This window comes from Prevotella aff. ruminicola Tc2-24 (assembly GCF_900110895.1).
In the GTDB taxonomy this organism is placed as follows: domain Bacteria; phylum Bacteroidota; class Bacteroidia; order Bacteroidales; family Bacteroidaceae; genus Prevotella.
In genome coordinates this window covers 519,042-576,712 of sequence record NZ_FOIQ01000001.1, presented here as the reverse complement: position 1 = coordinate 576,712, position 57,671 = coordinate 519,042, and the positions used below count along the sequence as shown (strand labels likewise).

Sequence of the window (57,671 nt, the reverse complement as noted above, 5' to 3'; positions counted from 1 at the left end):
TGATCTCCTGTGCCACACGGATCTTTTTGCCGGTGCCGTCGATGAGTTTGAACTCACAGTCTGGAAAGAGAATGGCAAGGGGGATGCCTGGGAACCCACCTCCTGTTCCGAAATCCAGGATGTGCGTACCCTGTGTGAAGTGAATCATCTTTGCAATGGCCAGCGAGTGGAGCACATGATGCTCATACAGCATGTCGATATCTTTGCGTGAGATCACATTAATCTTTGTGTTCCAGTCGCGGTACAGGTCGTCGAGTGCCTCGAACTGTTGTTTCTGCTGTTCCGTCAGATGGGGGAAATATCTGTAAATGCAGTCTGCTTTCATATTCTGTTAATATTCGAATGAGTAATTGAGAATCTTACTTAACTGACTATATGGGAGAGTCAGTTCGGTGCTGCCTAAGGCATACGGTGCAATCTCATAGGGGTTATAGACAAAGGTGATGGTCTCATCGCCGAGGATGAAGTTTTCTGCCGGGAAGATATCCATCGAGTACAGGTAACCCTTCTCATGCAGCGCCGTCAGACTGTTCAGTCCCGTCTTCTCCATCAGCGCCTGCAACAGCATCTCTTGAAGAGGCTGCTCGTAGCCGGATGCAAAGATATCTTTCATGGTCAACAGTCGTCCGGTCCTTGTGTCAAAGTTCATTGTCAGCAACTGGTTGATGCCGTGTGCACCTCCCTCATAGTAGTCGATGGTGGCCAGATAGACCACACTGTTCTTGGAACCTTTCTGAGTGTTGGTGTCGATAATGTAATGATACTCATACCATTGGCGTTTCAGTGTGTCGGAACGGTCTTGATTGTATAACGGCAGCATATTGGTGATGTACGATTGTGTGTACTTGTCAGCAAAGGTCTCTGCTGCCAGTTTCATCGAACTGTCCTCAAGGTCGAGCAAGCGTCTCATCACTGTCGCGTTGATCAGCTCGCCGCGATGTCCACAGGCTTTTGTCGCCTGGTTCATGTGAAGATGTACCTGACACCGAGGTGAGGGATCATCATTGGAAAGAACGGCAACTTTGTCAACCTCAAAGGAGTCGAACTTAATGGCGTCCTCATCATTTCCTCCACAGGCAATCATCAGTAACGTGATCATGGAAAGTAGGTTAAAATTCTTCATACGCCTGTAGTTATATCATTTATTTAAGTGCAAAAATACAGTTTAATTAGTAAAAAAGCAAATTTCTCGCTAAAAAATATTAATTTTGCACCCAAATTTAATGAGATGAAGCAGAGAAAACTTAAAGCGGCCCTGTTTGACCTCGATGGTGTCGTCTTCGACACAGAACCTCAGTATTCGATATTCTGGGGAATGATATGTCGACAGTATCACCCGGAGCGACCTGGTCTTGAGCATGAGATCAAGGGACAGACGCTTACTCAGATCTATGAGCGTTGGTTCAGTGGTGACTTAGAGCCTGAGCGTGAGTCGATTACTAATCGACTTAATGCTTATGAACAGACGATGCATTATGATTTTATCGACGGATTTGAGACGCTTATCTCTGACTTGCGATCACACGGTGTCCTGACGGCTGTCGTCACAAGTTCCAACCAACCGAAGATGGAAAGTGTGAACAAGCACCAACCGATTTTTCGTTCTCTCTTTGACAGAGTTCTCACATCCGAGGATTTTACCCGTAGCAAGCCTGATCCGGAATGTTATCTGAAGGCAGCAGAACTCTTTGGTGTGGATGCCGAGGAGTGTGTCGTGTTTGAGGATAGCTTTAACGGACTTCGTTCTGGTAGGGCTGCGGAGATGTCGGTAGTGGGCTTGGCCACGACGAATCCTGTCGAGGCGATAGCTCCCCTTTCAGACATCCAGATCACCGACTACAGAGGACTGACCTATGAATCGTTGATTGACACATTCAAATTCCTCCCTTTATGAACTCGCAGAACACGCCTGTACATATCCGCCTATGGCATCATGACTTCTGGCGTCTGGCTGTAGCAAACCTACTGCTTACGATGTCGGTCTATATGCTCGTTCCAGTCATGCCCCGTTGGCTCCTTCAGGGACAGGGTCTGTCGTTCCATGAGGTCGGTGCGGTCATGGGAGCCTTTGGCGTAGGCCTGTTCTTCTTCGGACTCTTCGTGTCCTTTCTCGTTCAGCATTACCGTCGTAATATGGTCTGCATTATCGCCGTACTGGCTGTCGTATGCCTGTTGGCCTTGTTGTATTATCTGGATGCGGTTTTATGCCGCAATATGGAACTTCCTTTGCTGATGGGCCATCGTTTTGCCTTCGGTGCCTTCTTCGGATTGGCGCAGATGACGCTTACCAGTACGCTGATCATCGATACCAGTGAGTCGTTCCAGCGTACAGAGGCGAATCACTCCGCAGCATGGTTCAGTCGGTTTTCCCTTTCTCTGGGACCGTTGGCTGGTCTTCTGATAGAGCGCAGCTTTGGCTTTTCTGTCGTCATGCTCTGTGCAGCTGGTTGTGCGTTCGTTGCCTTGGTGCTCGTTGCCTTGGTGCATTTCCCCTTCCGCACCCCGTTGGATCATGTGCCTGTGGTCAGTCTTGACCGTTTTTTCCTGCCTCACGGATTTCCGCTCTTTGTGAATCTCCTGTTGGTGACGGTGGCGGTGGGCATCCTCTTTTCCGTCGATTTCTCTGAGCATTTCTATGCGATGATGATGATAGGGTTCCTGTTGGCCTTATTGGCACAACGCTTCGTCTTCCGCGATGCAGAAGTGAAGAGTGAGGTCGTCTCCGGACTGATCTTGCTGTTTGCCGCACTGCTGATGATGATTACCCGTACACAACCGATCGTATGGTATGCGGCACCTCTGTTTATAGGCTTTGGTATCGGTATCATCGGCTCCCGCTTCCTGCTCTTCTTCATCAAGCTGAGTCGTCATTGTCAGAGAGGCACCTCACAGAGCACCTTCCTTCTCGGTTGGGAAGGAGGCATCGCATGTGGTATAGGTCTCGGACTGGCACTCTTCCAGGGTGAGAAGATCTCATCACTGCTGATGTCGCTGGCTCTTGTCATCGTGGCCCTTGTCATGTATCACTTCACACACAACTGGTTCGTCAAGAACAAGAACCGATAGAGTCTGCATCGCCCTTATCTCCCACAGAGGGTCGCATAAGGACAGGTGTGGCAGCGCTTCATATCATTGGTTGGCATGAAGGTGATATCCGCATTGAAGATATCCGAGATGGTCTCGTTCAGCAGTTTCATGAACCGGGGAGCTTCTGTGGCTATATCCCGTACACGTTCTTTACCCAGCTTGAGCGTTGGGTCGTAGTCGTCGGTGCCTGCATGCTGGATGAACAGTAAGGCAGGACTTACGGCTGTGTCAGTCTCCCGACGGATGATATGACTATAGAGAAATGCCTGGAGGAAATAGTCGCTGTGCTCCTTGATGTTCTCTGGATCGAAGATCGCATCGACATCAGCCAGAGGCTTGATATGATAGGCACCGGTTTTGTAGTCGATGACGCGAATGCGTTCCTCACCGGTCTCTGGGTCGACGACGCTGTCGAGACGGTCGATATACCCACCTATCTTAAGGATTGTCTCGTGTGTATCTTGCGCATCAGCCGTATGGTCGTTGACACGAATGGCCAAAGGCATGGAAATCTCTTTCTCAAGACCGAGGATGGTGAACGGCGTGAGTCGTTTGTCTGTCTCGAGCAACTGTCGGATATACCTGATGATGACCTCGCGGTTGATGAGCTGAAGACCGTCGAGCGGAGGAAGGCGGCGCGACGGGTCCTTGATCTGGAAGAGTTCACGCTTGAAGGCATTGTCGACGATGCGCTCGATCTCTATATTGTTCTTGAGCAGGTCGTCGATAGCTAATGCGGTGATGTGGTCACCCGTTAGTTGCATCAGGTACTCATAGACCTTCTGGGCTGACAGGTGGAAGATGTTTCCGAAGATCCGGTTGTCTATCAAGTCCTCGTCGTTATTGTCCGGCTCGGCCAGGTTGCTGACATATCGGTAGAAGAAACGGAGCTGACAACGCAGATAGTTGCTGATGGCCGTAGGACTGACAATACCGGTGTTCTGGAGGAACCGTTGCCGTAGGATCTCCATTACTGCTTCGGTCTTCTCAATAGGTTTGGGCATACGGAGTGACGACTGCTGTCCGGCCTTGAGCGTCTGGTACGTGATGGTCTGTCGACCGTCTACCATCAGTTGCAGCATGAAGCGCGACATCTCTCCAGTCTGACCGTCGTTGGTGGAGTTGTTATAGACGAGTGTCACATCACTGGCTCGCTGAAGCAGATGGTGGAAGTAGTTCGCGTAGATGGCCACCTTGTTGTCGACGGTTGTCAGACCATATGCCTTGCGGATGGAGTAGGGAATGAACGAGGTGTCGTTGATCCCGCGCGGCATGTTACCCTCATTACAGGATAGCAGCAGCACATGGTCGAAGTCCAGGTTTCTGGTCTCCAGCACACCCATGATCTGTATCCCTTCTATCGGTTCACCGTGAAAGGGGATGGTGGTGGTCTGGATAAGCTGCATGATAAGCCGCTGCAGGGTGATCACATCTACGGACAGCTCGCCGCTCACCACAAGCCCGTTGATACGGTTGAGCAACGTGTGCATCCTGAAGAGGCTCTCGGTGTCGAGAGGCCCCTCCGCCTCAGTCTGTCTATAGCTGGTGGCGATATGTCGGACCAGTGAGAGCAGCCATTTGAGAATAGGGGTGTCGTGATGCTGGAAGAGCAGCGCCAGTCCTTCGTCAGAGGAGAGGAACCCTATCTCCGGATAATACATCCTTTTGGCGTTCAGCTCTTGAACCAGATCCTGGTATCTGGGAGAGATATATTTGGCATAGGGGTGACGGAGCACAGCGTTGATATGTCGCAGACGATAGCTTCCCGCCTTCGGGGAATAGCCTATAGTCTGCAGACTGATCAGCTGGGAGATCAGCGAAGCGATAGGTGTCTGGTAGAGCGGATAGCCCGTCGTGATGTTAGCCTTCTCCACCGTGTCGGGCAGACTGTGTACGACGGGCAGCAGCAGACTCTCGTCGCACAAGACGATGGCTGTGCGGTGTCCGGCGGCAATACGGTTTTTCTCCGAGAGCCACCGACTGATATAACGGGCCTGACTGTTCTCTGTGGGAGCGGAGATGAATGTGGTGCTCCGTGGAGGAATGTCTTCAGTATCCTGGTAGAATAATGCTTTGCCTTCGCGCTCCAACCGGCGAAAGAGCTCCTGTTCGACCGGATGGAGAAGATTAAAGCCAATGAAGACATACGTGTCGTATTCGAACTGGAGCGTCTTGTCGGTAGCCACCTGTCGGTACAGTGCTCCCTCGTAGGCTAATTGTCGGTCGGCGAGTTTCCGGTTGAAGAGATGATAGATGTCACCGATATGACTCCATAGTTTGAGGAAGCGTTCCTTGAGCTCTGTGTTATGATCGTCGGAGAAGTTACTGAAGAAGCGACGGATGATCTCGCGCTGCTCATCAGTGAGATACGACACATCGTCGAGCTCATGGATATCACGAAGAAGGGCGAACACCTTGTCGGCAGGTGCCATGTTCTTGTCCACATCATCGAAGTCGGCCAACAACAGCTGTCCCCAGCCATAGAAATGATCGAGCGTCTCGTCGATGCCTGTGCACTCGGTGAAGCAGCGGTGCAGTTCGCAGACCAGCAGGATGGGGTCGGCCACCTTTAATGGAGAGAGACTACGGAAAAGGTCGCTGATAGTGATATATGCCGGACTCCATAGCGGCTTTCCTGCCAGTCGGGCCAGATGCTCGTTGAGGAAGAGCGATGCACGTTTGTTCGGGAACACCACCGCAATACGCGACAGGTCCGTCCCAAACTTCTCCAGCAGCTCTTCAGCGATATGTTCAAGGAAACTTTTCATGTCAACTATTTCGTGAGTGATATCATCTTAACGTTCTTACTTTACTTCTTCTATCTTGTTGCTGTAGACGTACCAGAGGTAGCCGGTGATGTGCTGGTGGCCCATGGAGGCGAGGAGACTCATGTATTCGCGTACCTGGTCGGGGTAGTCGGGCTTGGGTGAGCCGAACTTGAAGTCGACGACGACCCAGCGCTGGCCGTCGGTCATCACACGGTCGGGGCGGCGCTCCTTGACCTGTCCGTCTTCCGTCGTCAGGATCGTACACTCGTTGAAGAGTGTCCATCCAGGCGAGAACCACTCGGTCACCCGTGGGTCGCTCAGTCGTTTCCTGATCATCTCTCCGATCTTCTCTGCCGTGATATGATCATCATAGAGCACCCCTTCGGACTGTAATCGTTGCAGGGCATCAGGGATGTCTGCGGTTGTCCTGATGGTAGAGAATATCTCATGCAGCACACTACCCGTCTGTATGAAACTCATCTGCTGGGCGCCCTCTCCGTCGTGTCCTTCCATGAACACACGACTGCGGTTGCTCTGACGGAAGCTGACCTTACGTCTGAAGCTCTTCATGCCGATATGGATGGGTGCGGGCGACTGCAGGAAGGGATTGGGCGATGGCGCGTCATGATCGTCGGACTGCCCGGGGGCGCCGAGAGCACCGTAACTGAAGACGATCGGCTGCTGCTCGTCATCCACACCTTCGAGCGTGGCCCCGGACATATCCTGTGCCACAAGCGGAAGACACTCTTGGATCAGAGCGCAACGGGAGTTCTTGGCATCTCTCTTGCCAATGACAAAGAGTCCTCGACGACTGCGGGTGAAGGCCACATAAAGCAGATTGAGATTGTCGACGGTGTTCTGCAGATGCTCATGCATATAGTCGCCTTCGTAGATGGTGCCTACCATCTGCTTTTGACTATAGTCGATCGGTGCGATAGGCAGGTCGGAGAACGGTGCTTCGGCCGGCCGGCACCAAAGGATGTTCCCCGACTTCTCCATCTGCCAGTCGCAGAAGGGGAGGATGACGTAACCGTATTCCAGTCCTTTCGACTTGTGAATGGAGAGAATACGCACACCGTCCGTCTCATCGCTCTGGATGGTCTTTCCGCAGATGGTCTCATCCCACTCGGTGAGGAAAGCCTCGATATCGGTGGTGTTCTCCTTGATATAGTCGGTGAGATAATCGTAGAACGTGTGGATATAGGCACTCTGCTCCTCCAACCGTTCCAGATCGAAGATGGTGAAGAGCGTTTCCACGAGATCGTAGATAGGCATAGTCAACAGTTCGTCGGTATGCTGGATGTAAGCCTCTGGCAGTAGCTTGTCGAGGTCGTTGGTAGCTAACAGCAGTTCCTGATCACGGACAGTTGTCTGCAGGATGTCGGTCTGGTAGCTTTTGATGATGGCAGCCTTGGTGAGGATGTCATCGGGATGGACAAGAAGACGAAGGGCATGAATGAGCAGACGGACGGCACAGGAGGCGTCCAGACGGAATGCCTCGTCGGAGACGATGGTCACCTCCGGCATCTCCTCCAGGAAATGTCTGGCAATCAGTGGGATGTGAGCGTTGGAACGGACAAGGATGGCGATATCGCGCAGACTGACGCCCTGTGATTGCAGTTCACTGACGGTCGTCGTCAACCGCTGAAGCGTCTGCTGCTGATAGTCGTCGGCAGGTAACAGTTCGACGTGAACATACCCGTTGTCCTGCCGGTGGTCCGGCACCTGCTGTCTCACGTCAGCATAGGCCCTGTTCAGCTCTTCAGCCTCCGTCTTGCTGAGTTCGCTCTGTCCCTGATACTCCAGTTTGACGGCATGTTGGAAGAAGGTGTTGTTGAAGGTGATGATGTTACGTTCGGAGCGATAGTTCGTGCTGAGCGACCTGACTTCCATCTGTTGGTCAGAGAACTGCTGTTCGATACCGTTGAGCAGTCGCCAGTCGCCTGCCCGCCATCGGTAGATGCTCTGTTTGACGTCTCCGACGATCAGACTGCCATCTTCCTCATGACTGATGACATCGGACAGTAAGACCTTGAAGTTCTTCCATTGTACGGTAGAGGTGTCTTGGAACTCATCAATCATCACATGATGCAGCTGGGTACCGATCTTCTCGAAGATAAAAGGCGAGTCGCTGCTGTCGATGAGCGAGTGAAGTAACTGTTGGGTGTTACTGAGCAGAAAGCGGTTGGCATTCTCGTTGATCTCGTGCACCTTCCTCTCGATGCTGCTCAGCAGTCTCAGTTGACTCAGGTGACGGAGGGTGAGGTCGGCCGACTTGTAGAGCCTCCACTGTCGGGGGCGCTCCTCTACGGCATAGCGCAGGATCTTGCCCAACGAGGTCTCGGCCAGCGAGACGATATATTCGTGCTGGGGGTGAGACTTCGTACACCATCCCTCAGGATTGTCCAGACAGTTGGCTACAGTCGCGTTCTCGATGCTTGGGTCGAAGATACCCTTTCGCAGTTTCAGGAAAAAGCCGGCAATGCCGCGACTCTTTTTGGCGAGATCATCAACGGTGAGTCCCTCGCCCTCAAGGGTGTCGAAGAAACTCTCTCCGATCTCTTTCATCCGGTCTTCAGTCTGTTGACGGATCTCGCGCAGCTGAGCGGTGTAGTTGTCGAAGAACCCCGGTTCTGCCAGTTTCTTCTCCAGATCATCACTCACCTCCTTGTATTCGTCGCGGAAGATGGTACGTCCGAATTTCTTGATTTGCGAGATCACATTCCACGACTTGTCGTCAGAGATGCTCTCCAGAATATACTTCATGATCCACTGGAGCACGATATCGGTGGTGCTGAGATCCTCGATCATCTGGTCGACGGCCATCTCTTCCACCTGCGTGTCGTTGAGGCCGATGCGCAGGTTTGTGGTCAGGTCGAGTTCCCTCGCCATATTCCGGAGGACACTCTGAAAGAAGGTGTCGATCGTCTGAACCTGGAAATAGTTGTAGTTGTGTATCAGGTTGTTGAGGGAGATGCCAGCCCGCTCACTGATCATCTTCGTTCCGAAGCCTGTGCTCTTCTGCACGGCATCCATGTATTTGTCAGAGTCGGGTAGTTGTTTCCAGATGCCGTATAGCTGACTGAGGATACGGGTCTTCATCTCCTCCGTCGCCTTGTTGGTGAAGGTGACGGCAAGGATCGTACGGTAGCTCTGCGGATTCTCGATGAGCAGTCGTATGTACTCGGTGGCGAGGGTGAAGGTCTTTCCGCTGCCCGCACTCGCCTTATAGACGGTCAGTGGCTTTCTCTTGTTGGTTACCATCTTCTGAAGAGTTCAAATTCAAATTCCACACCGATCCTGTCGAAGTGGGTGTTCCGGAAACTGGCAAAGGCCCCTACGGAGATATAGCGGTTGGTGAAGCCGTAGCCGAGCTCATAGTAGGGCCGCGACTTCTCCAGGAGAACGGAACTGATATATAAGCGTTCTTTCTCGATGAATTTCCCCAGATAGGGAATCCATGTGCCTATGAGCATCGGCGTCTCATAGGAGACATTGCCGCGGAGGTAGTAGTCCGACTCGTTGTACTCCCGACTCCTGAGCAGTTGGAAGTTCCCACTCCAGTCATCATCCCATCCTTCCGGCAGGTTCCTGTCGCGGAAGTTGGCGAAGTCCACGAAGAGGTTCTTCTCCTTACTGGTATAGAAGCCGCCGCCGGCACGGAGGTTCAGGATCCGGAGGCCTGGTATATGGTGCTTCCATGAGGCGTCGAACTCCCATCTCTCATAGTTCAGGTCGGAGTGGTTGATGCCCTTGAAACCTCTCTCCCAGTCGGCGGAGAGGAGCGGACCGTATGTCCAAGGCTGGATCTTCACGCCGAGCATCGGTGCAAAACTGCAGTATTCGTCGGCCACGCCGTATTGGCGCATCTGGGCCTTGTTGACGGCTGTGCGCCGGTGATAGACGAAGCCGCTCTCGATGTCGAGCCAGGGGAAAATCATGATGTTATTGAACACCCGGAGGTGGTTGTCGCGGAACTTGTCCATGTCCCGCATATCTTCGATGAGCGAGTCTGGATACAGCTCATCGATGACCTTCTGCACGCAGGAGTTGCTGATGCGGTTACCATTGCCGTATACGATCTCTGCATATCCGTTACGTTTCGGGTTGTAGGTCATGCGCAGCGGCGCGGTGAAGTAGAGCTGTCGCTGTTTGAAGTTATAGCCGACGGTAGGGTTGAAGGTCAGGTAACGGTGCGGTGAGAAGGTATATCTGGAGCGCAGTCTCATCTTATAGCGCAGTCCATGATGCTCGCTGTAGCTGAGGTAGAGTGGGTTGATGATCGGAGAGAGACGGAAGGAGGCTGGTCCGTTTTCTGCAGCGATGGGTGTGAAGAGATTTTCACCGATGGTGTCCCAGAAAATCTTCTTCAGCAGTCGCTGGTGTCGCGACACGGTGTCGGTGACGACGGTATCCTTCTCATGCTGTCGGTCGTAGGCTTTGTATATCTGCCGGTCTGTCTCCGTCAGGGGGATAGGTCGCAGGTTGTTCATCAGTCTGCGGCTCGATACTCTCTGGATGGTGTCGGGCAGGGGTGTCTGACAGTCGTAGTTCGCGTCGAAGATAGCCGATATGCGGTTGCCCAGAAAACGGAAGGTGGCGGCGGTATTGCATTTCCTGGGTATGCCGCTCTCCGTCTCCTGTGAGATCTCTGTGCGGAACGTGATCATGTCGAACTCTCCGTTGAGTATGGTGCGGATGATACGGCCCGTCTCAGTCTCTACGATCGCATAGCCGTTGAGCAGTTGTGTGTTGTATAGCTTCGGTCGGAAGTCTATGCGTGTGGTGCCGTCGCTCAATGTCCTCTGCCTGAAACGGTAGAACCTGTGGTTCACCTTGTTGAAGGGCGACAGCATATGTCCGTCGTACAGGTCGATGTCGTAGATGTTGGGCGTGATGAAGTTGAGCAGGGGCGACATGGCGTTTCTGTTCCTACGGACGGTGCCGGCGAGCACCTGTCTGTTGATGGTCATGTCGTGGGCACTGTTGATGGTTACCTTGCTGTACGACTCACGGATATACTCCCGTGGATCTCTGGCCAGTGCGTACATCGACGGGATGAGCCAGAGCGTCGGGTTACGTTTCTCCACATGGTAACGGCATTTCACGTAGATATTGTCCTCGAGTCCCTTGATGTCCTTCTTGTGCTCTTTCTGGTAGCTGTAGATACGGTTCAGGATGAGTGTGTCGGTCTTTTCCCAGGCCCACAGTGTGGCGGGCATGCTTGTGAGGAGAATGCCCATCATGACTGTGCGGATGGATGGTCGACCGTGTTTCACTGCTATTCCAGTTTTTCTTTCAGATAGTGCCCGGTGATGCTCTCTGGACAGGCGGCCACCTCCTCGGGTGTTCCCGCTACCACCAGACTGCCACCCCTGTCACCGCCGTCGGGACCGAGGTCAATCACGTGGTCGGCACATTTGATGATCTCCATGTTATGTTCGATGATCAGTATTGTGTGTCCTCGTTCGATGAGGGCATTGAACGCCTGTAATAGTCGTTGGATATCGTGGAAATGGAGTCCTGTCGTCGGCTCGTCGAAGATGAAGAGTGTCGGATCCTGTCGCTCCTGTCCGATGAAATAGGCCAGTTTTACGCGCTGGTTCTCACCGCCGGAGAGCGTGGATGAGTTCTGACCGAGTCTGATATAGCCGAGACCCACATCCTCGAGCGTCTTCAGGCGCTTCACGATCGTCTCTGTCGTTTGTCTTGTCTCCTTGTCGCCCTGTGCTCCCGACTCCCTGAAGAACTCCACGGCCTCAGAGATCGTCATGTTCAGTACGTCGTCGATGTTCTTCCCGTTGAAGGCCACATCGAGGATGTCTTTCTTGAAACGGTGACCATGACAGGCCTCGCACTCCAGCACAAGGTCGGCCATGAACTGCATCTCTACCGTGATCACACCGGCGCCCTTACATTCCTCGCATCGTCCGCCGTCGGCATTGAATGAGAAGTACTGTGGCGTGAAACCCATCTGCTGGGCTAATGGTTGCTTGGCAAACAGCTCTCGGATGGTGTCGTAGGCCTTGACATAGGTGGCGGGGTTCGAGCGTGTGGACTTACCGATGGGGTTCTGGTCCACGAACTCCACGTGTTTGATGGCACTGGTGTCACCGGCCAGACCCAGGTACTCGCCTGGCGCATCGCATACCTCACCGATATGACGCTTCATGGCAGGGTAGAGGATACCCTTGATGAGGGTCGACTTCCCGGAGCCGGAGACACCGGTGACGACGGTCATCACGTTCAACGGGATCTTGACGTCGATACCCTGGAGGTTGTTCATGCGGGCCCCCTTGATGTCGATATGCCGGTTCCACGGTCGCCGACTCTTCGGCATGGGTATCTTCTCGTCGTGGAGCAGATACTTCACCGTGTAGCTCTTCGGCCATCTCTTCAGGGCCTCATCGTCACCCAGTCTGTTGGTCTCCAGAATATCCTTTGTCTCACCTTCGAAGACAATCTCTCCGCCCAGTCGTCCGGCATCAGGACCGACATCGATCAGATAGTCGGCAGCGCGCATGATCTCCTCGTCGTGCTCGACGACGACGACGGTGTTGCCCAGCGACTGCAGTTCCTTCAGCACATGGATCAGACGGTCGGTGTCGCGAGTATGCAGGCCGATGCTCGGCTCGTCGAGGATATAGAGCGATCCCACCAGTGAACTGCCGAGTGAGGTACAGAGGTTGATACGCTGACTCTCGCCGCCGGAGAGGGTGTTGGAGAGACGGTTAAGGGTCAGATAACCCAGTCCTACGTCGAGGAGGAACTGCAGACGGTTTCTGATCTCCGTCAGCAGGCGACGGCCTACCTCCGCGTCGTGTTCCGACAGTTCCAGACGGTCGAACCATTCCTTCAGTCGGATGACGGGCATCTGCACCAGGTCGGTGATGCTCCGTCCACCGATCTTGACGTAGTTGGCCTCAGGTTTCAGACGTGTACCATGACACACCGGACAGGAGGTCTTGCCCCTGTACCGACTGAGCATCACACGGTACTGTATCTTATATTGGTTCTCCGTCAGCATCTGGAAGAATGCGTCGATGCATGGCTTCTCCTTCTTCCCCTTATCGGAGGGAAGACCGTGCCAAAGCCAGTCTTTCTGTTGCTGGGTCAGTTTCATATATGGTTCGAAGATGGGGAAGTCGTCGTTGGCGGCATGTCTACAGAACCATTCCTTCCATTCCTTCATCTTCTCACCGTGCCAGCATACCACACAACCCTCATAGACCGACAGGGTCGTGTTGGGGATGACCAGTCGTTCGTCGATGCCGACGACACGACCGAAGCCCTGGCACTCCGGACAGGCACCTGCCGGGGAGTTGAACGAGAACATGTTGTCGTTGGGTTCCTCGAAGGTCATGCCGTCGGCCTCGAACTTCATGGAGAAATCATAGAAGATGTTCGAGGGCGGGAACAGCAGGCGCAGCTCACCATGTCCTTCAAAGAAGGCGGTCTCGGCAGAGTCCGTCAGTCGGGCGATGGTGTCCTTCGTGTCGTCAGCCGACAGACGGTCGATGACCAGGAAGAGCTCCTGGTGGTCGGGATCGCCCATCGCCTCGGGCTTCTCCAGGTATTCGTCGATGCGTACGACATCGCCTCCCTGGGCAGGACCGGGTGATACCCATATCCTGGCATAGCCCTCCTGGAGGTATGCCTTCAGCTGGCGTTCGAGTGTCCGTCCTTCCGGGAGGTGTATCGGGGCCATGACCATGAAACGGGTGCCCTTCGAGTATTCCAGCATCTTCTGTACGACATCTTCCGTAGAATGCTTCTTCACCTCCTCGCCACTGATGGGGGAGTAGGTGCGCCCGATACGGGCATAGAGCAGTCGCAGGTACTCGTAGATCTCCGTCGATGTGCCGACGGTACTACGGGGATTGCGCGAGATGACCTTCTGCTCGATGGCGATGGCAGGGGGGATGCCCTTGATGAAATCGCACTCTGGCTTGTTCATTCTGCCGAGGAACTGTCGGGCATAGCTCGACAGACTCTCCACATAACGGCGCTGTCCTTCGGCATACAACGTGTCGAAGGCTAAGGATGATTTTCCGGAGCCGCTGACTCCGGCTATCACTACGAACTTGTTGCGGGGAATCTTGATGTCAATGTTCTTCAGGTTATTGACTCTCGCCCCTTTGATCTCTATGGTATTACTCAATGTCTTTATTCGGTATCTCTGTGTGTGAATTCTTACAAGACGCTCTTGACGGCCTCGAGCATGCCTACGCTCTGGATCAGGTCGAGGAACTGCTTGACCATCGTGTTCAGACCGCTGATCTTGTTCAGGTCCTCCTGCCAGATAAACTCAGCACCAAGCACGCCGTCGGTCACCTGCTGCGTGTCGCCCGTCGCCCACAGCTCGTTCAGCAGATTCAGGATCTTCTCGTCGTCGTTGGGTGTGATGTCCGTACCATCGTCACGCTTGCCACCTTTGTAGTAAGTGATGATGGCCGCAAGACCGAACACCAGTCCTCGGGGCAACTCGCCCTTGCGCTCCAGATAGGTCTTCAGACCAGGCAGGTCGCGGGCCTGGAACTTCGGGAACGAGTTCAGCATGATGCTCGTCACCTGATGGTCGACATAAGGGTTGTCGAAGCGCTCCAGCACGTCGCCGGCAAACTTCTCCAACTCGTCCATCGGCAGGTCGAGGGTCTGCATCAGCTCGTCGAACTGCACCTTATGGATGTACTTACTGATCACCTCATGGTTGCAGGCATCGCGAACGATGTCCACGCCGCTCAGGAAGGCCACGGGCGAGAGAACGGTATGCGGACCGTTGAGGAGGGTCACCTTACGCTTATGGTAGGGCTCCTCGGAGGGCACGAACAGCACATGCAGTCCCGCCTTGTCGGCAGGGAACTCGTTGGCCACCTCCTTCGGGGCCTCGATCACCCACAGGTGGAAGTTCTCGGCCTGTACGACGAGGTTGTCGCGATAGCCGATCTTCTCCTGGATCTCTGCGATCTCCTTACGAGGGAAGCCCGGAACGATACGGTCAACGAGGGTGGCATACACGCCGCAGGCCTCTTCGAACCAGGTCTTGAAGTCTTCGCCAAGGTTCCAGAGCTCGATATACTTATAGATACAGTCCTTCAGCACATGACCGTTCAGGAAGATCAGCTCACAGGGGAAGATGATGAGGCCCTTGCTTCTGTCGCCACCGAACGTCTGGTAACGACGGTACAGCAGCTGAACCAGTTTGCCGGGATAGCTACTGGCAGGTGCATCGTCGATCTTACAGCTGGGATCGAAGGTGATACCGGCCTCGGTGGTATTGGAAATCACGAAGCGTATCTCCGGTTGGGCGGCCAATGCCATGAAGGCGGCATGCTGCGTATAGGGGTTCAGCGCACGACTGATGACGTCGATGCGCTCCAGTGTGTTCACGGGTTGACCATTCTCACGCCCCTGCAGGTTCACGTGGTACAGACAGTCCTGACCATTGAGCATATCTGCCATACCCTTCTCGATAGGCTGTACGACGACGACACTTCCGTTGAAGTCGGTCTTCTGGTCCATATTCCAGATAATCCAATCGACGAAGGCACGGAGGAAGTTTCCTTCTCCGAACTGAATCACCTTCTCAGGCATCACACTCTTAGGGGCAAATTGTTTGTTTAGTGGTTTCATTTTTAATTGATTGTTTTTTAGTTGTTCTCTTCTCGTTTTCTTGTTTTTTCCCTTTTGGGAAATATGCGAGTGCAAAAATACGGAAATAATACGAGACCGCCAAATCTGGAGTGTCATATTACGTTAAAATAATCGTAATCCCATACGGTCATCCGAGGGCCTGTTGACAGGGACTCTGACGATGGTAGAGTGCGATGATTCGTCTTGTCATGAAAAATGGCCTAAAAAACTGACTGCCATATAATGTGAAATAGAACGGAACAGGAGACTTTAGAAGCCCTTTTTGGGACTGATAACGACGAAGATTGGGCTTATGGGCGTCAAACCCGCCTCTTTTCAATCAACGAGATAGGCTTTACGACTCAAAGGGATGGCATTTACGACTGAAAGGGATAATCTCTTAGGGGGTATAGGGATTATCTCTTACACTCGTGGACCTTATCTGAATGCCTCATGGGCCCTATCTCGTTGAGTGAAAACTGGGGGTAGTGCAAGAATGAACGTAAATGTCATAGTATCAGGCGGTTGTGCAGAATACTTAAAACTCGCATATTCGTGCCCCATCTGAGGTGGGATGACGAATATGCGAGTTATGAGCGTCTATTTGTAAAGATAAATACTTCTTTTATCTAGCTGAGACGTATTTGTGGAGGGTGGCGCGGACGGCACCAGGACCGGCATATAGCTCCTTGACCATTCCCTCGATCTGAGCACCGAGACCGGCCTCGTAGAGGTCGACACCGAAGACATCCTTACGGCTGTAGAGCTGCTTCAGCGGACTCCAGTCCTGATCGGCTTCGCCGATCTCGAGCGGAGCGACGATGGCCTGCATCTCCGCCAGCATGGGGTCGGGAGAGGGCTCGAACGCCGTGCCGTCGTCCTTGATACCTTTCAAGTAACGGGCATAGCCTGCCAGGGTGAGAGGGATGAGCACGAGGTTCGACAGGTCGAGACCACGGGCGATATACTTCTTGATGGTCTCACCGAAGCGGATAGGCAGCTTCTGTGAGGTGTCGCAGGCGATGCGCTGCGGTGCGTCGGGCATGAACGGGTTGGGCAGACGACGGTTGATGACGGCACCGATGAACTCGTAGGGGTTCAGTACACCGGGGTCGGTGACCACCGGCATGGCCTCCATGTAACCGATCTTCTGGATGAACGGGCGCAGATCCTCGTCGGCCATCTCGGCAGAGATGAGCGTGTAGCCCAGCATACAACCGTAGATGGACATCGCTGTGTGGAGCGGGTTCAGACAGGTGGTCACCTTCATCGTCTCAACCTTATCCACCGTCTCACGGGTGGTGTAGAGGGCACCGCCGAGGTCGAGCGGGGGACGACCGTTGGTATAGTGGTCCTCGATGACGAGGTACTGCACTTCCTCTGCGTTCACGAACGGAGCGGTGAAGGTGTGCTTCTCGGTCTCGATATAGTCGTTGTCGGCGAAGCCGTCGGCGGCCAGCATCTCCTTGACCCTCTCGTGAGGACGGGGTGTGATCTTGTCGATCATCGACCAGGGGAAGGTGATCTTCGTCTCGTCCTTCAGGTAGTCGAGGAAGGCTTGGTCTGTCAGACCATCCTGCACCCAGCGCTCGGCATAGGCGAAGACGCCGGCCTTCACCTTGTCGCCGTTGTGCGAGCAGTTGTCCATCGACTGGATGGTGAGGGGCAGCTGACCGGCTTTCCAGCGCTCGTAGAGCAGGGCGCAGACCTTACCCATGGCGAAGAGGGGCTTCAGACCTCGGGCGAGATCGGTCTCGTTGTAGGTATAGCCTTTCTCGGTGATGGTGAACGAGATCATCTGCAGACTCGGGTTCCGGAAGATCTCGACCAGACGGTTCCAGTCGTCGAACTGCGGATCGGCCTTCAGGGCCTCGGTCACTGATGCTATCACCTTTTTCTCGATGGTGCCGGTCGACTGCAGACTGACCAGCAGCGAGAGGTTGTTGTAAGGCGCGTAGGCCTTGTCGATAACCTCGAAGTCGAAGGTCTCGGCCACGATGACGCCACGATCGTACTTGCCTGTGTTCAGGGCATCGTTGAGGATGGCGGCAGGGAAGGCGCGGAAGATGTTGCCGCCGCCGAAGTGTACCCATGTGGGCTCTTTGGCAGTCTTCTCACGTACCTTTGCGATGTCGAATTTGGGGAGCTGGTATCCCTTGGCTTCCCATTCTGCGGCGTTGTAGTTGCCGCTAAAAATATCATTCAGTCTCATAATATAACAATTTTACAACACAGAGATACAGAATCAGTCGAAGAATCCGGGTTGTCTGTATGGGATGCCGAGCTCGCGGTCGACGGTGGCGAGGATGCCCTGCACCTGTCCGAGGGCGAACATACGTCCCAGAAGGGTGTAACCGGCATTATGACCGTGACTCGACTCGTCCATGATGCCACCAGGCTCGTCGGTAAACGTCATACCGTGATCGACACGCATGGGCAGTGCTGGGTTCTCCTTCTCGAAGATACGGCACAGTTCGATGAGGTCGGCACGACCACCCAGGTGCGAAGCCTCCGTGAAGTCGCCGTTGGGGAAGATATGGCAGGAGCGCAGGTGCACGAAGTGGGTGCGTGAGGCGAACTTCTTCGCCATCTCCACCACGTTGTTATAAGCTCCGGCCGAGAGTGAACCCGCACAGAAGGTGAGACCATTGTGCTTGTTGGGCACGGCATCGAGGAACCACTGGATATCCTCCTCGGTGCGAACGATACGCGGCAGACCGAGCACCTCGATGGGGGGGTCGTCGGGATGTACGCACATATTCATATTGTATTCCTCGCATGTCGGCATGATGGCCTCGAGGAAGTATTTCATGTTAGCACGGAGCTGGGCCTTGTCGATGCCTTTGTAGAGATCGAGGAAGTCGCGGAACTTCTGGATCGGTGCCTCGTCGTTCTCGCTGAAATTACCCGACACGAAGCCCTGTGTCTTGATGATGATGGTATCGACCAGCGCATGATCCTTCTCCGGGGTCATCGTCTTGGCGAGCTCGTCGGCCTCGGCCAGTACGTTACGCCCTGCACCGACACCCTCGGGGAACTGGAACTTCGCCCATTCCTCACGGGCACCCTCACGCTTCAGGATATAGATGTCGAAGTAGGCGAACTCGGCATAGTTGAAGTAGAGGTTGGTGGAACCGTTGGGATTGTTGTGGAACAGATCGGTGCGTGCCCAGTCGAGCACAGGCATGAAGTTATAGCAGATGCAGTGGATACCCTCTGCGGAGAGGTTGCGCAGGGACTCCTTATAGACCTCGATCTGATGGTCGCGGTCTGGTCCTCCGTATTTGATCGTCTCCACCACGGGCAGACTCTCTACGACGCTCCAGCGCATGCCGTAGCTTTCAATGTATTCGCGCAAGTCGCGGATCTTCTCACGCGTCCATACTTCTCCGAGGGGAACATCGTGCAAGGCTGTGACGATGCCCTCTACACCGATTTGCTTGAGCATGGCAAGTGTGATCTTGTCTTTCTTGCCAAACCATCTCCATGTTCTTTCCATATCTGATTTGTTTTATATTTGTTAGAATGGGTGCAAAATTAGTCATTTCCCGGTAAAAGCAGTTGTCTTTTTAGCTCATTTTCTTTTGTATTTGTTCATTCCGGGTGATTTCCCGACGATGAGCTGACGGGTGTCCAGAGGTTTATGCGCTTTATCGATATCCTTCCCATGATCCAGTGGGGCGCTCTCGTTGCCGTATCTGTCGACGGCGGTCACGGCATAGTAGAGGGTGCGCCCTTGGTGGGGCACATGGAGTGAGCATGCTCTCTGTCGGGTGACAAGGAGGTTGCGCGCCTCACGGGTGTCGACGGGATAGGTGTCGGAGGCATATACATTATATAATAGGTAGTCGGCTCCGGAGTGGTCCTTGGCCCCATACCAGGACAGTTGGTCGGTCGTCATGCCTCGTTTGACCTGAAGGACCTTGACAGGACTGGGCGCTTGGCGACGAGCCCATGTCATGGGTGGGATGAGCGAGGGGTATCGGTTAAAGTGTCTCGTGAACGAATAGATCCCTTTTGTATTGTCGGTAAAGAACTTAGAACGGAAGAACGTACATCCGAGTCCTTGCTCCCTCAGCACACCCATCTCTCGCTGGACGATGTCCAGACTCCAGTCTTTCTCCCTCGGATGAAGCATATAGATGGCCAGTCCGGGAGCCACGATGCGTCCATAGCTATGTTCTTTCCAGTCAACAGTGAACGGGAAGAAGTGATTGCCCTGGAAATACATCATCGGGAAGAGCGCATCCATCAGTCCGTCGCGCAGCCACCCTTGGGCATCCTGGCAGACCGTTGTGTAGGCGTTCCAACCGGCACTCTGGTAACGACTCAGGTCGTCGAACTTGCCGACAGGTGAACAGGACACTTTTACCCAGGGTTTCTCGGCTTTGACTTGTGTGCTAATTTTCCTGACAATGTCAGTGATGTACTGGCGCCCCTGCTGCCGACTTACCTTCAGCTTCCATGTCTCTGGATAACGGATATAGTCGAGGTGGATGCCGTCGACATCATAACGACGGGTGACCTCGCGGCAGAACTGCGCCAGATAGTCGCCTGTCTGTGGCATCTCCGGATTCATGTAACCCTCCTCGCCGATCCTGCGTATCAGTCCCGGGAAGCGTGAGCGCATCCGTCGGCAACCGTCAGTGTTCCATTTGCCTACGGGCAGGGTAACGATCCACGCATGACACTCCATGCCTCGCTTATGGCACTCGTCGATGCAGAACAGCAGCGGGTCGTAGCCTGGCGAGGTGCCAGGGGTCCCGGTGACGCACACGTCCCACGGTTCCATGGTCGAGGGAAAGACCGTGGTGGCTCTGACACGCGCTTGGAAGAGTACGGTGTTGATATTGGCGCGCTGCAACTGGTCCAGGATGGCAATCATCTCCTGTCGCTGTTGGGTGGGCGAGTAGGAGTGTGGCCAGTCGATGCCGCCGATGGTGGTGAGCCAGACGGCTCTTACTTCGTGTTTGGGAGTCTGTGCGAATAGGGTCTGCGTCAGCAGAAGGATAAGGGTTATGCGTATGATTGTCTTCAAAATAAAACGTCTTCTATAAATTTTTTGGTGCAAAGTTAGCAGATTTTTTCCATTTCTCAAATAAAAACATTACTTTTGCAAGCAAAAGATTCATAAAATAATTTTCAGACAATGATTTCTTTTGTGTTGAGCCTTGTTGCTCTTGTGTTGGGCTATCTCTTATACGGACGCTTCGTGGAACGGGTGTTCGCGCCTGATGGCCGTGTAACGCCTGCCGTTGCCAAAGCCGACGGGTTGGATTATATCGTGCTTCCCAACTGGAAGATCTTCATGATTCAGTTTCTGAACATTGCTGGTACAGGACCAATCTTCGGTGCCATCATGGGTGCGAAGTTCGGACCTGTGGCCTACCTGTGGATCGTCTTCGGATGTATCTTCGCCGGAGCCACCCACGACTATCTCTCGGGCATGCTCTCCATGCGTCATGGGGGTGCTGGACTGCCGGAGCTGATCGGTCATTATCTGGGTAAGACCACGAAGAGCGTGATGCTGGTGTTCACGGTGTTGCTGCTTGTCATGGTAGGTACGGTGTTCGTCTATTCGCCGGCAGAGATCCTGCATTCCATTGGCGGTGAGACGATGATGTGGGTCATTATTATCTTTGCCTATTATATCATTGCTACGATGCTGCCTATCGATAAGATCATCGGTAAGGTATATCCGCTGTTCGCCTTCTCGCTGCTGTTTATGGCGGGCGCACTGATGGTCTGGCTCTTCCTGCATTGGCCCACAGTGCCTGAGCTCTGGACGAACCTCTATAATATGGGTGCTGCCACAGAACCGGATAAGTGGACGGACCAGATATTCCCTTGTCTGTTTATCACTGTGGCCTGTGGCGCCATTTCCGGTTTCCACGCCACGCAGAGTCCACTGATGGCCCGTTGTATGGCGAGCGAGCGCATGGGGCGCCCCATCTTCTACGGTGCGATGATCACCGAGGGTATCGTGGCCCTCATCTGGGCGACCGTGTCGGCCTGGTTCTTCTATGGTAACCCAGCCCCCGGCTATGAGTTGATCGAGGCCGCCACCAATGGCTTCCATACGTCAGCTCCTGCCGTCGTCAACCTGGTGTGCAACGACTGGTTGGGTGTGGTTGGTGCCGTCCTGGCGATGCTGGGTGTAGTGGCTGCTCCTATCACCTCTGGAGATACGGCCTTCCGCTCTGGTCGTCTGATCGTAGCCGAGTGGCTTAAGATGGACCAGCGTCCTATCCCGAAACGACTGTATATCTGTGTGCCGATGTTCGCCTGCTCTATCGCCATGCTCGTCTGGCAGATCGAGAACCCGGACGGCTTCAATACTATTTGGCAGTATTTCGGTTGGTCGAACCAAGCCCTGTCGGTATTCACGCTCTGGACGCTTACCGTCTATCTGGTACGGCAGAAGAAGCCTTTCTGGATCACCTTGATTCCGGCACTCTTCATGACGACCGTCTGCTCCACGTTCCTCTTCGTGTCGAAGCAGGCCTTCCATCTGCCGGCATGTGTGGGTTATGGACTGGGACTGGCGTGTCTTGTCGTGGCCGTCGTGTGGTTTACCGTATGGTATAAAAGAACAATCAAAAGTTAGTAATAAATAAAAAAAAAGGAAAAGGTTTATGAAAAAGTTAGCAATGACAGTTGTCGCCCTGGTCATGGCGATCAGTGCGAATGCACAATACCTGAATGATCCGCAGAATGTGTTTTACGAAGGAAAATGGTATATCGGCGCTTCGGCCTCTGGTCTTGACCTGAGTTGGCATAAGTCGACAGAGATGTCGTTGAACGTGGATGCGAAGGCCGGTTATTTCTTCACAGACGACTGGATGATTACCGGTACATTGGGATATAATGCTCAGACAGATTGCTCAAGTTCTATCAAGGTCGGTGCCGGTATCCGATACTATTTCGAGAGCTGTGGCGTCTATGTGGGAGCCTTGTGCAACTATCTGCATAGGGGTGGTGATGACTTCCGTCCTGAACTGAACGTGGGCTATGCCTACTTCCTCTCGCGCCATATCACCATTGAGCCGGAGGCGTATTATGAGTACAGCACAGAGAGTCATGGTAATCGCGGATTTGGTGTCCGTGTGGGCTTCGGACTGTATTTCTAAAAATAAGAAGGTAAATAAAGTAAAAAGTATAAAGGTATATGCTGAGTGTAGAAGAACTTGTTGACAGACTGATTGATCTGTCGTTTGCTGAGGATATCGGTGATGGTGATCATACCACCCTTTGTTGTATCCCTGATGACGCGATGGGAAAGTCGCGCCTGCTCATCAAGGAAGATGGTATCCTCGCAGGTGTGGAGATCGCTAAGGAAGTGTTTCACCGCTTCGACCCCGAGATGCAGGTGGAGGTGCTGATGCAGGATGGGGCACGAGTGAAGAAAGGCGATGTCGCCATGATCGTTACTGGAAAGATACGTTCTCTGCTTCAGACAGAACGCCTGATGCTGAATATCATGCAGCGCATGAGTGGTATCGCCACGATGACCGACAAGTATGTGCAGCGCCTGAAAGGAACTCGTACGAGGGTGCTTGACACCCGGAAGACCACCCCGGGCATGCGTATGCTTGAGAAGCAGGCCGTGAAGATCGGCGGCGGTTGTAACCATCGTATCGGACTCTTCGATATGATCCTGCTGAAGGATAACCATGTGGACTTCGCCGGTGGTATCACCAACGCCATCGATCGTTGTCATGCTTATCTCAAGGAGAAGGGCCTCGACCTGAAGATCGAGATTGAGGTGCGTAGCTTCGACGAGTTACAGCAGGTGCTCGATCATGGTGGTGTGGACCGTATCATGCTCGACAACTTCTCTGTGCCCGACACGAAGAAGGCGGTGGATATCATCGGTGGTCGGTATGAGACCGAGTCGAGTGGGGGAATCACCTATGATACCATCCGCGACTATGCCGAGCAGGGCGTCGATTATATCTCTGTGGGAGCCCTTACTCATTCGGTAAAGGGACTTGATATGTCATTTAAAGCTTGCTAAACAAAAAGATGAAGAAGATATTACTGATGGCCGGTCTGGTGCTGGTGAGCGCCAGTGCAGTTGCCTGTACAAATTTTATCGTAGGAAAGAAGGCTTCGGCCGACGGGTCGGTGTTCGTGACTTATAATGCTGACTCATATGGTGCTTTCATGCCTCTCTATCATTATACGGCAGCCAAGCATGCTGCCGGCGACATGCGTAAGGTCTATGAATGGGACACCAATAAATACTTGGGCGAGATTGCGGAAGCACCTGAGACATGGAACGTTATCGGCAATAGTAACGAGTGGCAGGTGACGATCGGTGAGACCACCTTTGGCGGACGTGAGGAGATGGCCGACTCGACAGGTATCATCGACTATGGTTCGCTGATCTATATCACCTTGCAGCGTGCAAAGACTGCTCGTGAGGCCTTGCAGATCATGACCTCGTTAGTAGAGCAGTATGGTTACTATTCCGAGGGAGAGACCTTCTCCGTGGCCGACAAGGATGAAGCGTGGATGCTGGAGATGATGGGCTGTGGTCCTGACCGCTCGAAGGAGGCCGGTCGTACCGTCTGGGTGGCTGTGCGTATTCCTGATGATGCGATTGCCGCTCACGCCAATCAGAGTCGTATCACGAAATTCCTCGATGGTCGTTATGTACAGGTGAAGATGAAGGACCTGCAGAAGAAGTATCCTGTTAATGGCAAGAAGGCCGTCCCTAACCTTGTGGTGTATAGCGACAACGTGGTCAGCTACGCTCGTACGATGGGGTGGTATGAGGGGAAGGATGCCGACTTCAGCTACAACGCTGCCTACGCCAAGCCCGACTTCTCTGGCCGCCGTTATTGTGAGACCCGTGTGTGGAGCTTCTTCAACCGCTTCAGCGACGATTTCTCCGAATACCTGCCTTATGCTGCCGGTATCGAGAAGGACACCAAGGAGATGCCGCTATGGATTATCCCGAACAAGAAGGTGGGTCTTCAGGATCTCCGTGATGCGATGCGCGATCATTATGAGGGAACACCGTTCGCCTTGGACACGAATATCGGTGGCGGTATCTATCAGATGCCTTACCGTCCTTCTCCGCTCTCATTCAAGGTCGACGGTAAGGAGGTGTTCAACGAGCGCCCCATCTCTACCCAGCAGACAGCCTGGTCGTTCATCTCACAGATGCGCAGTTCTCTGCCTCGTGAGGTAGGTGCCTGCTTCTGGTTCGGCAATGACGACGGGAATATGGTGGCTTACACACCGATGTACAGTTGTATCACCCGTCGACCTAAGTGCTTCTCTGGGGAAGGTGCCGACGATGTGACGTTCTCTATGGACAACGCTTTCTGGGTATGCAACTGGGTCAGTAATATGGTATATCCTCGTTATTCGATGATGTTCCCGTCGCTGAAGGAAGTGCGCGACTCACTGGATGCTTCCTATGAGCGTCTTCAGCCGGAGATTGAGGCAAAGGCCTTGGCACTGCCTGAGTCTGAGCGTGTGGCCTTCCTGACGGACTATAGCTGTCGGAAGGGTGATGAGATGATCGCCCGTTGGCAGAAGCTCGCCTTCTTCCTGATCGTGAAGTACAATGATATGGCCGTGAAGCCAACCGACGAGAATGGTGCCTTCAAGCGTAACCAGTATGGCGGCGGTGCCCGTGTTACCCGTCCTGGTTTCCCGGAGCCTTATGCCCGTGAACTGCTGAAGCAGACCGGCGACAAGCTCCTTGTTCCCGTCGAAGAGAAGAAGTAGTCTTTACGTTATCATTGACGACAACCATGGACAATAGTAAACCAGACTTTTGGAAAGAATGCCCACAAATATTAGGTAACTGGCATAATATTCTTTATATATTATCAGGTTTACCTGTATACTATATAGCTGAAAAAGCTAAATCAGGCTATTCTGTATTAATTGCTTTGTTTGTGGTTGTCGTATCATATGCGGTTAGTTATATTGTTAGATATTATCGTTATTCGAGAGAAAAGAATCTACCGAAAACAAATGATCAGGACTCAGACCAAGACTACCATACCCTATCTGTAGTTTACGATCGTCGTGATAACAATGGGAAGAATTATTGTTTATTTACAAGAACTATCGAAAGTAAAGTTTATAAATTAAAATACATTAAGTATAGATACAGCGTTTTGGGACAAAGTGATAAACCAAATGTAAGCTCTTCGACACACGACATCTCATATAAGATATTGCCTAAGAACGAAGACGGATGGGATGTCATTCTGATTCTTTTCAAGAAACCATTACGGAAAGGTGAAATAGCGGAGTTCTCGATAGAAATGAACGGAACGAACTGTAGAGATTTGCAGTTTTGTCGAGTTAACACACCTATTAAACAGGTGGTCTTTGATATCAAATTGATAGGTAAGCAGTCAGCCCCTGATGCTGAACTCATCATGATTCCCATTGATGGGAAAACAGTGAATGTGGTTGATAAGAAAGAGACGGTGAGATTTCAAAGGAAAACGAGTCGTTATTATATTGAAATACCAAACCCGCAATGTGGTTATACCTACCAACTGAACTGGGGTGAAGAGATCAAGAAAAAGAAATCGAGGAAAAAGATATAAGGTTAAGGGGAGTGGCGATCCCCTTTTCTTATGTCTGACAGTGTGATACGACGACAAAATATATTTCGTTTTATTTGGTTTTTCGCTTGATTTGAAGTAACTTTGCACCCACTTATTTAATAATAAGGTGAGAGAATGACTGTAAGGAATCAAAAAAGGCGTTGGCACTGTTTGTCAGGACAGGAACCCACGGAGATGGATAAGACCATCATGTACTGGGAGAACAAAGGAAAACTGGTGCCTACACGTGACCTGATCAAGACGCCAGAGCAGATAGAAGGTATCCGCAAGGCAGGCGTCGTAAATACCGCTGTGCTCGACACGGTGGCCAAGGAGATTAAGGCTGGCATGAACACACTGGAGATAGACCGGATATGCAGACAGGTTTGCGAGGAAAACGGGGCTATCCCAGCCTGTTTGAACTACGAAGGTTTCCCTATGTCGGTGTGTACATCGATCAATGAGGTGGTGTGTCATGGTATCCCTAAGGAGGAGGATGTGCTGGAAGAGGGCGACATTATCAATGTGGACTTTACGACGATCCTTGATGGATATTATGCCGATGCTTCGCGAATGTTTATTATCGGAAAGACAACTCCCGAGAAGGAACAGTTGGTACGTGTGGCGAAGGAGTGTCTGGAGATCGGTATGGAGGCCGCTAAGCCCTACGGTTTTGTGGGGGATATCGGTCATGCGATAGAGAAACACTGTAAGAAATATGGCTATGGCATCGTGCGTGACCTGGCCGGGCATGGTGTGGGACTGAAGTTCCATGAGGAGCCCGATGTGAACCACTACGGTCATCGGGGAACGGGCATGCTGCTTGTGCCTGGAATGGTCTTTACGATTGAACCGATGATCAATATGGGCACATGGCGTGTGTTTATCGATGCTGATGACCCATATGGCTGGGAGGTGATCTCTGAGGATGAGCAACCGAGTGCGCAGTGGGAACATACGCTGGTGATGACGGATCATGGTGTGGAGGTACTGACGTACTAACTTTGAAGTTTGAGATGGGTGATATATATATATTAGGTATAGAGTCGAGTTGTGACGACACGTCGGCAGCCGTTCTGAAGAATGGTGTGCTACTCTCGAACGTGACGGCCTCGCAGGCTGTGCATGAGGCGTATGGTGGGGTGGTGCCTGAACTGGCATCGCGTGCCCATCAGCAGAACGTGGTGCCCGTGGTGGATCAGGCGATCAAACGGGCTGGAATCACGAAGGAACAGTTGTCGGCGGTGGCTTTCACGAGGGGACCGGGCCTGATGGGCTCGTTGCTTGTCGGCGTGAGTTTTGCTAAAGGCTTTGCACGTTCTCTTGGTATTCCGATGATCGACGTGAACCACTTGCAAGGACATGTGATGGCGCATTTCATCAAGGAGTCGGAGGACGATCAGCATCAGCCGCCCATGCCGTTCTTGTGTTTGCTCGTGAGTGGCGGCAACTCGCAGATCGTGAAGGTGAATGCCTATAACGATATGGAGGTGCTGGGACAGACCATCGACGACGCGGCTGGTGAGGCCATCGACAAGTGCTCGAAAGTGATGGGACTGGGGTATCCGGGTGGTCCGATCATCGACCGTCTGGCGCGTCAGGGAAACCCGAAGGCGTTTAAGTTTGCTGAGCCGAACATCCCGAATCTGGACTATAGCTTCTCGGGACTGAAGACCTCGTTTCTCTATTCCATGCAGAAATGGGTGGCTGAGGATCCTGACTTCATCGAGCACCACAAGGAGGATATCGCTGCCTCGCTGGAGTGGACCATCGTGGACATCCTGATGAAGAAACTGAAGAAGGCCGTGAAACAGACGGGGCTGACGCATGTGGCTGTGGCTGGTGGCGTGAGTGCGAACAACGGACTCCGCAATGCGTTCTATGACGCTGAGAAACGATACGGTTGGACGATCTATATACCGAAGTTTAGTTATACGACAGACAATGCTGCCATGATCGGTATCGTGGGGTATTACAAGTATCTGGATCAGGTGTTCTGTGGGATCGACGCACCGGCCTTCTCGAAGGTCACGTTCAAATAGCAGACAATAACAAGTTGGAGATATGGATTTTGGAAGTAAGATAACCAGTAGGGAGATCAGTGAGATCCTCTGGGAGACTGAGAGAACGGTAGGTACAGCGGAGAGTTGTACGGGTGGACGTATCGCAGAGGCTATCATCGCCGTACCTGGTGCGTCGAAATATTTTAAGGGCGGCATCATCTCATATGTCGACGAGATCAAGGAGCGTCTGCTGGGTGTGGATCCGCAGGTGCTGGAAGAGAAAACGGCTGTGTGTGAGGAAGTTGCCATCGCTATGGTGAGGGGCGCCTGCAAGGCTCTGGAGACCGACTACGCCATCGCCGCCACAGGATTCGCAGGTCCTACGGGGGGTACAAAGGATATCCCTGTGGGGACCATCTGGTTGGCTTGCGGTACACCTGATCATGTGGTGACCAAGAAGGTGGAACAGGACTTCGGACGCGACATTAATCTGGCCATCGCGACCAACAACGCGATGGAGATGTTTTTGCAGTTCCTCAAAGACGAAGATGCCCCCAGACCCGTCCGAGAAGGTTAAAAAACATTAATTCTTTGTTTTTCCAATCGGGCAATGAATTGAATATCAATTAAAATGTGTAATTTTGCACCCTGTTTGGAATAAGTAAGTGTAAACAACAAGAAAAAGTAGATAGAAATGTCTAAGATTTGTCAAATTACAGGAAAGAAGGCACAGATAGGTTGCAATGTGTCTCACTCAAAGCACCGCACGAAGAGAAGCTTTGACGTAAACCTTTTCAGCAAGAAATTCTACTACGTAGAAGAGGGCTGCTGGATTCAGTTGAAGATTAGCGCTGCTGGTCTTCGTATGATTAACAAGGTAGGTCTTGACGCCGCCCTGAAGCAGGCTGTTGCCAAGGGATTTGTGGACTGGAAGGACATTAAAGTGATAGGAGACTAAGAACATGGCAAACAAGAAAGCAAAGGGTAATCGCGTACAGGTGGTTCTGGAGTGCACTGAGCATAAGAGCAGTGGCATGCCGGGTACAAGCCGCTATGTGACTACAAAGAATCGCAAGAATACGCCGGAGCGTATGGAGCTGATGAAGTATAACCCCATCCTGAAGAAGATGACTCTTCACAAGGAAATTAAATAATACGACTGAAGTATGGCAAAGAAAACCGTCGCTACCCTCCATGAAGGCTCTAAGGATGGTCGCGCTTACACAAAGGTAATCAAGATGGTGAAGAGCCCGAAGACGGGTGCTTATGTCTTTGATGAGCAGATGGTTCCCAACGAGGCCGTTAAGGACTTCTTCAAGAACTAATTATTTTTTTAGATAAAATAAGAGGTCGCAAGTCAATTTGCGGCCTCTTTTTTTGTACATCTCATTAAAATCTATTATCTTTGCACACGTAATATATTGTGACATGGGAATATTTGGAATCTTTGGTAAGAACAAAAAAGAGACCCTAGACCGAGGACTTGAGAAGACGAAGACCAGTGTCTTCGATAAACTGACACGTGCGGTAGCAGGAAAGTCGAAAGTCGACGACGACGTGTTGGACAATCTGGAAGAAGTACTTATTACAAGCGATGTTGGCGTGGATACAACGCTGAAGATTATTCAGCGTATTGAAGAGCGCGTGGCGCGTGACAAATACGTCAGCACGTCAGAGTTGAATGCAATCCTGAGGGATGAGATCGCCGACCTGTTGGCAGAGAATCATACGGAGGATCATGACAACTGGGATCTGCCGGGCGATCATAAACCCTATGTGATCTTGGTTGTCGGCGTGAATGGTGTTGGCAAGACGACTACCATCGGCAAGCTGGCGTGGCAGTTCAAGCAGGCCGGCAAGAAAGTCTATCTCGGTGCAGCCGACACGTTCCGGGCGGCTGCTGTGGAGCAGCTCTGTATATGGGGCGAACGGGTAGGGGTTCCTGTCGTAAAGCAGCAGATGGGAAGTGACCCGGCTTCTGTGGCATTTGACACGCTTTCCAGCGCTAAGGCAAATGGTGCCGATGTAGTGCTGATAGATACAGCTGGTCGTCTGCACAATAAAGTGGGTCTGATGAACGAGTTGAAGAAGATAAAGGATGTGATGAAAAAGGTGCTGCCCGAGGCTCCTGACGAGGTGATGCTCGTGCTGGATGGCTCTACGGGACAGAATGCTTTTGAGCAGGCAAAGCAGTTTGCTGCCGTCACACAGATTACCTCGCTCGCTATCACCAAACTCGATGGAACGGCAAAGGGCGGCGTGGTCATCGGTATCTCTGACCAGTTGAAGGTGCCCGTGAAGTATATCGGCTTGGGTGAGGGTATGGAGGATCTGCAACTCTTTAACAAGCGACAGTTTGTGGATTCACTATTTGACATAAAAGATTGATGGCGAAGACGATTGATATCATATCACTCGGGTGCTCCAAGAACCTCGTCGACAGTGAGGCTCTGATGGGACTGCTGGAAGCTAATGGCTATCAGTGTACACACGATAGCGATGACCCTCAAGGAGATATCGTCGTTGTCAACACATGTGGTTTTATCAACGATGCGAAGGAGGAAAGCATCAATACGATTCTGGAATTTGCACAGGCAAAGTCCGAAGGAAGGATAGAGAGACTCTACGTGATGGGATGCCTGTCAGAGCGCTATCTGGCAGATCTGGAAAAAGAGATCCCAGAGGTGGATGGCTGGTATGGGAAGTTCAACTATCGGCAGCTGCTCAACGACCTGAAGGGTGAGGATTTCGTCGCCTGTGAGGGTAAGCGTCACATTACGACACCGCGCCATTATGCCTATCTGAAAATCAGTGAGGGCTGTGACCGCCACTGTGCCTATTGCGCTATCCCGTTGATAACAGGACGTCACCAGAGTCGTCCGATGGAAGAGATCCTCGATGAGGTGCGCCAACTCGTGGCGGATGGTACGAAGGAGTTTAATGTGATAGCTCAGGAATTGACCTATTATGGCGTGGACATCGATGGTAAGCAGCATATCGCGGAACTCATCGAACGGATGGCTGATATCCCAGGAGTGGAATGGATACGACTGCACTATGCCTATCCTGCTCATTTCCCATGGGATCTACTCCGAGTGATGCGTGAAAAGAAAAACGTATGTAAATATCTGGATATCGCTCTTCAACATATCTCCGATCATATGCTTCTGCGCATGCAACGTCATGTGACGAAAGCGGAAACCTATGAACTGATCGAGCGCCTGCGTCGTGAAGTGCCTGGTATCCATATCCGCACAACACTGATGGTTGGCTTTCCTGGGGAGACAGATGAGGATTTCGAGGAACTGAAGGCGTTCGTCAAGTGGGCACGCTTTGAACGTATGGGTGCTTTTGCCTATTCGGAGGAAGAGGGAACACCCTCGGAACGTGATTATGAGGACGATGTACCTGAGGAGATAAAACAGCGACGACTGGACGGTCTGATGCGTATTCAACAGAATATCAGTGCGGAACTCGAGGCGGAGAAAGTTGGAACCACCCAGAGAATTATCGTTGACAGAAAAGAGGGCGCTTATTATGTCGGGCGCACAGAGTATTGTTCCCCGGAAGTGGATCCGGAGGTGCTGATTCCCGCATCGGAACGGGATCTGACGATAGGTGAGTTCTATGATGTCGTGGTGACTGACTCGGAAGAATTTGATTTGTATGGCTCAACAATCAACTAAAGGTTATGACTAATAAAGACTTTATCTCAGAATTATCGCAGCAGACGGGCTATAACCCCGATGACACGCAGCGGATGGTTAACGCCATTGTGGAGGCGATGGGTGATCATTTCCAGGAGAATGATGCGGTCCTTGTTCCGACATTCGGAACCTTTGAGGTTAAGAAGAAGATGGAACGCATCATGGTGAACCCTTCTACGGGTCAGCGTATGTTAGTTCCACCCAAGTTGGTGCTGAACTTTAAGCCGAATGTAAACTGGAAAGAACGTGTAAAGAATGGAGGAACTGAGTAATGGGAAAGGTGACAATACAAGATATCGCTGTGATACTCAGTGAGCGTCATGGTCTGACAAAGAAAGATGCTTCTGGTTTTGTGGGTGCCCTGTTTGATGTGGTAAGACAGGCCTTGGAGCGGGATAGGATTGTTAAGATCAAAGGATTCGGAACCTTTAAGATCATTGATGTTGATGCACGTGAGAGTGTGAATGTCAACACAGGCGAGCGCGTATTGATAGAAGGGCACAATAAAATCACCTTCACTCCGGATGCCTTGATGAAAGAACTGGTTAACAAACCGTTCTCTCAGTTTGAGACGGTCGTGTTGAATGATGGCGTGGACTTCGAGGACACGCTGAAGACGATGGAGACTGCGAGTGACGAGGTCGAGCTGGAGGAAGTGGCCCCTGCAGGGGAGGCGGTTGCTGAGCCTGTCGAAGCGCAGGAGGCTGTTGAAGCTGATGCTGATGAGACCCTTCGACAAGCTCAGGGTCCGTCGGATGAGGCTCTTCAACAAACGGTTGTTGAGCCTGTTGAGGCACAGGAGGCAGAGCCTGCTGGCGATGTGACACTTGATCCTGCGGCCATGCCGTTGGTCGATTTTGCCTCGGATGCTGAGGAGAATGGCGATGATGCTTCGTTGAACGAGATTGAGGATGAGGATATACCAGAATGGGTGATTGAGCCCTATGTTCCAACGGAGAAGGAAAAGGCTGATGACGAGGCCCTTCGACAAGCGGTTGCTGAGCCCGTCGAAGCACAGGGTCCGTCGGAAGACACTCTTCAGGAAACGGTTGCTGAGCCTGTCGAAGCACAAGAACCCGTCGAAGCTCAGGAGGCTGTTGAGGCACAGGAGGTTGTTCAGGCTGATGATGAGACCCTTCGACAAACGGTTGCTGAGCCCGTCGAAGCACAAGAACCTGTCGAAGCTCAGGAGGCTGTTGAGGCTGTTGTTGATGATGGCGAGGCCCTTCGACAAGCGGTTGCTGAGCCCGTCGAAGCACAAGAACCTGTCGAGGAAGAGCCTGAGGAGGAGTTTGACGCGGATGCTATTCTGGCTAAATATGACTCTGACGGATCGTCCAGTGGTAAGAAATGGCTGATCGGTATTCTGGCCGCTCTGTTGGGTCTTGCTGGCGGTTACCTGTTGGGTAATTTCCTGCCGCTCTCGAACGTGTTCCCTGAATATCGTCTTGTGTTTGAACGTGTGGATAACGAGAAGGCGAAAGATGAACAGACATTGGAACAGGCTGAGCCTGCGGCAGAGGTGCCATCGTTATCTACTGCAGAGGAGACGAAGGCAGAGAAGTCTGTTGCTCCTGTCGCACCGGTCGCTAAGCCTGAGCCCAAGCCGGCGGCACCTGTTGCAGAGAAGAAAACTGTAGTGCCCTCGGCATCTCAGACGGTTGCCGCGAAGGCACCTGAGAAGAAGGCGGATACTCCTGCTGCCGACAAGACGCATGATCAATACGCTGCCATGGATGCCCGCGTGAGACTGGGTGCCTATCGGATTGTGGGTACAGACCATATCGAGAAGGTCAGAGAGGGTGATAACCTGGCTAAGATCGCTCGTCGAACTCTAGGGCCAGACATGGAGTGTTATATCGAAGTTTACAATGGACTGAAAGCCTCTTCACAACTGAAAACAGGGCAGGCTATCAAGATCCCGAAGTTGGAGTGGAAGAAGAAAAAGAAGGCTCAGACTGTGAACTAATAGAGAAAGAATGAAAAAGTTTCTTAAAACTTAGGTTTTAGGGAACTTTTTTAATATTATTTAGATAGGCAAATGAGTGGAAAATCCTTTTATTTCACTACTTTTGCGGTCAAATTAGGAATTTGTAAAGAGTAATTATTATGGCAGAAGCTATTGACATCCGTGAGTTGAATATCCGGATAGAACAACAAAGCGCATTCGTGACAAATCTGACGACGGGCATGGACCGTGTTATCGTAGGTCAGAAGCATCTGGTGGACTCGCTCCTGATCGGATTGCTGAGCGACGGACATATCCTGTTGGAAGGAGTGCCTGGTCTGGCAAAGACCTTGGCTATTAAGACACTCTCGCAACTGATAGCTGCCGACTATAGCCGTATCCAGTTTACACCAGACCTCCTCCCTGCTGACGTGATCGGTACGATGATCTATTCACAGAAGGATGAGAAGTTCCAGGTGAAGAAGGGCCCCGTGTTTGCAAACTTCGTGTTGGCTGATGAGATCAACCGTGCCCCAGCAAAGGTGCAGAGTGCATTGCTTGAGGCCATGCAGGAGAAACAGGTGACCATCGGCAGTGAGACTTTCACGTTGCCCAATCCTTTCCTTGTGATGGCCACTCAGAACCCCATCGAACAGGAGGGTACCTATCCCTTGCCAGAGGCACAGGTGGACCGTTTCATGCTGAAGGTCGTCATCGATTATCCGTCTCTGGACGAAGAGAAGAAGATTATCCGTGAGAATATTGCCGGTGAGATGCCGAGCGTGACACCTGTGACAACTGCTGATGAGATTTTGAAGGCTCGTTCTGTGGTTCGCGAAGTGTATATTGACGAGAAGATTGAACAGTACATTGCTGACATCGTCTTTGCGACACGCTATCCAGAGCGCTATGGCCTGAAAGACTTGAAGGATATGATTTCCTTTGGTGGTTCGCCGCGTGCCAGCATTAACCTTGCCAAGGCTGCCCGTGCTTACGCTTTCATCAAGCGTCGTGGGTATGTGGTGCCTGAGGATGTGCGTGCCGTGGCTCATGACGTGCTGCGTCATCGTATCGGTCTTACCTATGAGGCAGAGGCCAGCAATATCACCAGTGAGGAGATTGTGTCGAAGATAATTAATAAGGTCGAAGTGCCCTAATTGTTAACAGTTGACGGTTTATAGTTTACAGGATGGAAACATCTGAGATCATCAAGAAAGTCCGTAAGATCGAGATCAAGACCCGTGGCCTGAGCTCAAATATCTTCGCAGGTCAATACCATTCAGCCTTCAAGGGCAGAGGTATGGCGTTCAGTGAGGTGCGCGAGTATCAGTTCGGTGATGATGTGCGTGATATAGACTGGAATGTGACGGCGCGTTTTCATCGTCCTTACGTCAAGGTGTTTGAGGAGGAGCGCGAGCTGACGGTGATGCTGCTGATTGACGTCAGTGGTTCGCTGGATTTTGGTACGCAGAAACAGATGAAGCGCGACATGGTGACAGAGATAGCAGCTACGATTGCTTTCAGTGCCATCCAGAACAATGATAAGATCGGTGTCGTGTTCTTCTCAGATAAGATAGAGAAGTATATACCTCCCAAGAAAGGTAGGAAGCACATCCTCTATATCATCCGTGAGATGCTGGACTTCCAACCGGAGTCGAAGCGTACGGACGTGAAGCAGGCTGTGGAGTTCCTGTCGAGTGTCCAGAAGCGTCGTACCACGGCCTTCATCCTCAGTGACTTCTACGTGCGGAATGATTTCCAGCAGTCGTTGCAGATCTGCAACAGGAAGCATGATGTCGTGGCTATTCAAGTGTATGACCAACGTGCAAAGGAGTTGCCTGATGTCGGATTGATGAAGGTGGTAGATGCCGAGACGGGCTATGAGCAATATATCGATACAAGTTCCAAGCGCTTGCGCCAGGCATACCGCCAGTACTGGATGGGTCGTCAGGCGGAGTTGCAGGAGACCTTCAACAAGAGTAATGTGGACAATGTGAGTATTGCTACGAATGAGGATTTCGTCAAGTCACTAATGCTGTTGTTTAAAAAGAGAAGCTGATGAAGAAGGCGTTGATTCTAATCATAGGCGTTGTGTGTGCGCTCAAGGTAGCGGCACAGGTGTCTGTAGAGGCCAGGATCGACTCTATCGAGATGTTCGTGGGTCAGCAGGTGCATGTGACGCTGACAGCGAATGCCCAGGAGAGCGCAAAGGTGGAGTTTCCACAGTTCCAACCGACACAATATATCACGCCTGGGGTAGAGGTGCTTGGCAGTAAGGAGTTGGAGAAGCAGGAGTTGGACAACGGGTTCGTGGCCCGTTCGATGGTCTATACCCTGACCTCTTTCGATGATACGCTGTACTATCTGCCGCCGATGACCGTGAAGATCGATGGTAAGCCCTATGCCAGCAAGAGTCTGGCCCTGAAGGTGCTGACGATGGAAGTGGACACTATGCATGCCGATCAGTTCTTCGGCCCTAAGGGCGTGCAGGATAATCCTTTCCAGTGGAGCGACTGGCGTCTTCCATTCTGGTTGAGCGTACTGCTCTTGGTACTGTTGGTGTTCTGCTATTATCTGTATCTCCGTCTGCGCGACAATAAACCCATTATCTCGCATATCAGGATCGTCAAGCATCTGTTGCCGCATCAGAAGGCCATGAAGGAGATCGAACAGATCAAGGCCGACAAGATGGTGACATCGGAGAACTCTAAGGAATACTATACCAAACTGACGGACACGATTCGTAAGTATATCGAGGAGCGTTATGGTTTCAGTGCGATGGAGATGACGAGTAGTGAGATCATCGCGAAACTGGTGGAGGTGCAGGATGAGGGTGCACTCAGTGAACTGCGTCACTTGTTCCTGACGGCCGACCTCGTGAAGTTCGCCAAATACTCGACGCTCATCAACGAAAATGATCAGAATCTGGTCAGTGCCATCGCGTTTATCAATCAGACGAAGTTGGAGAACATGCCAGTGGAGGAGACCGTAAAACCACAACTCTCCGAGGAAGACCAGCGCTCACAGAAGGCACGTAGGATCCTTAAGACGGTCATCACACTGATCTCCGTAGTCTGTGCCCTGTTGTTCGCGTATGTGATGTATGCTTTTTATCAGTTGTTGAACTAAAGGAAACAAATGAAATTTGCCAATCAAGAATATCTGCTTCTGCTCCTGTTGATCATCCCATATCTGATCTGGTATGTGATGTACAGGAAAAAGACTGAGCCGACGATGCGGATGAGTGATACGTTCGTGTTCCGTTATGCGCCGAGAAGTTGGAAGGTGACGCTGATGCCGCTCTCCCTGATGCTCCGTCTGCTGGCCTTCACGATGATCGTGCTGGTGCTGGCACGTCCGCAGACGCAGAACTCATGGAAGAGTAAGACCGTAGAGGGAATAGATATCATGTTGGCGATGGATGTGTCTACCAGTATGCTGGCCGAGGACCTGAAACCCAATAGAATCGAGGCGGCCAAACAGGTGGCTGCGGAGTTTATCATTGGTCGTCCGAATGATAATATCGGCTTGACCATCTTTGCGGGAGAGTCGTTCACACAGTGCCCCATGACCACCGATCACGCCTCTCTGTTGAATCTGCTCCAGAACGTGCGTACGGATATCGCGGCCCGCGGACTGATCGAGGATGGTACGGCCATCGGCATGGGACTGGCTAATGCGGTGACCCGTCTGAAAGATTCCAAGGCCAAGAGTAAGGTGGTGATTCTGTTGACTGACGGTAGTAACAACCGTGGTGACATTTCGCCGATGACGGCTGCGGAGATCGCCAGGAGTCTGGGTGTCCGTGTCTATACCATCGGTGTGGGAACCAATAACGTAGCACCATACCCGATGCCTGTAGCAGGGGGCGTTCAGTATGTGAATATTCCAGTGGAGATTGACAACAAGACGCTGAGTGAGATCGCTGCTGCAACGGAAGGCGATTTCTATCGTGCCACGAATACAAAAGAACTGCGAAATATCTATAAGGAGATTGACCAGTTGGAGAAGAGTAAGTTGAACGTGAAGAATTTCAGCAAGCGATATGAGGCCTATCAGCCCTTTGCACTCATCGCTGTTCTGGCGTTGCTGCTTGAGATCCTGTTGCGTATAACCATATTCAGGAGGATACCGTAGTATGTTTAGATTTGAAGATCCCACATATCTCTATCTGTTGGTGCTGATTCCCATATTGGCATTGGTCAGGTATGTCTCATATCGAAACCAGAAGAAACGACTTCGTCGTTTTGGAGAACCGGCTTTGTTGAAAGAGTTAATGCCGAACGTGTCGTTTCTCCGTCCCCTCACGAAGTTCTGGATGCTTCAGGGGGCACTTGCCCTACTGATTGTCATGCTTGCCAGACCGCAGATGGGTACGAAGATCAGTCATGAGAAACGCATGGGCATAGAGACCATTATCGCCATGGATATCAGTAACTCGATGCGGGCAGAGGATATCATTCCTAGCCGTCTGGACAGGAGTAAGATGATGGTGGAGAACTTAGTGGATCATTTCACGAACGACAAGATAGGTCTGCTTGTCTTTGCAGGAGATGCTTTCGTACAGTTGCCGATCACGAGCGACTATGTGTCGGCGAAGATGTTCCTGAGCAGTATTGATCCGTCGATGATAGCCACACAAGGTACGGATATCGCTAAGGCCATCAGTATGGCTTCAAACAGTTTTACTCAGGAAGAAGGCATCGGTAAGGCTATCGTGGTTATCACTGATGGTGAGGATCATGAGGGTGGGGCCTTGGAGGCTGCCAAGGCGGCCAAAGACAAGGGGATGCGTGTCTATGTGCTTGGTGTCGGTTCTGTCAACGGCTCACCAATACCTCTGCCAGGGACGGGCGAATATATGAAAGATAATACAGGCAACACTGTGATGTCGGCTCTGAATGAGGAGATGTGTAAACAGGTGGCTCAGGCAGGTGGTGGTGCCTATATCCATGTGGAGAATAACAGCGCAGCCCAGGAACAGTTGGACAGGGAACTGGATAAACTTTCCAAGAAGGAGACTTCCTCAACCATCTATAGTGAGTATGATGAGCAGTTCCAAGCTTTTGGTGTCTTGGCATTGCTGCTGCTGATTCTCGAGGTCTTTATCATGGACCGTCAGAGTCCATTGTTGAAGAGTCTTTCTCTCTTTGGGAGTAAGAAGAAGGTGACGGTCATGCTTCTTCTTCTTTTGATGACATTGACTGCCTCTGCGCAGACCGACCGTCAATATGTGCGTCAGGGAAATAAGTTGTACCGTGGCGGAGACTATCCTAATGCGGAGGTGTCTTATCGCAAGGCTGTCGAGAAGAATGCTCGTAATCCTCAGGCTGCCTTTAACCTAGGTAATGCGTTGATGGCACAGAAGAAAGATTCTGCTGCCATTGAACAGTTTGAGCATGCAGCCAAGTTGGAGACCAATCCTCTTCGAAAGGCACAAGCATATCATAACATGGGGGTTATCTGTCAGACTCATAGGATGTATGGTGAGGCGATAGAGGCTTATAAAAACGCATTGCGCCTGAATCCGAATGATGATGAGACTCGTTATAATCTGGTACTCTGTAAGCATCAGCAACAGAAGCAGCAACAGAAGCAGGATCAGAACAAGCAGAATGAGAATCAGAAAAACGACGATAAGAAAGACCAGCAAAAGAATGAAGAGAATAAGCAGAAGAAGCAGGAACAGCCTAAGCCGCAGATGAGTAAGGAGAATGCGGAACAACTGCTGAATGCTGCTATCCAGAACGAGAAGCAGACCCAGGATAAGATGAAGAAGGCCCAACAGAAGCCGCAACGTCGCGCTATTCAGAAGAATTGGTGATCTGTAGTGAGAAGGAGAATTGAAAAATTGTAAAGGAATAGAAGATGGAAAGATATATAAACATGAAGGTTCAAAGGTGGGTGAAATGGTTTTTACCTTTTTACCTTCTTACCTTTATGCCTTTTAGCTTGCTTGCTCAGACGCTTACAGGATCGGCCCCGTCGCATGTCGCCGTTGGCGAGAATTTCCGTCTGACATACACGGTCAATACCATGAATGTCAGCGAATTCAGGGCCGGCAATATTCCTGAGGAGTTGGAGGTCTTGATTGGCCCGAACAGTTCTACGCAGTCGAGTTATCAGATGATAAACGGACATACGAGCTCTTCTTCGTCTGTGACCTATACTTATATGGTTGTGGCCACGAAAGCTGGTACGTTCACGATTCCTCCTGCTGTTGCTGTGGTAGGTGGTAAGCGCATCACTTCGAAACCTCTGACCATTCGTGCGTCGGGATCAGCACAAGGAAGTAGTTCCCGTCATCAGCGTCAGAGTAACGATGATGAGGGAGGAGAGCTACGGGATGTCGGAAGCAGGATCTCGGGCTCGGATCTCTTTATCAAGGTAAGTGCTAACAAGAAGAGGGTCTATGAGCAGGAGCCGATTCTGCTGACCTACAAGGTATATACGTTGGTCTCGTTGACTCAGTTGCGGGGTGACATGCCGGATCTGAAGAGTTTCTATACGCAGGAAGTGGATTTGCCACAGCAAAAGAGCTTCTCTATCGAGACAGTCAACGGGCGTCCCTATCGTACCTGTACATGGAGTCAGTATGTGATGTTCCCCCAGATGACGGGTAAGTTGGAGATTCCCAGCATCACCTTCGAAGGAATCGTAGTACAACAGAATCGAAATGTTGATCCCTTTGAGGCATTCTTCAATGGCGGTTCCGGCTATGTGGAGGTGAAAAAGAAGATCCAAGCCCCAGGCATTGATATTCAGGTCGATCCCCTGCCTGCCCGTCCGGCGAATTTCTCTGGTGGCGTGGGTAAGTTCAATATCACTGCTCAGTTGAATAAGACAGAGACGAAAGCGAATGATCCGGTCTCTCTGCGTATCATCTTGAGTGGTACCGGAAACTTGAAGCTTATCAAACAGCCGGTAGTCAAGTTCCCCAAGGATTTTGACAAGTATGAGCCGAAGATTACGGATAAGACAAAGCTGACAGCTCATGGTATTGAGGGGTCAATGATTTTTGATATTCTGGCCGTTCCACGCCATCAAGGCAAGTATGAGATACCACCGGTAGAGTTTACTTATTTTGATGTTTCGACGAAGAGTTATAAGACAATCCAGAGTGATGCCTTGACTCTTGATGTAGCCAAAGGATCCGGTGCTGCATCCGTGAATGATTTCTCAGGTCAGGATGTGCAGGAGCTGAATAAGGATATCCGTTATATCAAGATGGGTGACGTGCGCCAGCAGGGACTTGACCGTTTCTTCTTTGCCTCCACCGGTTACTGGATATCTTTGGCCGTACTTGCTTTGATATTCATCTCTCTGTTCATTGTATTCCGTCAGCGTGCTATCGACAATGCCAATGTGACGAAGACGCGTGGAAAGAAAGCTAATAAGGTGGCGACAAAACGGCTGAAGAATGCGGCCAAGCTGATGGCGGACGATAAGCCGGGAGAGTTCTATGATGAGGTGCTCCGTGCACTATGGGGCTATGTAGGTGACAAACTGAATATACCAGTCGAACAACTCTCTCACGACAATATCAGTCAGCGACTGACGGAGCGTCAGGTAGATGGGAATATCATCAGTCAGTTTATCGGAGCTCTTGATGAGTGTGAGTTTGAACGTTATGCCCCTGGTGATCCGAAAGGAAATATGAACAAAGTGTATGAAAAGGCGATGACTGCCATTGAGAAGATTGAGGAGACGATGAAGAAGAAGGGGCGCAGGGCAGCAACGATGAAGTTGTTGTTGGTTGTGCTTGTCATCCATCTCCCGTTACTTGCCGGTGCTACGACCAAAGCTGAGGCAGACAGTGCCTATGTACGTGGACAGTACCAACAGGCCATCAAGGATTATGAGGAGTTGCTGAAGCAGGGCGCAAGTGCTGATCTCTATTATAATCTTGGTAATGCTTACTACCGGACGGAGAATATCACGCGTGCAGTCTTGAACTATGAACGTGCCCTTCTGTTTTCTCCCGGTGACCGTGATATCCGTTTCAACCTGCAGATAGCACGGTCAAAGACCATCGACAAGATTGTCCCTGAATCTGAGATGTTCTTCTTTACTTGGTATCGTTCGGTGGTCAACCTGATGAGCGTTGATGCGTGGGCTTGTCTGTCTCTGCTGTCTTTGGCTCTGGTGATTGTCCTTCTGTTGGTCTACCTCTTCTCGGAACGTTTGTGGCTCCGTAAGATCGGTTTCTTTGGCGGAGTTGTGTTGCTTATCCTGTTCGTGATGGGTAATGTCTTTGCTTGGCAACAGCGTCAGAACCTAATGGAACGGAAGGGGGCTATCGTGATGGTTCCTTCCATGGCAGTCAAGAGCACACCAGCGAAGAGCGGTACCGATCTCTTTATTCTTCATGAGGGTACGAAGGTCTTGATTTCCGATAGGGCGATGAAAGGATGGAAGGAGATCCGTGTGGCTGATGGTAAAGAGGGCTGGGTTGAGAGTCATCAGATAGAGGAGATATAGTATGTTCCAGGAAATACTCATGTCGGCAGACGGCTTTCTCTCCGCACTGGTGGAGTATGATAAGGATTTGTTATTGTCTTTGAATGGCAGTGACTCTCTTTATCTGGATCGTGTCATGCGTGTCCTGACGGCTACCGTCACATGGGTACCTCTGTACATTAGTCTTTTCTATGTGGTACTTAACAATAATGATAACTTCCGTAAGGTCATGATGATCTTGTGCGGTGCTGGTCTGTGCGTGTTGTTGGCGGGGACGGTCGATGATATGATTGTCAAGCCGATGGTAGGACGCTGGCGACCTACACATGACCCCGAGATTGGCTTGCTGGTTGATATCGTTGACGGCTATCGGGGGGGGCGCTTCGGTTTCTTCTCCGCCCATGCCTCTAACACCTTCAGTATTGCGGTGTTCTTCTGCTGGTTAGTCAGAAGTCGTCTGCTGTCGCTGGCACTCATACTCTGGTCGTTCACGAACTGCTGGACACGTCTGTACCTTGGTGTCCACTTCCCAGGTGACATTCTGGTTGGACTGTTGTGGGGAGGTCTGGTGGGATCGACCGTCTATTTCCTGTATTATCGCCTATCCAGAAATATGACGTCAAGAAGACGTTTTATTTCTTCACAATATACATCTACGGGCTTCCAGCGCTCCGATTGCGATGTTCCTGTCGCAGTCTTGGTATTTACGTTGGTCTTTGCTCTTATCAAATCTTGTCTTATATGAGTTGTTCTATAAAGGAATCAGATCCCAGACATATCCATATCAGTGACTATAACTATCCGCTTCCCGATGATCGCATCGCCAAGTTTCCCATTGCACGGCGCGACCAGTCTAAGCTCTTACTCTATCGTAACGGTGAGGTAGGGGAGGACGTCTTCTGTCATCTGCCCGACTATCTGCCGAAGGGTGCTCTGATGGTCTTCAATAATACGAAGGTGATACAGGCACGAATGCATTTCCGTAAAGCTAATGCGAATGGCGAGCCTCTTGGCGCGCTGATAGAGGTCTTCCTCTTAGAGCCTGCCGATCCGTCAGACTATGAGCTGATGTTCCAGACAACGGGGCATTGCGCTTGGTATTGTCTTGTCGGCAACCTGAAGAAGTGGAAAGAAGGCACCCTGTCACGCGAGATTGATATCAAGGGAGAGAAGGTTCTCGTGATGGCAACCCGTGGTGCCATCCATGGTACCTCCCATCGGATAGACTTTGAGTGGAAGGCCGCCGATAACTCTCGAATCTCCTTTGCAGAAATTATCGATGCGATGGGAGAACTGCCGATTCCTCCCTATCTGAACCGTGAGACGCAGGAGAGCGACAAGACGACCTACCAGACGGTCTATTCGAAAATCAAGGGAAGTGTGGCTGCACCAACGGCTGGACTTCATTTTACGCCAGAGGTACTGGCTGCTCTTGATGCCCATGGCATCGATCGTGAGGAACTGACATTACATGTTGGTGCCGGTACATTCAAACCCGTGAAGAGTGAGGAGATAGAAGGACATGAGATGCACACGGAATATATCAGTGTACGTCGTTCGACCATAGAGAAACTGATTCGGCACGATGGCAAGGCTATTGCTGTGGGTACCACGAGTGTCCGTACGTTGGAAAGCCTATATTATATGGGAGTGAAAGTGATGCGGAATGCGAATCTGACGGAAGAGCAACTTCATGTGTGTCAATGGGAACCCTATGACAGTCCTTGCGATGTTCCAGCTGTTGAGGCACTGAGAAGTCTGGCCGCATGGATGGATGTCCGCGGTCTTGAGGTGCTGCATTCGAGTACGCAGATTATCATTGCTCCTGGCTATAACTATAAGATTGTGAAGATGCTGGTCACCAACTTCCATCAGCCGCAGTCTACATTGCTGTTGCTCGTGAGTGCCTTTGTCAAGGGCGATTGGCACAAGATTTACGATTATGCCCTGTCGCACGACTTCCGCTTCCTGAGTTATGGCGATTCCTCTCTCCTGATACCATAGGTAAAGGTCACTTAGATGTATTACTGACCATCTGTTTTTGTATTATAGATGCATTTTTTTTAGAAAATACTTGTTTTTTTAATCTTTATTTCATATATTTGCACTGAGTATTAGCTAGTAACATAAAGACTTAAAGATTAGGGGAAATTCCCTATTGGTGCTATTAACAAAATGTGTAATATGATGAAAAGGAGTATTTTTAGTTGTTTTTTGATGGCAACAGTGATTGTTTCCATGGTATCTTGTTCCAAAGATCATGATGTCTTTAATAATTCTGCCGTGGAACAACAGCACAAAAGTGAGTTTGAATCCAACTTTATCAAGAAGTATGGAGCTGTGGACCCAGAACAAACGTGGGATTTCGCAAAAATGTATCCTACCTATTCTCTCTCGGGAAACACCATTCTGCCAAGAAACCTGACACGTGCCGTCATCGATGGTGGTAGCGAATATATGTCGATAGGTGATTGGTACGAGGTGGACGCCAAGACTATTGAATGGATGAAGAAGAAACTGCCCGATGGCCGTAACCATGAAGACCTCGGAAACCCCTTCTACATGATCGTACCTCAGAATGAGTTCAGTATCGTTCCTATCTATCAGGGGACGGGCGACTTCGTGTGGACGCTGCATCTGGTGGTTGAGGACTTTAACGATCAGGGGGATGCGATGGATATCACGGTATGGACGAAGAACCAGAATATCCAGAAGAATGAGTCGGGTAACGACGGTGACTGGCAGGATGTCGGTCCTGTGGATCCTAATACGAACTACAGAACCAGTCGTACTCATAACACGAAGACGGCTAAGTTCGTGCGTGCTAAGCCTATCACGTTTAAGAACCTGCCTGTTGGCAAGAGCATGTATCTCTATCTGTCGAACCTTAAGTCAGGTGCTCCACGAAACCCGGCATCATCACTTGCTCACCAGATGCTGGCATTGAACATTCATCCTGATTCTGTGCCTAGTCTGGGCGACGACTACAAGGAGATGATTATCGGTTGTGAGGATCAGGCTATCTACGAGAAGAGCGACCACGACTTTGAGGATGTGGTGTTTATGATGTACGGTAAGCCCGATGTGCCGGAGATTAAGGAAATCACGGAGCCTGTCAAGGAAACGGTTTCCAAGCGATATATGGTTGAAGACTTGGGCGAGACTGACGATTTCGACTTTAACGACATCGTGGTCGATGTGTTGCAGACCACTACGAAGACTGCTGTCTATAAGATCAACGAGGATGGAACGAGGACGTTCCTGCGCTTTGAGGGAGATCCCACGGTATCGCAGAAGGCTGTGATACGGGCTATGGGCGGAACGCTTGACTTCGAACTGACCATAGGTAATATGAAGTGGAGTAAGAGCGGCAGTGGCTATGCGGCTGGCACTATGGTAAATACTGGAGCCGATGGTCAGGCTATTGATTATAATGCTACGCTGGCCGAGTTTGATGTGACAGGTTGGAATTCAGAGACCAATAATATCTCAGTGAAAGTTGGTAGCAAGGGAAGTGGTAATGTCATGACGATCGTGTTCCCAAAGAAGGGTGAGGTGCCCATGATTATCGCAGTGGATACCAACTGGATGAAGGAACGTGTATCTGTGCCTTCTTCTTGGTTCACAATTCCAGATGACGATGATGAAGGAGAATAAAGAACCGACTGGTCAAGATAACAAAAAGAGAGTGCTGAATTTCAGCACTCTCTTTTTTGTAGTCGATAGGGGAATCGAACCCCTATGCCAAGATTGAGAATCTTGTATCCTAACCATTAGATGAATCGACCATCTTCGCACTCTTGGATCAGTCACCCCTGCGGAAGGAGGGGGATTCGAACCCCCGGTACGGGAACCCGTACGGCAGTTTAGCAAACTGCTGGTTTCAGCCACTCACCCATCCTTCCAGAATGCTTCGTGTTAGAAACCGAGGGGCTATCTCCTCAAATGCGGATGCAAAGGTACGGCTATTTTTTCATTCCTGCAAATTTTTCGGCACTTTTTTTTGAAAAAAGTTATTTGAAGGCGACGACCTCTGTCAGTTCCTGGTTCAGATAGAACGTGTTCTGCAGGGTGTCTGTGCCGCGTACATAGCTCATTCTCAGATAGAAAAGATCGTCGGAGTGCTTCTCGGGATAGCTGATGCCTTTTTTGAACAATTCAGCTCCGCGATGGCGCATCAGATGAATGAGGGAGTCATTAACATACCTCGTTGTACCCAGATCTGCAAATTCACGGTCGGACAACAATTCTGGATTCTCTGCGTTAGCCTCGATGAAGGCCTTGACGGTCTTCTCCGCATGATACTGCTGTCCGCATGAGGCGAACAGCAGTACAGTCATACCTATAATATACTTGCCTGACTTCATTTCTGCGGGATGTTTCGGAGTACGTCGAGCAGATGATCCCATACCATCTGTACGGTCGGGATGAGCAAACGCTCGTCGGGTGTATGTACAAATCGGAGGGTAGGGCCGAAGCTGACCATATCGAGGTTGGGATAGCGCTCGGAGAAAAGACCGCACTCCAGACCTGCGTGTATACCGCGGACTACGGGCTCTTTCTTGAATAGTTTCTTATACGACTCCACCACGATCTCGGTCAACTTAGAATCAGCCTTCATTTTCCAGGCCGGATAGCCGTCGCCTGATACCACCTCGGCTCCTGCGAGCTCAAAAGCAGCTCCGACAGTAGCGCACATATTGTCGAGGTTGGACATCACGTTGCTTCGCTGACTTGACAGAATATCGATAGTGGTCTCTGTGGTGTGGATGCTAGCCAGATTGCTCGATGTCTCCACCATACCGCCCAGTGCTTCATCCTGACAGATGGCATAGATGCCGTTGTCGACGGCCTGAACAGCCCAGATGAACTTCTTGGCGACAGCAGGTTCAATAACAGGCTCTGCCTCTGTGCTCTCCATGAACCACACCATCTGCGGGTCTGTCACATGGAACTCGTCCTGCACATCAACGGCAAAGACATTCCAGTCGGCACGTACATTCTCTTTCACATCGTTGGGTACGGCTATCACGAAATAACCGTCACGAGGAATAGCGTTGTGGAGTTTGCCGCTGTGGAACTGTGCCAGTTGTACGCCCTCATAGCGCTTCATGGTCTGCTGTACGAAACGGGCAAGGATCTTAATGGCGTTGGCGCGTTTCTTGTTGATATCATCACCGGAGTGTCCGCCTACAAGGCCTTTGATGGAGCCTTTCAAGAAGAAGCTTCCCTGGGGGGCAGCCTCCCGCTTGAAGGTGAACTGGGCCGTCGTGTTCCGTCCACCAGCACAGCTGACGAAGATCTCGCCCTCATCTTCAGAATCGAGGTTAATCAGGTAATCGCCAGTCATGAACCCTGCTTTCATTCCCTCTGCTCCTGTCAGACCGGTCTCCTCGTCACGGGTGAAGACACACTCGATAGGACCGTGCTCGATATCATCGGATGCCAGGATGGCCAGTTCGATGGCACAACCGATACCGTCGTCGGCGCCCAGCGTCGTACCTTCAGCAGTCAGCCATTCTCCGTCAACGTATGTCTTGATGGCATCCTTGTCGAAATCGAACTCCACATCAACGAGTTTGTCGCATACCATATCCATATGACTCTGCAGGATGACCGTCTTACGGTTCTCCATTCCAGGCGTGGCACCTTTGCGGATAATCACGTTACCAGTCTCGTCGACCTTCGTGTCAAGGCCATGACGCTCACCCCAGCTCTTCAGATACTCAATCATCTTCTCTTCACGCTTCGAGGGACGAGGAATAGTGTTAATCTTCGCAAATTCAGCGAAGACGCTAGCGGGTTTTAAATCGTTTTTATTCATTATTAATGATATTTTTTACTGATTTCTTAATAAATTGCTTATCTTTGCACCCGAAAAGGCGTGTTTTGCAGCGCAAAATTACTAAAAAATGATTGAATTACTACTTGTCAGCACGTTAATAATTGCTATAGGAATGGCATTTTTATGCGTTAAACTGATTTTCAGGAAGAACGGTTCTTTCTCCTCTCAGCATATCCATGACTCCGAGGCAATGAAGGAACGGGGAATCCACTGCGTGATGGATCAGGACCGCGAGATGCGTGTGAAGAGCAGGTTCGCCGTTAATGAACGATAAACATTAAACATTAGATAAACAAATGAAAAAGTACATTCTTAGCACACTGGCCATCGCAGCCATGATGGCTTCGTGCAACAATGCAAGTCCTAAGATGGACGAGCAGCCGGCATCGGATGATGCGTCTGCCTCTGGTTTCAAAATCGCCTATGTCGAGGTTGACTCTCTCATGACACAGTACGACTTTGCCAAGGACTACAGCGTGACTCTTCAGAAGAAGTCGAACAATGCCCGTAACACACTCAACCAGAAGGGTACTGCCCTTCAGGCCGCTGTGAACAACTTCCAGCAGAAGTTGAATAACAACGGATTCCAGAGCCGTGAGCAGGCCGCAAGCGTTCAGGCAGCCCTTGAGCGTCAGCAGCGCGACCTTCAGGAACTCCAGGCTCGTCTGGAGAACGAACTCGCTAATGAGACCGCTAAGTTCAATGAGGCACTCCGCGATTCTCTGCAGAACTTCCTTAAAGCATATAACAAGGACAAGAAGTATGACCTGATCCTTTCGAAGGCTGGTGATAATATTCTTCTTGCCGAGAAGAGATACGATATTACCATGGATGTCATCAATGGTCTGAATAAGCGCTATAAGCCAGCCGCAAAGTCGGCCGCTGCTGACACGAAAAAGACTGAGGATAAAAAGTAAGTTTTTTGGGCTAACATTTATGAGAGGTATCTGAGTCCTTCAGATACCTCTCTTCTTTTATGCCTTTCCTGTTCGGCTGTGTCTGGTCTCCATGGTGACATATTATAAAAGAGGTGAAACCGTGTGGTCTCACCTCTTATGATATGGTAGAATCCGAATGAACTATCTGACCACCTTCTTGCCGTCTACGATGTAAAGACCGGCAGGGAGTTCGTCGAGTGACGTAGCCTGCATGCGGACACCACTCAGGTTGTAGATGCCTTTCGACGTGTCGATCGTCTTGTCGGCCTTGATCCTGTTGATGCCGGTAGGCTCACCTCCTGCAAGTCCGCGTACGAAACCGGCATAGACATGCTTACGATTATAGTTGAGATCCCAGATACCTACAGGCTCGCCACCACGCCAGCCGCTGTTGGCAGGTGCATCGGTGGGGCACCACTGACAGATACCCCACTGCTGGGCTGCAGGTATGAGGCGGAAGTACTCCTTGAAGATCCACTCATAGAGATCGGCCATCTTCTTGTGCTCGTCTTCGGTCAGCTGATCGGTCTTGACAGATCCTCCCCATTTGTTTGAACCGCGGACATAGCCCATGTCCATCTCGCTGATGCGACAGAGCTTTCCGCTTGCGGCGATGATCTCAAACATCTTAGTGATATGTTTTTTCGCATTCTCCTGAAGATTGGCATCTTCATAGCAGCTGATATGCATCTGGGTGCCGATGCCGTCGATCTTTGTCACACCGTCGGCTTCCCATTTCTTGATCCAGTTGACGAGGCTCTTCACTTTCTGGTTGTCATCCCAGTCTGACTCCAGGTTGTAGTCGTTGATGAAGAGTGTCAGATCCTCAGGACCATATTTGCGGGCGAGGCGACAAGCCTGACGGATGTAGTCGAGATCGCCCAGATGATCCTGCCAATAGAAAGCGTCGCCACCAACATCCCATGTGCCACTCTTATAGCCCGATGAGTGTTGCAGTTCATAGTTGCCTTCGCCGTCATTTCCTTCGCCGGAGAGAGCCTCGTTGACGAGATCCCATGCCTTCACCTTACCATCGCAGGCTTCCATCATGCCCTTGATCCAAAGGTCCATCGCATAGACGAGGGTGTCGTGACGCTCCTGTGCGGTCTGGGGAATAGTATGAGCCTGATAGCCCTCAAACTTGATGCTCTTGATATAGATGTCGCCCACGAAGTCGCCGCACTGCAGCAAGAGGAAGTTGTTATCCATCACTGGTGTGTAATCGATAACTACATCCTGCCATTCTTTGGTGAATGGTATATCAATAGCAGTTTCCGGCGTGTATGTGAAGTCTCCCAGTTTGCTATGGAGTTTACCTGCATCCGAGCCTTTCAGAGTTATGGTCATCTTGTAGGTATCACCAGTTTTGAGCATGATATCCGTCACGGCCTGGAATTGCACATCCCATGAGTTATCACACATTTTTGTCGTATGAATAACCAGACCGTTCGTGTCAAACTTAATCGTGTAGTTGTAAACCGATTCTTCTGCTTTCCAGCCGACGGTTTTGTTGGTGAGGAAATCCTTGCTGACGATCTCGGTGTAGGTCACTTCCGAATTGGGGTCTGGCTTGTCGGCAATGAGCTTACGCAGCCAAGCGTTGGGCTGCTGTGAGTGCCAGGCGAGGGTGTGGCCATAGACGTTGAGTCCAGCCTCGGTGGCTGCTTCAACGTACTGCTTCACGGTGGTGAAATTCATGTTGCCATTACCATCCACGCAACTCGACATCTTCATGGCATTGCCGGCGACGGTCTCTGTGAAGTTCTTGTTGGTCAAGTCCTTGACCAGAGGATTGTTAAGGTAGTCGTTGACGGTCGTACCAATACCCAGTTTGAAATTAGGGTACTTTGAGTAGTCAATGTAATCCTTGAGAGCATGATACTCATCCAGGTACCTGTAGTTGTCATCGTTAGGTTTGCCCGTCTCAAATTTCTCTTGTGCCATAGTCGGAGTTAAAAGACTGGCAGCAAGCATACACATTAATACTTTCTTCATTGTGATGTAAATGTAGATTATTAGTTGATTGGTTATTTGTTATATTTAGGTTGTAAAGGTACAACAAATTTTTGATATAAAAGAAGCAATGATAAAAAAAGAGGCGAAACTTTGCAGTTTCACCTCTTTAATATAGTCAGATAGGGTATTACTCTGCCCAGTTCTCCTGAGACTTACGGATGTAGGTCTTGTAACGGAGCTGTGCCATACGCTGAGCCTCAGCGAAGAGCTCCTCTGCCTCGTTAGGATAAGCCTTCTTGACAGAGAGGTAACGAACCTCACCGAGCAGGAAGTCATGGAAGTTCTCCCAGTTCGGCTCCTTAGAGTCGAGTGAGAACGGATTCTTGCCTTCCTCTGCGAGGGCGGGGTTGAAGCGCCACAGGTGCCAGTAACCGCACTCCACAGCCTTCTTCTCCTCAGCCTGGCTCTTACCCATACCGCCCTTGGCCTTCAGACCGTGGTTGATACATGGAGCGTAGGCGATGATGATTGAAGGTCCGTGCCAAGCCTCAGCCTCACGAATAGCCTTGAGGGTCTGTGCGTGATCGGCGCCCATAGCAATCTGAGCAACGTATACATAACCGTAGGTCGTAGCGATCATACCGAGATCCTTCTTGCGGATACGCTTACCCTGAGCAGCGAACTGAGCGATAGCACCGAGAGGCGTAGCCTTAGAAGCCTGACCACCAGTGTTAGAGTAAACCTCAGTATCGAGCACGAGGATATTCACATCTTCGCCAGAAGCGATCACATGGTCGAGACCACCGTAACCGATATCGTAAGAAGCACCGTCACCACCGATGATCCACTGTGAACGCTTCACCAGGTAGTGGTCGAGTGTCTGAAGCTCCTTGCACTTCTCGCAACCGGCAGCGGCGCCAGCAGCGATGGCTTCCTTCAACTTCGGAGCAATCTCCTTCGTCTTGTCGGCATCCTCCTTGTTGGCGATCCACTCGTCGGCGAGAGCCTTGAACTCAGCGGGAGCACCCTCAGAGGCCTCAGTGAGCAGCTTAGCCACGCGCTCCTTCATCTTCTTGTTACCCAGAGCCATACCGAGACCGAACTCGCAGAAGTCCTCGAACAGTGAGTTGTTGAAGACAGGACCCTGACCCTTCTCGTTTTTGGTGTAAGGTGTAGAAGGAATAGAAGCTGAATAGATTGAAGAACAACCAGTAGCGTTGGCAATCATCTGACGATCACCGAAGAGCTGTGAGATAAGCTTCACATAAGGAGTCTCACCGCAACCAGAGCAGGCGCCAGAGAACTCGAACAGAGGCTGTGCGAACTGTGAGTTCTTCACGTTGCTCTTGATGTCGACAAGATCCTGCTTGCTCTTCACGTTCTTCACCAGGTACTCCCAGTTCTTAGCCTCCTGAACCATATCGGCTGCATCGGGGTTGAACGGAGCCATGGTGAGGGCCTTACCGGTCTTCGGGTTGCCCGGGCAGATGTCGGCACAGTTACCGCAACCCAGACAGTCGAGTACTGAGGTCTCGATGCGGAAGCGCATGCCCTTCATGGCTGCGGGAGCCTTCATCTCGATGGTATCGTCGGCAGCAGCGAAGCCCTTGATCTCGTTCTCGTCGAGAACGAACGGACGGATAGCTGCGTGAGGACAGATATATGCACACTGGTTACACTGGATACAGTTGTCCTTGTTCCAAACAGGAACGAAGGCCTCAACACCACGCTTCTCGTAAGCGGCTGTACCAACCTCCCAAGAACCGTCAACGGTGTTGTGCTTCACGAAGTCAGAAACCTTCAGCAGGTCACCGGCCTGAGCGTTGATAGGACGAACCAGCTCCTTAACGAATGCGGGAGCATCGTCCTGCTTCTCTGCATCATCAGGCAGATTAGCCCACTCGGGCTTCACTGTGAGCTGCTGGTACTCACCACCGCGGTCGATAGCGGCGTAGTTCTTGTCAACCACGTCCTGACCCTTAGCACCGTAAGACTTCAGGGCAGCTGCCTTCATCTTCTCAACAGCGAGCTCTACGGGGATCACGCCGGTGATACGGAAGAAGGCCGACTGAAGGATCGTATTGGTGCGGTTGCCCAGACCGATCTCCTGTGCAATCTTGGTAGCATTGATGGTATATACGGTGATGTTGTTCTGTGCGAAGTAACGCTTGACCTTGTTAGGCATGAACTTCTCGAGCTCGTCGGCATCGAAGATGGTGTTCAGCAGGAACTGACCGTTCTTCTGCAGACCGCGGGTCACGTCGTACATGTGCAGGTAAGCCTGTACGTGGCAAGCCACGAAGTTAGGTGTGGTCACCAGATAGGTAGAGCGGATAGGTGTATCACCGAAACGCAGGTGAGAGCAGGTGAAACCTCCTGACTTCTTAGAGTCGTATGAGAAGTAAGCCTGACAGTACTTGTCAGTGTTGTCGCCAATGATCTTCACAGAGTTCTTGTTGGCACCTACAGTACCATCGGCACCCAGACCGTAGAACTTAGCCTGGAACATGCCGGCACCGCCGAGGGCGATTTCCTCAACCTCAGGCAGAGAAGTGAAGGTCACGTCGTCTACGATACCAATCGTGAAGTGGTTCTTGGGCTCTGGCATAGCGAGGTTGTTGAACACGCTGATGATCTGAGCAGGTGTGGTGTCGCGGCTACCAAGACCGTAGCGACCACCAACGATAACAGGACGATCCTTCACATCGAAGAAGGCATCCTTCACGTCGAGGTACAGAGGCTCACCGTTGGCACCGGGCTCCTTTGTACGGTCGAGGACAGCGATCTTCTTGACCGTCTTGGGAACAGCAGCCAGCAGGTGCTTCACAGAGAACGGACGATAGAGGTGTACGCTGATCATACCAACTTTCTGACCATTAGCGTTCAGATAGTCGATAGCCTCACGGGCAGCATCGGTAGCCGAACCCATCAGGATGATCATGCGGTCAGCATCCTCGGCACCGTAATATGAGAAGAGGTGATACTCACGGCCAGTGATCTTAGAGATCTCGCCGAGATACTTCTCTACAACCTCGGGCACTGCATCGTAGTAAGGATTGCTTGCCTCACGGTGTGTGAAGAATGTCTCGGGGTTCTCAGCGGTACCGCGGGTGATAGGACGCTCAGGGCTCATAGCACGATCGCGGAAACGCTTGATGTACTCTTCCTTAACGAGAGGACGGATATCCTCCTGGTCCATCATCTCGATCTTGTGATATTCGTGAGAGGTGCGGAAACCATCGAAGAAGTTAACGAAAGGCACGCAGGTCTCAAGTGTTGCCAGATGGGGAACGGCTGTCAGGTCCATCACCTCCTGTACAGAGCCAGAGCAGAACATGGCGAAGCCTGTCTGACGGCAAGCCATCACATCCTGATGGTCGCCAAAGATACACAGAGAGTGAGAAGCAAGCGTACGGGCAGATACGTCGAATACGCAAGGGATCAGCTCACCTGCAATCTTGTACATGTTAGGAATCATCAGGAGCAGACCCTGAGAAGCTGTGAACGTAGTGGTCAGCGCACCAGCCTGCAGTGAACCGTGAACGGCACCAGCGGCACCGGCCTCCGACTGCATTTCCTGAACTGATACGTTCTGCCCCCAGAGGTTCTTACGACCGCGGGCAGCCCACTCGTCAACGTGCTCCGCCATCGGTGATGACGGTGTGATGGGGTAGATAGCTGCTACCTCAGAGAACATATAGCTCACGTGAGCTGCAGCCTCATTACCATCACAGGTGATAAATTTCTTTTCTTTAGCCATTTTTGATAAATATAAATATAAAAACTACTTTTGTATTTGTTTAATTACCTAATTATTACTAACTGTCTTTCTCTTGTCCTCTGCTAGTAGAGGAATCCCAGAAGCCATAGCGGAATCTGGTTGTCCTTGCCGATCTCCGTATTGTAACGGGCATAGATGGTATCGGGGGAGAACCTGATCTTTCCGGGCGACTTCGCGTCGACAATGCGGAACTTGAGCTTCTCATCTACCAGGTAGTTACAGTCGCGCCCGCCTGTGTTTACCTTGTGATCCTTCCATAGTGAGTTAACAAAGAAGGTCTCCATGGCTTCCTGTCGGTCTACTTGGATCGGATAGATCGCGTACATCAGGTTGGAGTTGTGAAGCATGATCTTGGCAGGTTTCTTCGGGAAGTCCTGTCCGACAGGATAGATGAGGTTGAGCAGACGTGCGTCGGTGAGGTACTTGATGTAGTTCATCACGGTGGCACGACTGGTCTCTATGTCTTGTGCCAGCTTACTGACGTTCGGAGCCTTGGCCGGTCCCTCTTCAGCAATCTGGTAGAAGAGTTTCTTGATCTTCGTGAGGTATTTGAGCTCGATCTGCTTGATCAGCAGGATATCCACCTCGGTCATCATGTTCATCGTCTTCAGCAGGTTCTCCGAGTAGTTGCGATGCTCCTGGAAGAAGGGATAGAATCCATGATGGATGTAATCCTGGAAATAGCGGTTGGGCGACACCTTCGGCAATATCTGCTTGATGATGCGCTCATGGTCTTTCAGGATCTCTTCCAGTGTGTAGGGGCGGAAACTGTTGCCTGTGAGCAGGTTGACGAATTCGCGGAAGGAAAAACCGCGCAGGTTATAGCTCTTGACAATACCATTGAGTTCCGGGTTCTCGTCTTTCAGGCGCATCACACTGCTGCCTGTAAACACAATCTTCAGGTTCGGATAGAGGTCGTAGCATTTGCGGAGCTCGGAACTCCAGTCGGGCTGTTTGAACACCTGGTCGATGAGCAGCACTCGTCCACCATGCTTGTAGAATTTGCCGGCAAAGTCGGCAATGCCCTGTCCCTGGAAGTAGAAGTTGTTCATGTTGATATACAGACATTGCTTGTCGAGTATATCAAAATGCTCTTTAGCGTATTGGAGGAGGAAGGTGGTCTTTCCGATGCCGCGTGTACCTTTGATGCCGATCATACGGTCGCTCCAGTCGATCTCGTCCATAAGGGTGCGACGTACTGGAGCGTTGACATGCTCGACAAGGTATCTATGCGTCCTGAAGAAAGCTTCCATCCTGCCTGAATTGTTATCTTTTACTCTCTAAAGTGGTGCAAAGGTAACACTTTTCTTGTAAATTGCAAAGTCTAAGTTGCAAAAACTCAAAAAAAAATGGTAATTTTGCACCAAAATTGAATAAAATGGTAACATTATACGTGTTTAATCCAGAACACGATCTGGCATTGGCCTCAAACCTTAGTAATTTCACGGCTCCTCATGCGGGACGTAGACTGAGAAGCGACCTGGGCTACCTGCCTGCCATCTGGGCCGATGAGAACGATTATATCCTGGTGGATCATGTCGGTTTGGCCCGGAAGGCGTATGGACGTCTGAGAGCCAGGATCGGAGGAGGTCCGCGCCAGTTTGTCGATAAAAATCAGTTGCCCCATCTTGCGATTGATGAGGTGAGACCCTGGGGATGGGACCCGGCCATCCGTAGCTTCCTGCTGCGCCATGGTGTCGGGGCAGTACCCTCGGAACAGGATATCCGACAGATACGTGACTTGTCGCACAGGGAGCATGCAGCCGCCGTGCTGGCACGACTCCAGTGTGAGGGTACGGTGGGGCAATCTGTAAAGGCAGATGGTCTGGATGTCGTCGTGGAAAAGCTCAACGAGTGGCGCCGTGTGGTCGTGAAGGCTCCTTGGAGCAGTAGCGGTCGTGGCATCCGTTTTGTCGAAGGCACACTGAACGACTATCATCGTGGTTGGATCCGGAATGTCATCCAGCATCAGGGAAGTGTCATGGTCGAACCCTATTATAATAAGGTGAAGGATTTTGGTATGGAGTTCAGCATCGACGAGCAGGGTGGTGTGCACTATCTGGGGCTCTCTCTCTTCCATACGAGAAACGGGGCTTATACGGGTAACCTGATTGCGACGGATGAGGAGAAGACGGATATGCTAAGTCATTATATACCAGTCGATTTACTTGCGAACGTTAAAGAGAAGATTATGGCGTCGTTCGGTCCCATGTGTCAGAAGAGGTACCGGGGACCTTTCGGGGTGGATATGATGATTGTGGCACGCCCGGATGGCGATGGGTTCCTGTTGCATCCGTGTGTGGAGATCAACCTGCGTCGGACGATGGGACATGTGGCACTGGCCATTCCTCCATTCGCTGACGGTTATGCCCGTGTGATGCAGATCGCATTGACAGACAAGTACCGGATAAGGGTTCGCAAGACTTAGGATAATCTCCCTTACAGTAAAACAACTTGTTTTACTTTCAAAGAAACCATCTCCACGATCATAAGAGATAGGCTCCATGAAGGTAAAACAAGTTGTTTTACTTTTAAAGATGACGTCCCTTCTATCGTAAGAGACGTACTTCGGAGTTGAGACCGCTGGGTACCGATTCCCACGAATCATAGGTGGTACGATTGTAGTTGATATCGACCACGTTGATCTCCTCCATCTTTCGCCATCTGATGCCCTGGCGGTCGTAGTCGGCGATACGGTTGGCAGGGAGGTTGGTCACTTCGATGCGGATCACATTGTCACCGGTCTTCAGGCTGTTCTTGCAGTCAAGGACAAAGGGTACCGACCAGGCGCAGCCGATGAACTGACCGTTGATATAGACACGGGCCGACTCGCGCACGTCGCCGAGGTCGATCGTCCAGTGTGCCTTCGCCTCGGTCTTTGACAGTCGAAGGTGGGTGGTATATACGCCTGTGCCCATGGTTACCTTGGCGCTGTCGTCGTCAAGCGTCTCCCAGGTCTGTG

45 protein-coding genes and 2 tRNA genes (2 of these 47 cut by a window edge) are annotated in these 57,671 nt (G+C 51.2%); 29 read left to right on the top strand and 18 right to left on the bottom strand.

The genetic code is table 11. The features are described from left to right. Positions 1-325, bottom strand: partial view of a 16S rRNA (guanine(527)-N(7))-methyltransferase RsmG gene (gene rsmG, locus BMY63_RS02480; protein ID WP_091914492.1) — the 5' portion only. The gene continues 302 nt to the left of window position 1, outside the view; only the first 325 of its 627 coding nucleotides appear in the window; the start codon lies at positions 323-325; its stop codon lies off the left edge, out of view. A gap of 6 nt (positions 326-331) precedes the next feature. Then, positions 332-1,123 carry an RsiV family protein gene (locus BMY63_RS02475; RefSeq protein WP_091899587.1) on the bottom strand — a complete coding sequence of 264 codons (792 nt, stop codon included), beginning with the start codon at positions 1,121-1,123 and terminating at the stop codon, positions 332-334. Positions 1,124-1,228: 105 nt separating this feature from the next. On the opposite strand from BMY63_RS02475, the gene BMY63_RS02470 reads away from it, so the two are divergent. Further along, positions 1,229-1,894, top strand: a complete 666-nt coding sequence (locus BMY63_RS02470) for an HAD family hydrolase (RefSeq protein WP_091899586.1) — start codon at positions 1,229-1,231, stop codon at positions 1,892-1,894. Beyond that, positions 1,891-3,066, top strand: a complete 1,176-nt coding sequence (locus BMY63_RS02465) for an MFS transporter (protein ID WP_091914490.1) — start codon at positions 1,891-1,893, stop codon at positions 3,064-3,066. Before BMY63_RS02470 ends, BMY63_RS02465 begins: the two co-directional genes overlap by 4 nt. A gap of 14 nt (positions 3,067-3,080) precedes the next feature. Here the strand turns inward: BMY63_RS02465 and BMY63_RS02460 are convergent, their stop codons facing one another. From BMY63_RS02460 to BMY63_RS02425, 8 genes are all read right to left on the bottom strand, one after another. Continuing rightward, positions 3,081-5,855 (bottom strand): PD-(D/E)XK nuclease family protein, encoded by a 2,775-nt coding sequence (locus tag BMY63_RS02460; RefSeq protein WP_091914488.1) that lies wholly within the window; start codon positions 5,853-5,855, stop codon positions 3,081-3,083. Positions 5,856-5,891: 36 nt separating this feature from the next. Further along, entirely contained in the window at positions 5,892-9,119 is a 3,228-nt protein-coding gene (locus BMY63_RS02455; RefSeq protein WP_091914486.1) for a UvrD-helicase domain-containing protein, read from the bottom strand. Further along, positions 9,113-11,134, bottom strand: a complete 2,022-nt coding sequence (locus tag BMY63_RS02450; RefSeq protein WP_091914484.1) for a DUF5686 family protein — start codon at positions 11,132-11,134, stop codon at positions 9,113-9,115. Before BMY63_RS02450 ends, BMY63_RS02455 begins: the two co-directional genes overlap by 7 nt. 2 nt (positions 11,135-11,136) lie before the next feature. Continuing rightward, positions 11,137-14,016: an excinuclease ABC subunit UvrA gene (uvrA, locus tag BMY63_RS02445; RefSeq protein ID WP_091914482.1), complete on the bottom strand. Its 2,880-nt coding sequence runs from the start codon at positions 14,014-14,016 to the stop codon at positions 11,137-11,139. 32 nt (positions 14,017-14,048) lie between these two features. After that, positions 14,049-15,488, bottom strand: coding sequence for a tagaturonate reductase (locus tag BMY63_RS02440; RefSeq protein ID WP_091914479.1), 1,440 nt, complete (start codon positions 15,486-15,488; stop codon positions 14,049-14,051). Between the two features lie 625 nt (positions 15,489-16,113). Then, on the bottom strand, positions 16,114-17,700 hold the full coding sequence (locus BMY63_RS02435) for a mannitol dehydrogenase family protein (protein WP_091914477.1): 1,587 nt from the start codon (positions 17,698-17,700) through the stop codon (positions 16,114-16,116). A gap of 33 nt (positions 17,701-17,733) precedes the next feature. Then, positions 17,734-18,987 carry a mannonate dehydratase gene (uxuA, locus tag BMY63_RS02430; RefSeq protein WP_091914475.1) on the bottom strand — a complete coding sequence of 418 codons (1,254 nt, stop codon included), beginning with the start codon at positions 18,985-18,987 and terminating at the stop codon, positions 17,734-17,736. A 75-nt stretch (positions 18,988-19,062) separates the two neighbouring features. Next, complete coding sequence (locus tag BMY63_RS02425; RefSeq protein ID WP_091914473.1) at positions 19,063-20,526, bottom strand: glycoside hydrolase family 10-like protein; 1,464 nt, start codon at positions 20,524-20,526, stop codon at positions 19,063-19,065. Positions 20,527-20,637: 111 nt separating this feature from the next. Between BMY63_RS02425 and BMY63_RS02420 the strand changes: the two genes are divergently transcribed. The 24 genes from BMY63_RS02420 to BMY63_RS02305 all read left to right on the top strand — a co-directional run bounded on the left by BMY63_RS02420 (position 20,638) and on the right by BMY63_RS02305 (position 45,846). Then, positions 20,638-22,095, top strand: a complete 1,458-nt coding sequence (locus BMY63_RS02420; RefSeq protein WP_091914471.1) for a carbon starvation CstA family protein — start codon at positions 20,638-20,640, stop codon at positions 22,093-22,095. 28 nt (positions 22,096-22,123) lie between these two features. Then, entirely contained in the window at positions 22,124-22,618 is a 495-nt protein-coding gene (locus tag BMY63_RS02415) for an outer membrane beta-barrel protein (protein ID WP_091899575.1), read from the top strand. Positions 22,619-22,656: 38 nt separating this feature from the next. Continuing rightward, on the top strand, positions 22,657-23,505 hold the full coding sequence (nadC, locus tag BMY63_RS02410; RefSeq protein WP_091914469.1) for a carboxylating nicotinate-nucleotide diphosphorylase: 849 nt from the start codon (positions 22,657-22,659) through the stop codon (positions 23,503-23,505). Between the two features lie 8 nt (positions 23,506-23,513). Beyond that, positions 23,514-25,232 carry a C69 family dipeptidase gene (locus BMY63_RS02405; RefSeq protein ID WP_091914467.1) on the top strand — a complete coding sequence of 573 codons (1,719 nt, stop codon included), beginning with the start codon at positions 23,514-23,516 and terminating at the stop codon, positions 25,230-25,232. A gap of 26 nt (positions 25,233-25,258) precedes the next feature. After that, on the top strand, positions 25,259-26,071 hold the full coding sequence (locus BMY63_RS02400) for a hypothetical protein (RefSeq protein ID WP_091899572.1): 813 nt from the start codon (positions 25,259-25,261) through the stop codon (positions 26,069-26,071). Positions 26,072-26,206: 135 nt separating this feature from the next. Next, the gene (map, locus tag BMY63_RS02395; protein ID WP_091899571.1) at positions 26,207-27,073 is read left to right on the top strand and encodes a type I methionyl aminopeptidase; all 867 of its coding nucleotides are present in this window, start codon (positions 26,207-26,209) and stop codon (positions 27,071-27,073) included. 14 nt (positions 27,074-27,087) lie between these two features. Next, positions 27,088-28,113, top strand: a complete 1,026-nt coding sequence (gene tsaD / locus BMY63_RS02390) for a tRNA (adenosine(37)-N6)-threonylcarbamoyltransferase complex transferase subunit TsaD (protein WP_091914465.1) — start codon at positions 27,088-27,090, stop codon at positions 28,111-28,113. Positions 28,114-28,135: 22 nt separating this feature from the next. Beyond that, positions 28,136-28,651, top strand: a complete 516-nt coding sequence (locus BMY63_RS02385) for a CinA family protein (protein ID WP_091899569.1) — start codon at positions 28,136-28,138, stop codon at positions 28,649-28,651. A 117-nt stretch (positions 28,652-28,768) separates the two neighbouring features. After that, entirely contained in the window at positions 28,769-29,032 is a 264-nt protein-coding gene (gene rpmB, locus BMY63_RS02380; protein ID WP_013063140.1) for a 50S ribosomal protein L28, read from the top strand. A 4-nt stretch (positions 29,033-29,036) separates the two neighbouring features. Further along, positions 29,037-29,228, top strand: coding sequence for a 50S ribosomal protein L33 (rpmG, locus tag BMY63_RS02375; RefSeq protein WP_091899568.1), 192 nt, complete (start codon positions 29,037-29,039; stop codon positions 29,226-29,228). Between the two features lie 12 nt (positions 29,229-29,240). Then, on the top strand, positions 29,241-29,399 hold the full coding sequence (locus tag BMY63_RS02370; protein WP_072289871.1) for a DUF4295 domain-containing protein: 159 nt from the start codon (positions 29,241-29,243) through the stop codon (positions 29,397-29,399). Between the two features lie 103 nt (positions 29,400-29,502). Beyond that, the gene (gene ftsY / locus BMY63_RS02365; RefSeq protein ID WP_091899567.1) at positions 29,503-30,462 is read left to right on the top strand and encodes a signal recognition particle-docking protein FtsY; all 960 of its coding nucleotides are present in this window, start codon (positions 29,503-29,505) and stop codon (positions 30,460-30,462) included. Then, on the top strand, positions 30,462-31,760 hold the full coding sequence (gene rimO / locus BMY63_RS02360) for a 30S ribosomal protein S12 methylthiotransferase RimO (protein ID WP_091914463.1): 1,299 nt from the start codon (positions 30,462-30,464) through the stop codon (positions 31,758-31,760). The genes ftsY and rimO overlap by 1 nt, the downstream gene beginning before the upstream one ends. Positions 31,761-31,765: 5 nt before the next feature. Further along, positions 31,766-32,053: an HU family DNA-binding protein gene (locus BMY63_RS02355; RefSeq protein ID WP_091899565.1), complete on the top strand. Its 288-nt coding sequence runs from the start codon at positions 31,766-31,768 to the stop codon at positions 32,051-32,053. Continuing rightward, positions 32,053-33,750, top strand: a complete 1,698-nt coding sequence (locus BMY63_RS02350; protein ID WP_091914461.1) for an HU family DNA-binding protein — start codon at positions 32,053-32,055, stop codon at positions 33,748-33,750. The genes BMY63_RS02355 and BMY63_RS02350 overlap by 1 nt, the downstream gene beginning before the upstream one ends. A gap of 140 nt (positions 33,751-33,890) precedes the next feature. Continuing rightward, positions 33,891-34,886, top strand: a complete 996-nt coding sequence (locus BMY63_RS02345; protein WP_091899563.1) for an AAA family ATPase — start codon at positions 33,891-33,893, stop codon at positions 34,884-34,886. A 32-nt stretch (positions 34,887-34,918) separates the two neighbouring features. After that, on the top strand, positions 34,919-35,788 hold the full coding sequence (locus BMY63_RS02340; RefSeq protein ID WP_091899562.1) for a DUF58 domain-containing protein: 870 nt from the start codon (positions 34,919-34,921) through the stop codon (positions 35,786-35,788). Then, the gene (locus tag BMY63_RS02335) at positions 35,788-36,858 is read left to right on the top strand and encodes a BatD family protein (protein ID WP_091914459.1); all 1,071 of its coding nucleotides are present in this window, start codon (positions 35,788-35,790) and stop codon (positions 36,856-36,858) included. The genes BMY63_RS02340 and BMY63_RS02335 overlap by 1 nt, the downstream gene beginning before the upstream one ends. Before the next feature lie 9 nt (positions 36,859-36,867). After that, complete coding sequence (locus BMY63_RS02330; protein ID WP_091899560.1) at positions 36,868-37,866, top strand: vWA domain-containing protein; 999 nt, start codon at positions 36,868-36,870, stop codon at positions 37,864-37,866. 1 nt (position 37,867) lies between these two features. Beyond that, on the top strand, positions 37,868-39,553 hold the full coding sequence (locus BMY63_RS02325; RefSeq protein WP_091914457.1) for a vWA domain-containing protein: 1,686 nt from the start codon (positions 37,868-37,870) through the stop codon (positions 39,551-39,553). A 116-nt stretch (positions 39,554-39,669) separates the two neighbouring features. Then, positions 39,670-42,210, top strand: a complete 2,541-nt coding sequence (locus BMY63_RS02320; protein WP_091914455.1) for a BatD family protein — start codon at positions 39,670-39,672, stop codon at positions 42,208-42,210. A 1-nt stretch (position 42,211) separates the two neighbouring features. Continuing rightward, positions 42,212-42,934, top strand: a complete 723-nt coding sequence (locus tag BMY63_RS02315; RefSeq protein ID WP_255397413.1) for a phosphatase PAP2 family protein — start codon at positions 42,212-42,214, stop codon at positions 42,932-42,934. Continuing rightward, complete coding sequence (locus tag BMY63_RS02310) at positions 42,931-44,193, top strand: S-adenosylmethionine:tRNA ribosyltransferase-isomerase (protein WP_091899557.1); 1,263 nt, start codon at positions 42,931-42,933, stop codon at positions 44,191-44,193. The genes BMY63_RS02315 and BMY63_RS02310 overlap by 4 nt, the downstream gene beginning before the upstream one ends. A gap of 213 nt (positions 44,194-44,406) precedes the next feature. Continuing rightward, positions 44,407-45,846, top strand: a complete 1,440-nt coding sequence (locus BMY63_RS02305) for a hypothetical protein (RefSeq protein ID WP_143065698.1) — start codon at positions 44,407-44,409, stop codon at positions 45,844-45,846. Between the two features lie 59 nt (positions 45,847-45,905). Here BMY63_RS02305 and BMY63_RS02300 read toward each other — a convergent pair. The 4 genes from BMY63_RS02300 to BMY63_RS02285 form a co-directional block, all read right to left on the bottom strand. After that, a tRNA-Glu gene (locus BMY63_RS02300) sits at positions 45,906-45,977 on the bottom strand. A gap of 30 nt (positions 45,978-46,007) precedes the next feature. Next, positions 46,008-46,094 (bottom strand) — tRNA-Ser (locus BMY63_RS02295). 108 nt (positions 46,095-46,202) lie between these two features. Beyond that, positions 46,203-46,529 carry a hypothetical protein gene (locus tag BMY63_RS02290; protein ID WP_218141879.1) on the bottom strand — a complete coding sequence of 109 codons (327 nt, stop codon included), beginning with the start codon at positions 46,527-46,529 and terminating at the stop codon, positions 46,203-46,205. A 23-nt stretch (positions 46,530-46,552) separates the two neighbouring features. Further along, complete coding sequence (locus BMY63_RS02285; RefSeq protein WP_091914449.1) at positions 46,553-48,013, bottom strand: aminoacyl-histidine dipeptidase; 1,461 nt, start codon at positions 48,011-48,013, stop codon at positions 46,553-46,555. A gap of 88 nt (positions 48,014-48,101) precedes the next feature. On the opposite strand from BMY63_RS02285, the gene BMY63_RS02280 reads away from it, so the two are divergent. Beyond that, positions 48,102-48,308, top strand: coding sequence for a hypothetical protein (locus BMY63_RS02280; protein ID WP_091914447.1), 207 nt, complete (start codon positions 48,102-48,104; stop codon positions 48,306-48,308). Between the two features lie 22 nt (positions 48,309-48,330). Further along, positions 48,331-48,951 (top strand): OmpH/Skp family outer membrane protein, encoded by a 621-nt coding sequence (locus BMY63_RS02275; RefSeq protein ID WP_091914445.1) that lies wholly within the window; start codon positions 48,331-48,333, stop codon positions 48,949-48,951. Positions 48,952-49,113: 162 nt separating this feature from the next. Here the strand turns inward: BMY63_RS02275 and BMY63_RS02270 are convergent, their stop codons facing one another. The 3 genes from BMY63_RS02270 to BMY63_RS02260 form a co-directional block, all read right to left on the bottom strand. Continuing rightward, entirely contained in the window at positions 49,114-50,967 is a 1,854-nt protein-coding gene (locus BMY63_RS02270) for an endo-1,4-beta-xylanase (RefSeq protein WP_091914444.1), read from the bottom strand. Between the two features lie 148 nt (positions 50,968-51,115). Continuing rightward, a complete protein-coding gene (gene nifJ, locus BMY63_RS02265; protein WP_091914442.1) occupies positions 51,116-54,688 on the bottom strand; it encodes a pyruvate:ferredoxin (flavodoxin) oxidoreductase in 3,573 nt (1,190 codons plus the stop codon). 83 nt (positions 54,689-54,771) lie between these two features. Next, positions 54,772-55,962 carry an ATP-binding protein gene (locus BMY63_RS02260; RefSeq protein WP_091899549.1) on the bottom strand — a complete coding sequence of 397 codons (1,191 nt, stop codon included), beginning with the start codon at positions 55,960-55,962 and terminating at the stop codon, positions 54,772-54,774. Positions 55,963-56,087: 125 nt separating this feature from the next. Here BMY63_RS02260 and BMY63_RS02255 point away from each other — a divergent pair, with 125 nt between their 5' ends. After that, the gene (locus tag BMY63_RS02255; RefSeq protein ID WP_091914440.1) at positions 56,088-57,137 is read left to right on the top strand and encodes a hypothetical protein; all 1,050 of its coding nucleotides are present in this window, start codon (positions 56,088-56,090) and stop codon (positions 57,135-57,137) included. Between the two features lie 121 nt (positions 57,138-57,258). Here BMY63_RS02255 and BMY63_RS02250 read toward each other — a convergent pair whose 3' ends face one another. Further along, positions 57,259-57,671, bottom strand: partial view of a glycosyl hydrolase gene (locus tag BMY63_RS02250; protein ID WP_091914438.1) — the final stretch only. It continues 2,248 nt past the right edge of the window; only the last 413 of its 2,661 coding nucleotides appear in the window; the start codon falls outside the window, past its right edge; it ends in the stop codon at positions 57,259-57,261.

What these genes read in the sequence shown, in the direction of transcription:
- BMY63_RS02440 (WP_091914479.1), bottom strand. Translation starts at nt 15,488, where the DNA reads ATGAAACCACTAAACAAACAATTTGCCCCTAAGAGTGTGATGCCTGAG.
- BMY63_RS02400 (WP_091899572.1), top strand. Translation starts at nt 25,259, where the DNA reads ATGGACAATAGTAAACCAGACTTTTGGAAAGAATGCCCACAAATATTA.
- BMY63_RS02405 (WP_091914467.1), top strand. Translation starts at nt 23,514, where the DNA reads ATGAAGAAGATATTACTGATGGCCGGTCTGGTGCTGGTGAGCGCCAGT.
- BMY63_RS02285 (WP_091914449.1), bottom strand. Translation starts at nt 48,013, where the DNA reads ATGAATAAAAACGATTTAAAACCCGCTAGCGTCTTCGCTGAATTTGCG.
- BMY63_RS02415 (WP_091899575.1), top strand. Translation starts at nt 22,124, where the DNA reads ATGAAAAAGTTAGCAATGACAGTTGTCGCCCTGGTCATGGCGATCAGT.
- uxuA (WP_091914475.1), bottom strand. Translation starts at nt 18,987, where the DNA reads ATGGAAAGAACATGGAGATGGTTTGGCAAGAAAGACAAGATCACACTT.
- ftsY (WP_091899567.1), top strand. Translation starts at nt 29,503, where the DNA reads ATGGGAATATTTGGAATCTTTGGTAAGAACAAAAAAGAGACCCTAGAC.
- map (WP_091899571.1), top strand. Translation starts at nt 26,207, where the DNA reads ATGACTGTAAGGAATCAAAAAAGGCGTTGGCACTGTTTGTCAGGACAG.
- BMY63_RS02330 (WP_091899560.1), top strand. Translation starts at nt 36,868, where the DNA reads ATGAAATTTGCCAATCAAGAATATCTGCTTCTGCTCCTGTTGATCATC.
- BMY63_RS02270 (WP_091914444.1), bottom strand. Translation starts at nt 50,967, where the DNA reads ATGAAGAAAGTATTAATGTGTATGCTTGCTGCCAGTCTTTTAACTCCG.
- tsaD (WP_091914465.1), top strand. Translation starts at nt 27,088, where the DNA reads ATGGGTGATATATATATATTAGGTATAGAGTCGAGTTGTGACGACACG.
- BMY63_RS02305 (WP_143065698.1), top strand. Translation starts at nt 44,407, where the DNA reads ATGGCAACAGTGATTGTTTCCATGGTATCTTGTTCCAAAGATCATGAT.
- nifJ (WP_091914442.1), bottom strand. Translation starts at nt 54,688, where the DNA reads ATGGCTAAAGAAAAGAAATTTATCACCTGTGATGGTAATGAGGCTGCA.
- BMY63_RS02355 (WP_091899565.1), top strand. Translation starts at nt 31,766, where the DNA reads ATGACTAATAAAGACTTTATCTCAGAATTATCGCAGCAGACGGGCTAT.
- BMY63_RS02275 (WP_091914445.1), top strand. Translation starts at nt 48,331, where the DNA reads ATGAAAAAGTACATTCTTAGCACACTGGCCATCGCAGCCATGATGGCT.
- BMY63_RS02345 (WP_091899563.1), top strand. Translation starts at nt 33,891, where the DNA reads ATGGCAGAAGCTATTGACATCCGTGAGTTGAATATCCGGATAGAACAA.
- BMY63_RS02370 (WP_072289871.1), top strand. Translation starts at nt 29,241, where the DNA reads ATGGCAAAGAAAACCGTCGCTACCCTCCATGAAGGCTCTAAGGATGGT.
- BMY63_RS02455 (WP_091914486.1), bottom strand. Translation starts at nt 9,119, where the DNA reads ATGGTAACCAACAAGAGAAAGCCACTGACCGTCTATAAGGCGAGTGCG.
- BMY63_RS02435 (WP_091914477.1), bottom strand. Translation starts at nt 17,700, where the DNA reads ATGAGACTGAATGATATTTTTAGCGGCAACTACAACGCCGCAGAATGG.
- BMY63_RS02470 (WP_091899586.1), top strand. Translation starts at nt 1,229, where the DNA reads ATGAAGCAGAGAAAACTTAAAGCGGCCCTGTTTGACCTCGATGGTGTC.
- BMY63_RS02420 (WP_091914471.1), top strand. Translation starts at nt 20,638, where the DNA reads ATGATTTCTTTTGTGTTGAGCCTTGTTGCTCTTGTGTTGGGCTATCTC.
- BMY63_RS02260 (WP_091899549.1), bottom strand. Translation starts at nt 55,962, where the DNA reads ATGGAAGCTTTCTTCAGGACGCATAGATACCTTGTCGAGCATGTCAAC.
- BMY63_RS02460 (WP_091914488.1), bottom strand. Translation starts at nt 5,855, where the DNA reads ATGAAAAGTTTCCTTGAACATATCGCTGAAGAGCTGCTGGAGAAGTTT.
- BMY63_RS02475 (WP_091899587.1), bottom strand. Translation starts at nt 1,123, where the DNA reads ATGAAGAATTTTAACCTACTTTCCATGATCACGTTACTGATGATTGCC.
- BMY63_RS02315 (WP_255397413.1), top strand. Translation starts at nt 42,212, where the DNA reads ATGTTCCAGGAAATACTCATGTCGGCAGACGGCTTTCTCTCCGCACTG.
- BMY63_RS02465 (WP_091914490.1), top strand. Translation starts at nt 1,891, where the DNA reads ATGAACTCGCAGAACACGCCTGTACATATCCGCCTATGGCATCATGAC.
- BMY63_RS02310 (WP_091899557.1), top strand. Translation starts at nt 42,931, where the DNA reads ATGAGTTGTTCTATAAAGGAATCAGATCCCAGACATATCCATATCAGT.
- BMY63_RS02335 (WP_091914459.1), top strand. Translation starts at nt 35,788, where the DNA reads ATGAAGAAGGCGTTGATTCTAATCATAGGCGTTGTGTGTGCGCTCAAG.
- BMY63_RS02350 (WP_091914461.1), top strand. Translation starts at nt 32,053, where the DNA reads ATGGGAAAGGTGACAATACAAGATATCGCTGTGATACTCAGTGAGCGT.
- BMY63_RS02255 (WP_091914440.1), top strand. Translation starts at nt 56,088, where the DNA reads ATGGTAACATTATACGTGTTTAATCCAGAACACGATCTGGCATTGGCC.
- BMY63_RS02340 (WP_091899562.1), top strand. Translation starts at nt 34,919, where the DNA reads ATGGAAACATCTGAGATCATCAAGAAAGTCCGTAAGATCGAGATCAAG.
- nadC (WP_091914469.1), top strand. Translation starts at nt 22,657, where the DNA reads ATGCTGAGTGTAGAAGAACTTGTTGACAGACTGATTGATCTGTCGTTT.
- BMY63_RS02325 (WP_091914457.1), top strand. Translation starts at nt 37,868, where the DNA reads ATGTTTAGATTTGAAGATCCCACATATCTCTATCTGTTGGTGCTGATT.
- BMY63_RS02320 (WP_091914455.1), top strand. Translation starts at nt 39,670, where the DNA reads ATGCCTTTTAGCTTGCTTGCTCAGACGCTTACAGGATCGGCCCCGTCG.
- rpmG (WP_091899568.1), top strand. Translation starts at nt 29,037, where the DNA reads ATGGCAAACAAGAAAGCAAAGGGTAATCGCGTACAGGTGGTTCTGGAG.
- rpmB (WP_013063140.1), top strand. Translation starts at nt 28,769, where the DNA reads ATGTCTAAGATTTGTCAAATTACAGGAAAGAAGGCACAGATAGGTTGC.
- BMY63_RS02385 (WP_091899569.1), top strand. Translation starts at nt 28,136, where the DNA reads ATGGATTTTGGAAGTAAGATAACCAGTAGGGAGATCAGTGAGATCCTC.
- BMY63_RS02280 (WP_091914447.1), top strand. Translation starts at nt 48,102, where the DNA reads ATGATTGAATTACTACTTGTCAGCACGTTAATAATTGCTATAGGAATG.
- rimO (WP_091914463.1), top strand. Translation starts at nt 30,462, where the DNA reads ATGGCGAAGACGATTGATATCATATCACTCGGGTGCTCCAAGAACCTC.
- BMY63_RS02290 (WP_218141879.1), bottom strand. Translation starts at nt 46,529, where the DNA reads ATGACTGTACTGCTGTTCGCCTCATGCGGACAGCAGTATCATGCGGAG.